We start from the raw sequence: 53,735 nt of genomic DNA, 5'->3' as shown, positions 1-53,735 counted from the left end.
CACTAATCCACTTCCTGCAAGCAGGAAGCTTCATCGTTCGACTTGCATGTGTTAAGCACGCCGCCAGCGTTCATCCTGAGCCAGGATCAAACTCTCCATCAAAAGATAGATAATTGATCTGGCATGTCACAGTCATTCACACGGGGGTGTGATTGCTGTGACTACCAAATAAATAGTAAATAATTTGGTATCAAAAAACTTGGCACACTATTGAGTTCTCAAACAACAAGCGCTTCCGGCACCGTCAGAAGTTATCCTTCCGAGTCGCTCCGGAGCAACTTTTCTATCTTACCAGTTCGTTTTCGGAGTGTCAACTCCGTGTTTCCGATCTGTTTTCGATAGCTGGAGAATCTTATCAGATCCTCCGTCTCGCTGCCAACCTCAGCTTTGCTTTCGATCAGCGGCGCGAGATGAAACTCTACCACCACTTTTCCCCGGATGTAAATTCCAGGTGAACAGGGTGTCCTACTTCCCCGTGATTCCGCGGAAAATTAGCCCTCAACCTGGAGCAGCATGGAGGGTCGGAAGACCCAGCTGCCCTCCCACTGGGCGAAAAGCTCCAGGGCTTCTGCCAGCATGGCGGCCCGGAAGAAGACCGAATCCACTCCAGATGCATCGACATCTGAGCTGCGGTATCCCTTCAGGAAGGACTTGGTGAACTCCTCGTACCACTGGCCGAAGTTCACCGGGGCCTGCGCCTCCCCCTCTTCAGTGCTGGAAGCTTCCGGTGTTTCATTGGCGACTTCCATGACCAGGTTGGCTGCTGACATCAGCATGGTGACCACATCCCGGAGACCGAGCGCACGCTCAATAAGTCCGTCGGATTCATTGAAGACCCAGCGCTGGGGGGTCATCTGGTGAGCGTGACCCAGGCTGAGGTCCCCATGAATCTGCTGCAGCATCAAGGGCTCATCAGCATCGCGCAGCTGCATGGTCATCAGGTCGATGACCTCGTGCAGGTCAGCAGCTTCGTCCTCGTCGAACTCTTCGCGCACGCCAGCCCACTGGGAACTCAAGGCAGCTTGGGCGTTCTGGGCCATGCTCTTCAGCTGAGCAGTTGACTGCGGGTGCGCACCGAAGGCCCCGGCGAGGTCAGCATGGAATGTCCCGAGCCACCGGCCGAGTTCACCGGCCTCGGCTGAGAAGCTGCGGCCGGCTTTCAGAGCAGCCCGTGCAAGAGCCCAGGCGGATGGGGCTTCGACGCCGGCCTCACGGATGACCGATAAATCACCGTTCTCCCACTCGGCCTCGTCAGCAGCTGTGGCGGTCTTCTCCCAGGCGCCGGAGATGGTGCCCAGCACTCGAGGAACGGAACGGCTATTGGCCCGAGTCAGAGTCAGCACTGTTTCCAACAGCGGTGTGCGCTGCTGAGTAGGGCGACGCAGGAAGTCCACCACTACCTTCTTCTCCCAGTCACCTTCCTCGGCCGCATCTTCAGGGGCAACCAGGGTGCGCGTATGGGAAGCATCCTGTGCTTGCACCGCGCTGCGGCGCATCTGCAGCTCAAAGGCGTCCCACGTTTCGAATCCAGCTAGAGCCTCCCCGCGGGAACGCCCATTGCGGCTGCCTTGGCGACGTCGGGCCATCTCAAGCCAGGCGGCGAGAAAGGCCCGATCCCGGGCACCGTCGTATACCCAGAGATCCTTGCCGTTCTGGTCGGTCAGCTTCCCGATGAAAGCCGTTTTGCCCGCCAGCGCTGAGGGCCGACTGCGCAGCGCCACCGGAACAGAGATCCGCTGCGGCCCTTGGGGCAGCTCGACGTCGAATACATGGTGCTCCAGGAAGAGACCCGAGTCGGGATCCCCCTGGGGGGTTGGCAGACGGAGGCCGCCCACCCGAGTCAGGCTGCGGCGCCCGCGCGGAGTCGGGAACCACGGCTGATGCGGCAGCCAATTGCTGAGGATCTCCAGGAAACCAGGCTGTTCCTCGCCTCGGATGCGCACCGTGGTCATGACTGGCGGACCCCCTGGCGCGCTGTAGAAATCTCATAGAGCGTGATGCCCACCGCCATCGAGGCATTCAACGACTCGGTGCTCTTCGTGATGGGAATCGAGACAATCGCGTCACAGGTCTCAGCCACCAACCGGGAGAGCCCCTTGCCCTCGGAGCCGACGACGACGATCAGCGGCTCTTCGGCCAGAGAGAGTCCGGGCAAGGACATCTCGCCGCCGCCGTCGAGTCCAACCACGAAATACCCCAAGCTCTTGGCTTCTTTCAGCGCCTGGGTGAGGTTCTTGGCACGGGCCACCGGGATGCGTGCAGCCGCGCCGGCCGAAGTCTTCCAGGCGGTTGCGGTCACACCGGCGCTGCGACGTTCAGGCACCAGCACCCCATCAGCGTCGAAAGCTGCCGAGGCACGCAGAATGGCGCCCAGGTTGCGCGGATCAGTGATGGAATCACAGGCCACCAACAGCGGCTGATGCGCGATATAGCCCTTGTCGGCCTTCTCCAGCAGCTCCTCGGTCAGCTCCGCAGCATCGGCATACTCATAGGGCTCCAGCACCAGAGCCAGACCCTGATGCACCGCGTCACCGGTCGCGTTGTCCAACTGCCGACGAGTCAGCTCACGCACCCGGACACCCTGCTCGGCGCAGTGCTGCAGCGCCTCCCGCACGCGGCCATCAGACTCAATGTCAGCGGCCACCAGCATCTCCTTCGCCGGGACACGCTCAACCAGCGCCTCCAGCACAGGATTGCGGCCGGCCACCACATCATCAGCTCCATAGCCGGAACCGCGGGTACGAGGCCGATTCGCCTCACGCTTTGCAGCGGCGCGCTCGGCCAGCTGCTTCTGCTTATGAGCCTTGTGATAGACGCGGTCCTCTGCCTTGGGAGTCGGACCCTTGCCTTCGAGTTTGCGGCGGCCCTGTCCACCCGAGCCCGAGGTGGGGCCCTTCTTATTCTTCCGGACAGCGGCCGATTTGGGACGAGAGTCCTTAGCCATGTGTGTCCCCCTTGGTCTGTGCGGCAATGCTCCATCGGGCACCCTCTGGGGTGTCCTCGATGATCACGCCTGCGGTAGTGAGCTGATCGCGGATCGCGTCAGCGCGGGCATAGTCTTTCTCGGCTTTGGCCGCTGCCCGCTCGGTCATCAGGTGATCCACCAGAGTACCCAGTGCGGCGTGCTCGGCCGAGCCTGCGCCGTCGGGCTCCGGCACATCCGCCAGTCCCAGCACCTGCGTCATGGAGGCCACCTCTGCGGCACGTTCTGCGGCCACCGTCTTCTGTCCCTGGGCCAGGGCGGTGTTACCTGCACGGACACTCTCATGCAACACAGCCAATGCTGCCGGAACGTTGAGATCATCATCCATGGCGGCGCGGAAGGCTTCAGGAAGCTGCAGTTGAACCGGCTGCTCCCCCAGGGATTTGGCCAGGAAACCCTCGATGCGTTCGACGGCGGCCTCGGCCTCCTGCAGGGAACCGGGACGATAGTCCAGCTGGGAGCGGTAATGAGCCTGACCCAGGAAGTAGCGGACAGCCTTGGGGCGCGCCTGGGAGAGCATCTCTTCCGGGGAGATGGTGTTGCCGATGGACTTCGACATCTTCTGGCCCTGATAGGTCACCATGCCGTTGTGCAGCCAGTACCGAGCGAACTCATCACCGGCGGCCCGGGACTGGGCAAGTTCGTTCTCATGGTGCGGGAAGCGCAGATCCAGGCCTCCGCCGTGGATATCGAACTCCGCCCCGAGATACTTGGTCGCCATTGCCGAGCACTCCAGGTGCCAGCCGGGACGACCGCGACCCCAGGGAGAATCCCAGGCAGCAGTCTCCGGGTCCCCTTCCTTATACCCCTTCCACAGGGCGAAGTCCCGGGGGTCGCGCTTACCGCGGGGATCGGCGTCGGGAGCATCCTGCATATCCTCCACGCGCTGCCTGGTGAGCTCCCCGTAGTTCTGCCAGGAACGCACGTCGAAGTAGACATCACCCGAGCCATCAGGTGCTGGATAGGCGTGGCCGGCGTCAATGAGCCTGCGGATCAGCGCGAACATCTCCGTGATGTGCCCGGTGGCACGTGGTTCATAGTTGGGCCGCAGCACGCCCAGGGCGTCATAGGCCGCGTGGAAGGCCTGCTCGAACCGGTACGCCAGAGCAAACCAGGGTTCCTCGGCGGGGTAGTCCTGGTCCGCGCGGAATTCCGGGCTGTAGGAAGCCGCGGACTTTTCCAGGATCTTGTCATCGATATCGGTGACGTTGCGCACCGCGAGCACGTCATAGCCGCTGGCACGCAGCCAGCGAATCAGGATGTCGAAGGCCACCGCCGAGCGGACATGGCCAACATGGGGCTTGCCCTGAACAGTGGCACCACAGTAGTAGAGCGAGACCCGTCCCTCGTGCAGCGGGGAGAAGTCCCGGATCTCGGCTGTTTTGGTGTCGTAAAGTCGCAGTGCCACGGCCCAAGGGTACCGCAGCGGCCCCGCTCAGCCCTGGAGCGTTTAGTCCTTGACCAGCACGGCAGTGGCAGTAGCCATGATGCCCTCGGCCCGGCCGGTGAAGCCCAGTCCGTCAGCAGTAGTGGCCGAGACTGCCACCGGAGCACCGGCGGCCTCGCTGAGCGCTCGCTGGGCTTCTTCGCGGCGCGGCCCGAACTTGGGCCGGTTGCCGATGAACTGCACGGAGAGTGATCCGATGCGGAAGCCGGCCCGACGCACGATTGCCGCCGCTTCGGCCAGCAGCATCACTCCTGAGGCACCGGCCAGTTCAGGGCGAGATGTGCCCATAGTGTCTGCGCCGAAATGCACACCCAGGTCTCCCAGTCCTGCCGCGGAGAAGAGCGCATCGCAGCAAGCATGGGCCACGGCATCGCCGTCGGAATGCCCGGAGAGTCCCTGTTGACCGGGCCAGTGCAGGCCGGCCAACCAGAGCTCCGTGGGCTGATCCTCGGGGGCGAAGGCATGAATGTCATGGCCGATGCCCACCCGGGGCAGCGGCGCCTGGGCAGCGGGCATGTGTGTCTCCTGAAGCAGCGCGGTGGCTGTGAGCAGGTCTGTCTCTGTGGTGATTTTCAGGGCGCGGGGGTGACCGGCGACGACGGCGACCTCCACCCCTAGGTGCTCGGCGATCATCGCCTCATCAGTCAACGCTGCGGCCTCTTCATCGCTCAGCCCCACGGTGTGCTCGAGGGCGCGCTCCAGAAGGTCCAGGGTGAAGCCCTGCGGGGTCTGCACTGCGCGCAGCTGGCTTCGAGCTGGAGTGGAGCCCACGATCTCGAGTTCTGCCGAAGCATCCGTGCCAGCCGCGCTGACCTGCTTGATGGTGTCGGTGACCGGGACTGCCGGCACTACTGCCTCAGCACCGCCCTCCACTGCTTGCAGCACCCGCTGGAAGACCTCGGGCGGGGTGAGCGGGCGGGCGGCGTCGTGAATCAGGACGGTGGTTCGCTCCGCCGGCCAGTCATGGTGCCTGGCGTGTTCCTGGACGGAGGCCAGGCCCTCGTTGACCGAAGAAGCCCGGGTAGACCCACCTGAGACGACGACGACGCGAACTCCGGTGGCCTCGACAGCGTTGGCTTCTGCCACCAGCTGCTGACGGGTCGCCTCTGCGTTGGGATCCGGTGGTACGACCACCACGAGCAGCCCGAGGCCGAGTTCAGCAGTCACCGCATCCAGGGCCCGGGAGAGGATGCTGCGCCCGGCCAGCGGCACAGCTGCTTTGGGTACCCCGTAGCCCAGCCGCGTGCCGGAACCGGCGGCAACAATGACTAACGCCCGAGGATCTCCTGTGCTAAACAGGGCATCCGTCGGGCGTTGAGTCATATATGCGATTCTACGGTGAGCTCGAAGCTGAACCGCGCTTAGGCGGTGGCTGAGGTTTCGGAGAGCACCTGATCGAGGAGCTGCTCTGCATCCTCTTCGGTCAGCTCCTTGGCCAGCCGCAGCTCCGAGACCAGGATCCTCCGGGCCTGGGAGAGCATCCGCTTCTCGCCAGCGGAGAGTCCGCGGTCATTCTCACGGCGCCAGAGGTCACGAACGACCTCAGCAAGCTTGTTAATGGAACCCGAGGCCAGTTTCTCCACATTCGCCTTGTAACGGCGGGACCAGTTGGTGGGCTCTTCAGTGTGCTCCGCCCGCAGCAGGCCGAATACGTGATCCAGGCCTTCTTCATCCACCACGTCGCGAACACCCACGAGGTCAACGTTCTCAGCCGGAACTTTGATGGTCAGGTCGCCTTCAGAGACTCGCAACGTGAGGTAGGTCTTTTCCTCCCCCTTGAAAGTGCGCATCTCCACCTCTTCAATGGTGGCGGCACCGTGGTGCGGGTATACGACTGTCTCTCCGACTTCGAAATTCATGTAATTATTCCCCTTTCCCGCAGTCCAGTTTATCACGCACAGGCGTTTATCGGCGTGTCGAGATGCAAGCTCCGGGGAGTGGGCATAAGGTTCGCCGCGCACAATTCTCTTCTACGCCATGTAGAATTACTGCTGATCAAGTAGTCTGGACGCGACAACGTCGCACCGACCTCATGAGGAGATTTCCGACGTGAAGTTCGCCCCCTCCCCCACCCGCCGCGCAGCTGCCGCATCCCTGGCACTGGCAGCAGTGCTGGCCACCGGCTGCAGCGCCGTGAACTATCAGGCCACCACCCACGTCTACTCGGGGTCAGACGGCGTGATGTTCGATGCCGAGGGCGTCAAAGTGCGCCACCTGACGTTCATCGCCAACGAGGAGGGCGGCCCTGCTCGCCTAGTCGGCGTCGTGAGCAACAACAGTGCGGAGGATGCCCAGGTGGAAATCTCCGCGGCTGGCGACACCTTCCCCTTCAGCCTGTCCTCCGGTGAGGCCATCAACCTCCAGAACGACGACGAGCTCATCGTCTCCTCGATTCAGGCAGCTCCCGGAGCGATGCAGGACGTGACTATTTCCATCAACGGCACTGAAGAAACCGTTGGTGCAAGTGTCCTCGACGGCGGCATTGCCGAGTACCGCGCTCTCCTGCCGGATGACTTCGATGAGTCCACCGTTGAGCACCTGGAGCATGGCCCCGACACTTACGGCGGCGGCGCAGCCCACCACGATCCGGATGCCGCTCACCACTGACGCGGACACTCACGCACAACTGCCTTCATGAGGGCCTTCACCCATAGCGGTGAGGGCCCTCATTTCGTTGCCTGTGTCACAAATGGACTTGAGCGAACTTCTGTGGTGTGATTCTGGCGACACTGTGAGTCATGCCACACCGGCGGATGTGCAGTGTCACCACCTTCACTACGGATCGTCGGGCACGTACCTGCCCGTGAAAGGGAAACATCATGGCTTCAGTGACCTATGACTTTGCGAGCCGCGTTTACACCCCAGGCGCGCGGCCTGCCATCAACAAACTCCACCTGGAGATCACCGACGGCGAGTTCCTCGTCCTGGTGGGCCCCTCCGGTTGTGGTAAGTCCACCGCCCTGCGCATGCTGGCCGGCCTCGAAGAGGTCAATGAGGGCCGCATCCTCATCGGTGGCGAGGACGTCTCCCACGTCTCTCCCAAGGACCGCGACATTGCGATGGTCTTCCAGAACTACGCCCTCTACCCCCATATGTCGGTGGCAGAGAACATGGGCTTCGCCCTGAAGATCGCTGGAGTCTCCAAGGAAGAGCGCGCAGAGCGGGTCAAGAAGGCCGCTGAGATCCTGGACCTGGTTCCTTACCTGGACCGCAAGCCGAAGGCACTCTCCGGTGGTCAGCGTCAGCGCGTGGCGATGGGTCGCGCCATCGTGCGCTCCCCCAAGGTCTTCCTGATGGATGAGCCGCTGTCCAACCTGGACGCCAAACTGCGCGTACAGACTCGTACCCAGATCGCAGCCCTGACCCGGCAGCTGAAGACCACCACCGTCTACGTCACCCACGACCAGGTGGAAGCCATGACCATGGGCGACCGTGTGGCGGTCCTCAAGGACGGCATCCTGCAGCAGGTGGACAGCCCCCGCAATCTCTACGACACACCCGCCAACGTCTTCGTGGCAGGCTTCATCGGCTCCCCCGCCATGAGCCTGTTCCAGGTGGCCAAGACCGGTGATGACATCATCCTGGGCAACGACCGCTTCACCATCCCCGGTGGCCACCTTTCCAAGGGCAGCGGCGACAAGGTGACCCTGGGCGTTCGCCCCGAGGACATGGAGATCTCCACCGACGGCACCGGCCTGCCGATGGTCGTCGACGTGGTCGAAGAGCTTGGCGCAGACGCCTACATCTACGGCACCCCGGAGGGCATTCACACCTTCCAGCCGCTGATCGTCCGTGTAGATGGCCGTCGTCCTCCCATGAAGGGCGACAAGGTCTTCATCAAGCCCAATGTGGACCATGTGCACCTCTTCGATGTGGAGACCGGCCTCCGGCTCAACGGCGCGATCCCGGAGAATACTCCGCACGCCAAGTTGGCAGATGTGGAAGCACTGCAGGACAGCGAAGAGTAAGCCGCACAGCATTTATAGGTGCTGACAAAAGCGCCGGAGACTCATCGGAAACGATGGTTCTCCGGCGCTTTTTGCATATTCACACTAGGCAAACAGCAGATATCCAGTAACTGTCCAGTTAGGGATTCCTAGGGTGGAGCCATGGCTAGAAGCGCAGTGTCCATTGTCATCACGATCGTTATTGCGATCGTCCTGCTGTGGCTGGCGATCACCGTATTTGAGATCGCCGCAGGGATCGCAGGCTCCGTCATCGTCGGCATCCTCGCCGTCCTCGGAGTGCTGTATCTGATCCGTGCGCTGACCTAGTCCTGGATCACTCACGTCAGTGATCATGCACCGCCGTCAACCGTTCCGAAAGGGTGAAACACCATGCGCGGCATCTACATCCCCATCAGCATCACCACGATCCTCCTGATCGTCATCCTGGTGATCGTACTGACCTAACCCATACGGCAACCGACGACGACGCCCCGGCACCTCTCACTTAAAAGAGGTGGCCGGGGCGTCGTCGTGAGCACTGGAGGCTACTGCTGGCTGAGCCCGGAAGCGGGCTGCACTCGGCTCATCTGACGTGCTGGCAGCCAGGCAGCAAGCAGCGCGGCCACCAGCGTGGCAGCCCAGATGGCAGCAACCCGCAACCAGGGGATCTCCAGGACCACACTCCAGTCCTCGCGCGCCACCAGCGAGCTGACCCCAGCCCAGCCGAAGAAACCGCCCAGGACAGTGCCCAGCAGCAATGCGACTGCAGCCATCAGCAGTGCTTCCAAGGAGATCATGGAGCCCACGGCGCGGCGGTTCATTCCCACCGCGCGCAGCAGTGCCGCTTCACGCCGTCGCTCAAAGACCGAGAGGGAGAGCGTATTGCTGACGCCGATGACCGCCACAATGATGGCTGCGGCCAGCAGCACCAGCACCATAAGCAGCACCATGTCGATCATCTCGCCGTAGCCAGCACGCGCATACGCCGATTCAAGGCTCAGCTGATCCGAGTTCTCACCGAAAGCCTCGAAGACTCCGTTGATCTCAGTCTGCCCGGAACCTTCGCCCATGCGCAGGAAGGTGGCGCCGTAACGCTCGGCCGGCTGCCATGGGCCAGGAATTGCCTCAGCAGGAAGTGACTCCTCGGCGATGACCACCATTCCGGCAGGCACCCAGGAGCCGAATTGAACCTCGAGCTCCATGGCGGCGTCTTGTGCCCCGGAGTCAGCAGTCCCATCGGGGGTCAGCCGGGCGGTCTGCTGCTGACCTTCCTCTGCCATGTTGAACAGCTGCTCCTCACCCCACACGAATGATCCCGGGACGAGCACCTGACCCGGTTCCAGCGCAACGTCCCGGTAGGCCACCTCTTCCAGCTGATCAGAGTTGAGGACCAGCACCTGGACCGGAGTCTGACCGGAGTCACCGCGCAGCATGGCCTGCACCCCCTCCAGCACCGCGGCGTCCTGGACCTGAGGCAGCTGGGCCAGCGTCTCCTCGATATCCGCGCCTGTAGCAGTGACATATCCGTCAACCGGATGGGATTCCGCCAGCTCGTCATAGAGCATTCGCTGGGCGGTAGCGGCACCCACAGTCATGGTCACCACAAGGGTCACCCCCACCAGCAGCGCAGAGGCAGTGGCCGTGGTACGGCCAGGTACCTGGCGAGCGTTCTGGCCGGCCAGCGGCGCGGTGACCCGAAGTGCGGAGAACCTCGCCAGCAGCTTCCCCAGCAGGCTCACCAGCGGCGGGATGATCAGACGCCCCAGCAGCAGCACACCGAGGAAACTTAGGGCCCCTCCGGCCACGCCGTAGACAGGGATCGGCAGCCCCAACCATGGATCAACATTGACCGCCGCAAACTCGTCCGTGCTCTCCGGTGTGAAGAGCGCGGCGAAGAGCGCCACCGCCAGGCCGATGGCTACCAAAGCGGACCCGAGGATGATCCGCGGCCGGGAAATGCCCCCGCTGGATGAGACATCGGCTGGCCGCAGCGCCTCCATGGGTGAGACCCTTCCGGCTTTCAGCGCCGGGGCTAATGAGGACAGCACCGCCATGATCAGGCCCAGCCCCAGTCCCACTGCGATGGCAGTGACATTTGGGACTACCGCGGGCAGGGACTCGCCATCGTTGAGCAGCCGCAGCACAAACATGAAGGCCAGGGCCAGGACCCATCCGGCCAGCACGCCTGCAGCACCGCCCAGAATGCCCAGCACGGCGCCCTCAGCCAGGGTTGCCCGGCGCAGCTGCGCCGCGTCGGCTCCGATGGCCCGTAGTAGCGCCATAGTCCGCAGCCGGGAGGCCACAAGCACCTGGAACGTATTGGTGATCACCAGCGCAGAGACGAAGACGGCGATGCCGCCGAAGCCGAAGGCGATATTGCGCAGAATATCGGCATCGCCGGTGCGCTGGCCGATCCATTGGTCCACGATCTGCTGGTTAGTGGCCACCTGCACGCTAGCCACCGTGATGACTCCGTAGGCGTTGGCACCGTCCTCAGGCGCCCAGTCTGATACTCCCTCAGGCAGAGTCAGCGCGCCGGAATCGATACTGCGCTCGATAAGCGCAGCGATCTCCGCCTGAGCATCCTCCTGGGCAGCAGCGTTCTCGTGCAGATCGCCTCGCAGTGCCACTCGGATGTTCTCCACCATCGCAGTACCCGGCAACCGGTCCAGACCAGCGGCGCTCATCAGACCGTGCGGTGAGGGAAGATCGTCCTCGGCGATACCGACTACGGTGTAGTCCACACTTCCCGCATGCTGGGACTGACCGGTCTCCTCGTCCCAGGAGATATCAGCCGCGCTGAGCGTGTCACCCATCTGGAGTTCTTCGGTCTCGGCAGCTGTCGAATTAAGCACCAGTTCGGTTTCATCCCGCGGCAGACGTCCCGCAGCAAGCTCCACGTCCTGTGTGGTGCCCACCGTGCGCACGTCAACGCTGAACCGGAAATCCTCGGCGTTGTCCCAGACCTCGAACCAGCTGGCTCGGACAGGCTCTGCGACCTCTACTGAATCCAGGTCCTGGATCAGCTGCGCCAATACCGTGTCCTGGTGGACGGGGTCCTGCGGGTCTTCGCCGTCATCCCAGATGCTGAGGTGCTCGGCATTGATGATGAGATCAGCACCTGCTGCCTCGGCCTGAACATCTTCGCTGATGCCGCGGGTGAAGGAGTCCACCATGAGCAGACCGGTGATGATAAAAGCCACCGAAATGGTGATAGCTGCCCCGGCGGCCCAGAGCTTCTTGCCCGAGGAGCGCAGATTGGCGCGCAGCACCGGGCTCATCAGGCTCATTTGGCGACCTCGATCATCCGTGCCGCCAGCAGCTCAGCAGTGGGATCCTGCAGCTGGTCTACCACCCGCCCGTCATTGAGAATCACCGTGCTGTCTGCTCCAGCTGCGGCATTGACGTCATGAGTGACCATGACCACGGTCTGGCCGAACTCGTCCACGGCAGTGCGCAGCAGGCCCAACACCTCAGCCCCGGTGCGTGAATCCAGGTTTCCGGTCGGTTCATCAGCGAAGATCACTGCGGGCTTCGAGACCAGAGCCCGGGCTACGGCCACGCGCTGCTGCTGGCCTCCGGAGAGTTCGAAGGGACGATGGTGCAGCCGGTCAGTCAGCCCCAGCCGATCGATGACCATCTCAAAGAACAGCCGGTCCGTCGCGGCCCCTCCCAGGGATGCTGGCAGCAGAATGTTCTCCTCGGCGGTCATCGCCGGAACCAGGTTGTAGGCCTGGAAGATGAAGCCGATACGCTCACGCCGCACCCGGGTGAGTTCCTTCTCCCCGAGCCCGGTCAGCTCAATGGTGGCCCCGTCGTCGTGGGTTAGGGTCACCGTTCCTGAGTCTGCCGAGTCCAGTCCGGCCAGCACATGCATCAACGTGGACTTTCCCGAACCCGAAGGGCCCATCACCGCGGTGAATGCACCGGCGGCGAAGTCGATACTGAGGTTCTTCAGCGGAACCACTGTGGCATCGCCGGTGCCATAGGTCTTGGTGAGATTGGCGGCCCTCACCGCGGGGCGGACACGCATCTGGGTGCTCATGGGGAAGCTTCTCCTCATCATCATGGAAGTGCAGCCCGCAGTGTGCGAGCCGTATCCCACGCTATGAGAATCCGAGCCGGTGAACATCGGACCGGGGAGGGAGCTTGTTCTCCGCCTACAGGATGAGTCCGCCCGCTGTGGTCCGCCAGATGCGGGTTAGTCGACGATTCCAGCCTCGTAGGCGAAGACGACTGCTTGGACTCGGTCCCGCACGCCGAGCTTAGCCAGCACCTGTCCCACATGGGTTTTCACGGTGGCCTCGGAGAGGAAGAGTCGAGCGGCGATCTCCGTATTGGAGTCTCCTGTGGCCATCTCTTCAAGCATCTGCCGCTCCCGTTTAGTCAGCAGCTCCAGGCGCTTCTGCTGCGCTGTTGTGGGAGTACGACGACGCCCCTCGCCCAGCAGTGTGGAGTCCAGCAACCGCCGGGTGGTAGTGGGGGCGACGACGGCGCCACCGGTGACCACGGTGCGGATCGAGTCCAGCAGGACTTCAGGCTGCACGTCTTTGAGCAGGAAGCCGGAGGCACCTGACTGCAGCGCCTGCAGGGCGTACTCATCAGTATCGAATGTGGTCAGCACGATCACCTTGGTGTGTGCCAGGTTCTGGTCCGCGGTGATCTGGGCGGTGGCCTCGAGTCCGTCCATCACGGGCATGCGGATGTCCATGAGGACCACATCCGGTGTATGGACGCCGATCAGGTCCAGCGCTTCGCGGCCATTGCCGGCCTGGGCGATCACCTGCAGATCCGGCTGGGAATCGATAACCATGGCGAAGCCGGCGCGAAGCAGCGCCTGATCATCGGCCAGCAGCACGGTCAAGGGATTTCCGGGGCCATATGATTCGACGCTGGACGATTCAACCCCGGATAACCCAGTGCTGGCACGCCCGGTCGGGATCGGAGCGGGAGTCTGCTCATCGGCGCTCATGCGCTGATCTCCTTCTTTCTACGCCCTGCACCCACTCGGGCCAGCGGGAATCGTGCCATCACTTCAAAGCCGTCCTGACGGGGATGAGCGGTTACCTGCCCCCCGTAGAGGCGGGCCCGCTCAGCCATCCCCAGCAGACCCGAGCCGCGGCCGTCGCTGGGCGCTTGAGCCCCACGGCCGGTGTCATGGATCTCCAGGGCCAGTTCCCCGCTGGCGTAGTCGGTGCCCAACCAGATGGTCGACGTCGCCTCGGTGCCGCCGTGCTTGAGAGTATTGGTCAGGGCTTCCTGGACAATGCGATAGACCGCGAGCCCCACACCGTCGCTCAGCGGGGGGATGTCCGCCTCGGCGATGTGCAGTTCCACGGGCAGGCCGGAGGCACGCACATCGGCAATCAGCTGCGGTAGGTCGTGGATGCCCGGCGCCGGGCGCTTCTTCAGCTGTTCCTGCTCTTCGCGGAGAACCCCGAGCATGCGGCGCATCTCGGTCAGCGCTTCGCGGCCTGTCTCAGCGATGGTCTCGAAGGCTGCTCCGGCGCGGGCAGGGTCCTGCTGCAGGACATACCGGCCGCCGTCGGCCTGGGCGATCATGACCGACATGGAGTGACTGATGACATCGTGCATCTCCCGGGCGATACGCATGCGTTCGGCGTCGGCGGCTAAGCGGGCCTCCTGATCGCGTTCGCGTTCCAGCAGCCGGTTCTTCTCCTCCACGGCTTCCAGCTGGGCGCGCTTACGTCCGGCCAGGTCGCCGAATAGCCAGAACACCAGCACGACGGCGGCAGCGAATCCGCCGATGAGCAGGAGGTTGACCATGGCCGTGGGAGCATCCGCCGGATAGATGCTGGCCACCATCTGCTGATATCCCACAAAGATGGCCAGAAGCACCGCACCCAGCAGAGCTATGGTCAGATAGCCGCGGGAGACTCGACGGCTGCCGTATTTGGCGCAGGTGTAGACCACCAGCGGGACGCTGAGAGCGGAGACACCGGGTCCGCTGAGTGTGAGGATCTGCAGCAGCGCGGCAGTGGCGATGATCCCTGCGGCCACCCCTGGCTGAATCCTGGAGATCGCCAGCGGGACGATGGCCATCAGTTCCAACAGAAGCATGACTTGGGGGTCAACCGCGTTGCCGATGAATCCGTAGTGCGACGCGCTTAAGCCCCAGATCAGCAGTGCCATCAGGGTCAGCGGGGCGACCTTGAAGAGACTGTCCCCCAACCAGGGTCGCTCCTCGAAGAACCGCACTGTGCGCACATGCGGTGGGAGGCGCCCGAATTCTGTCATGCACACAGTCTAGGGAGCTGTTCTGCGCCCTGCCTCCGACCACAGGATGAAAACTGCCCGCTGCTGGCTTCCGGGTTTATCGACCGGGCTTAACCACGGCGCGCTGGTCCGGCGTCGTCGTCTGTTGTCTTCGCTTGCCCAGTGGAGTACTCCTCCGGTGCCATTCTTTCCGCGCGGCCTTTGGAGGCGGTGGGATTGTTCCGGCGGTAGCTGATGCTCTGCGCGATGATGTAGGTCAGCGGGCCAATGATGGGGACCAAGAAAATCACCAGAACCCACAGGACTCCGGCTCGGCGCTGGTGGCGGGTCTGCATCAGAACCATCAGGGCCGCTGCCAGAGCCGCCACTGCCAGGATGCCACCAAAACGCAGCCACCACGGCAACGGTTCACTGCCGGCAGGGGTGGCTGCAGCAAGAGCGGAGAACAACTGCGGCACGAACATGGCATCAGGCTAGACGGGACCGCTGACGAGCAGCTTGATCCCTAGTGGGCGTTGCCTGGAGTTTTGCCGGAGAAGTCAGCGCTGGGGCCAGATACTGCGTTCGGCCATGACATCGGCCAGCGCTTCTGCGTCGTCGGTCATGAGGCCGTCAACGCCCATATCCAGCAGCCGGTGCATCTCAGCGGGATCGTCCACCACCCATACATGGACCTGCAGCCCGGCCTTATGGCAGCGCTCAATGAACTTCGGCCGCACAATGCGCACCCCGGAGTGCTCGATAGGCACCTGGACGCAATCGATCCCAGCCAGACGGCGACTGATCCGGCGCAGGAATCCCAGCGGACCCAGTAGCACAATCATGCCCGTGGAGACCCACCCCCCGGAGGTAGCCACCGGGCGGCTCAGTCGCTTATTCACCCGATGCCGACGGGCGTCGTTGAAGCTGGCGGCCAGCACTCGGTGGTGAGCTCCGTGACGCTCAACGATCTCCGCAAAGGGGCCGACGGCTTCTCCGTCTTTGAGGTCCACGTTGAAATGGACGTCATCCCATTCCGTGAGCAGATCCTCGAAGCGCACCATCGGCTCGGTGAACCGGCCGTCCATCCCGACGCGGAGTTCACTGAGCTCTTCCCAGGTCTTCTCACTCAGCCGACCGCTGCCGGTGGTGACCCTGCCCAGCTCCTCATCGTGGAAGACCACCAGGGTGCCGCAGGCTGCAGTACGGACATCGATCTCCAGGTACCGGTACCCCAGTTCGACGGCGTGCCGGAAGGCGCCCATGGTGTTCTCGCGGCGGGGATCCGCTCCGCGGTGAGCAAAGGCCAGCGGGGCGTTCTGCAGAGCTCCGGGCTGAGAGTTCAGCAGATAGGGAATGTCGCGGTAGGGATGGGCCCGGTAGGGACTGAGCCGGGTCACAGCTGACCTGCCAGCAGCTTTTCGATGATCACAGCCACGCCGTCGTCATCACAGCTTGAGGTCACATGGTTTGCCGCAGCGCGTGCCATCGGGTGGGCAGAGCCTACCGCCCAAGATGTGCCAGCCCACTGCAGCATTTCAATGTCATTGGGCATGTCTCCGAAGGCCACCACATTCTGCTGGTTGACGCCCAGGGAGGTGGCGAAGCGCTGGAGACCTGCAGCCTTGTTGATGCCCTTGGCTGCCAGCTCCAGCAGGCTCACCCCGGGTGCTGAGTGGGTGACGCTGACCAGGTGACCGGCACGCCGTCGCACTTCGGCCAGGAATGCGTCTGGATCCATGCTGTGGGTTTTCACCAGCAGCTTCACCACCCGGTCAGCGACGTGGTCCTGACCAACCTCGCTGTCCGGGGTGCGCACCTCACCGCGGGTGCCGCGCTCTAAGGTCTCATCCAGCGGGCCGAAGAGCAGCTGCTCTTCACCGATGCCGGCTGCCTTGCGTTTGGCATCATCGTAGAAGAGTGAGTCTTTGGCGAAGCCGTCTTCTAGGTGCAGGTGTTCGAGCGTCTCGGCGGCGAAGAAAGCACCGGGGTCTAAGTCGAGGATGATGTCCTTGGCTGAGAACAGCGCCTCGGCCTGCATGGGCCAGGAGGAGACCAACCTGTCCTGCGCCAAGTCATACATCACTGCTCCGTTGGAGCAGATCACCGGGCCGATCTCACCGAGGGTGTCACTGACTGGCCGCATATTGCGCACCGGGCGTCCAGTGACTAATACGACGGCGACCCCTGCTTCGCTGGCGGCTTGGAACGCTTCGACCGTGCGCGGGGACACCGCGCCGGAGGCGGTGAGCTTATAGGAGAGGATCGTGCCGTCGATATCGCTGGCGATCAGCTTGACCGGGGTTCCAGCAAGTTGTGGCGCGGCCGCGTCGTCGAGGACTGGGTGGTTGAGGGCAGCCTCGGCGGATTCAGTGGTGGGTGCGGCGCTGGCGGACATCCCGCCTCCGGGTGTCTGAAGCTGTGAAGTCATCGTCTCTTTAGGGGTTAGTCGGCGGCAGTGAGGGCGGCGGCAAGCTCTTTTGCGCTCGGCGGCTGGGCGCCGAAGCGGGAGGAGGTGATGGCGGCAGCCTGCGCGGCACTGCGCAGTACTTCTGAGACGGTGTCAGCGCTGATGTCTTGAAGTGCTTGACGGTGATGGGCTCCCAGCAGTCCGCGCTGCTGCAAGCTGGAGAGGGTGGCGGCCATAAAAGAGTCACCAGCGCCAACGGTGTCAGCGACTTCCACGGAGAAAGCCTGCTGCTCAACGAAACCGCTGCGCGCCAGGGCTATCGCACCAGAAGCACCGCGGGTCACGGTGACCAGGGAGGGGCCCAGTTCCAGCCAGGCGGACATGGTGTCCCGGTGGCTGCGTTCGGGATAGAGCAGATCTAGGTCATCAGTGGAGGCCTGAATGACATCAGCTAAGGCGATGAACTCTTCTACCTGCTGGCGTGCTTCTTCGCGGTTGGGCACCAGGGTGGGCCGGTAATTGGGATCGTAGGAGATGGTGGCGGTCTCCCGAGCCCGGTGCAGGACCCCTTTGACGGTCTCGGCCCCGGGCTGGACCATCGCGGCAATAGAGCCGGTGTGCAGGTGGATTCTGTCCCCCGAGCAGGTAGCGAACTTCTCCTCCACCTCGTCTGCGCTGGGCAGCGCCCAGTCCAGTGAGAATTCGTAGCTGGCCTGACCGGTGGGATCCAGTGTGGCCCGGGCTACTGAGGTGGGCAGCTCATCTGCCTCGAGCAGGGAGTTGATGCCCTGAGCGCGCAGTGAGCGGGCAATCATGCGACCGTAATCGTCCTCGCCGCGCCGTCCGGCGAAGACCACCTGGTGTTCCAGGCGAGCGAGTCCTACCGCAACATTGAAGGGGCTGCCCCCGACGTGCGCCTTTGGGGCAGATGTCTCCGAATGGACCACATCTACCAAGCACTCGCCAATGACCGCCAGGTATGAACTCACGCCTCTACACTACCCGGAATCGGTCGCTCTGGGCCTGTGCGGCAAGCTGTTTCAGGGCATTGGTACTGGCAAGTAGGCCCATCGCACTGCGGTGGTGATTACCGGCCACGCGATGAGCACGATGAGACCTAGCCGACAAGTGTGAGGCCTCCGGATAAAAGACGGGCGCCCCTCTTGGGGGTAGAGGGGCGCCCGCTTTCCTGGAACAGTCAGAGCAGAGCTCTTAGACTGTTCAGGCCTGTCGGCGGTTCCTCCACACCAGGAGGCTGCCGCCTGCGGCAAGCAGCAGAGTCACTGCCGCGAGCATCATTCCCACACCTGCACCGGTTTGAGCCAGGGAGCCTGGCTGCTTGGGTGCGTCTTCATCCTCAGCATCAGGTTCAGGCGCCGCAGGAGTGGGCAGCTGAGGTTCATTGCTGGGGTCAGCCGCAGGAGTGGGGGATTCACTTGGATCAGCCGGTTCGGTCGGCTGATGCGAGGGATCGGTCGGATCAGTTGCCGGAGTGCTCGGCGCTGCCGGTTCGCTCGGCTCAGTCGGAGGATCCGCGGGATCTGCAGGCTCCGACGGCGGGTCCGAGGGTTCTGCAGGCTCGCTCGGCTCAGTCGGAGGATCCGTAGGCTCGCTCGGTTGGGTCGGAGGATCCGTAGGCTCAGCAGGAACCGTCGGCGGGTGCGTGGGCGTCACCGGCTCACTCGGCTCAGTCGGCGGATCGGTAGGCTCACTCGGCTCAGTCGGCGGGTCAGTAGGCTCACTCGGCTCAGTCGGCGGGTCAGTAGGCTCACTCGGCTCAGTCGGCGGGTCAGTAGGCTCACTCGGCTCAGTCGGCGGATTCGTCGGCTCGCTTGGCTCCGACGGCTCGCTCGGCGGGTCCGTAGGATCAGCAGGCTCAGCAGGCGGGTCCGTTGGCTCGCTCGGCTCCGACGGCGGATCCGTGGGATCAGCAGGCTCAGTCGGCGGATCGGTAGGTTCGTTCGGTTCAGTCGGCGGGTCAGTAGGTTCGTTCGGTTCAGTCGGCGGCTCGCTCGGCTCAGCCGGCTCCACGGGCTCAGTCGGCTGGACCTTCAGAATCACTCCGGCATCCCACGTCGGATCGATACCCTCAGAAGCCAGCACTTCACGCGAACCGTAGTCCTTGGTCAGCTGAGCATTCTCACTATCCAACCGGAACCTAGCAGTCAGACCAGTCACCGGATCAGCATTGGAATCCGCCGTGACATCGTCACCAACGGTCTGGATAGTGAACTCATACAGCTCAGCCTGCTCCTGGGTCAGCTCAAACCGAATCTGGTACTCACCAGCTGGCAGCTCATCGAAGATGTACAGACCGTTCTCATCAGTGCTCGTACGAGCAACCTCTTCACCATCGGCATCCAAAAGGACCACAGTCACGCCCTCAAGCGACTGCTCATCCTCGCCCTGCAGACCATCCTTATTGGTATCGATCCACACGTAGTCACCCACAGCGTAGGTCGGCTCAGATGGTTCGGCGGGAGTATTGAAGAACGTCACAGTCTCGGTGGAACCGTCGGCTTCCACTGTGACGCGAATTTCCTGCTCGGAGAGCTCATAGCCCTTAGGTGCTACCACCTCACGGACGAAGTAGGTCCCCGGCTCAGGCACAAGAACACTTCGACTGCGACCCTCGGAGTCATCAACTGCCAGGAATCCGTCCTTCACATAGGCGTTGTCGACGACGACCTCGCCCGCTGCCGTACGAATCTCGAACCGAGCGTTGGGGTCGTCGATCACCACATTGTCGTTGCTGCGGTCCCGCTTAGCGATGGACACGGGGTAACCGTCTGACGGGGTCACCGTAGCGCTGGTGTTTCCGATGACGTTGATAATCGGGGTATCTAGCTCGAAGCTGGTGATTCGCACCAGAACGTTCGCGCTGATGCCGTCCTGCTTGGAGAGCACTTCTCCCTGTTTATTCGCAAGGGTCACACGGTGGTTCTCGGCGTCGTAGGAGGCGATGAGGTTTCCACCGATCTCTACGGGGCCGGCAACGGCCCCGGCGCCGGTATCTACGTTCTCATCGGTAACGAAACCGAGGAACTCAACTTCCTCGGGCAGATTGTCGATCACCGGGATGATCGGCACTCCGTCGTAGTTGCCGTGTGGGATGAAGGCAATGTTGTAGACGTACTCGTCCTGAACCAGCTCGCCCTCGTCGTTGACTTCGGCGCGGAGGTTGGTGGTCCAGAGCCGGTTCTCAGTGTCTCGGATGCTCTTACGAACCTGAGCTTCATCACCATAGGATGTCGCTTCTGCTCGCACCTCCGACCAGTAGATGGGCACTTCGTCCTGTCCGAAGAGACTTGCCTTGTTAGTGATGCTCAGGGTCTGCTTGCCTGCCAAAGGCACCGTGGTCAGCGTGATGGTGACTTCCAGCCGCGCAGTGGGGTTGTCCTTGACCAGGTTGATGCCTTTATCGCTGAGCTTGATGATCAGGTTGCCGTCATCGTCTACGCTCACGTCGAAGTAGGTAGCGTCCATCTCGTGCCACCAGTTGAACTTGCCGGTAATCGCCGCGGCGATCTCTTCAACATTGGATGTCTCGAAGTATTCGGGATTGACATAGTCGACGATGTAGCTCTTGGTGAGGTCGACGTTCTGGACGGTGAATCGGTAGTCGAGCTCAGTGGTCTCACCGGGAACAACAGTGATGGTTTCTGAAGACAGGGCTGTCTTCGAGAACTTATCCGGGTCGTGGCGGCCGTCGTCGCTCTCATCCCAGACGATCAGATCCACGGCAGCTTCACGCTCGTGGGCTGCTTTCTCTTCTGAGTAGATGAAGGAAGCTCGGTTTCTCAGGGGATAGTGGGTGGAACCGTTGTTGGGGTTCTTCCACGCGTACAGGTCCTCGATAGTAGTGACTTGTGCCTTCACCGCGACAGTCACGTCGCTCTGGTTCCGGCCGAGGTTGACCAGCAGCAGTTGATTCACAACGGCCCAGTGACCGACATACTCATCAGCGGCAAAGTCCTCTGCAGTTCCGCTGAATCCAGCAGCCTGCGTCAGCTCCATACCCTGAGCGGTGATGAAATCGGCAGCGTCGGTGCTCCAGCGTGCCTGCTGCGGCAGCGGATCAGAGATCACCACATTGCGGCCCAGCACAAAGTGCTCATTTCGCCCGTCGAAGGTGCTCAGATTCGCACGAAGAGTGTAGGTGATGTCCTGAGCTGGCTGCAGCGTGCCGCCTTCGTCCACGAGCACGTCTCGCCGACCATGATCCCAGTTACCGGACTTGGTGAAAATGCTGTCTAGGCGCGGGGTTTCGGGGGCCGGTGGGCCTGCCCGGTGACCGCCCAGCCACACGTCAGCGGTGCGCTGCTGGTCGCCGAAGGTCGCAGTGTTCCTTAAATTGAAGCCGAAGTTACCGGTTCGGTCCTCAGCCACCAACTTGTCCAGCTCGACCTGCAGCATGTCACGCAATGCTGCGTGTGCTGATTCATGCGGGACTGATGCCGTGTAGGTGACCTTGAGTCGGGAGGGGTTCGGCAGGTCAAGAGTGTGGGTGAATCCGGTGTGACCGTCGGCAACCGCTGGGGTGAACTCCAGCGGTTCAATCTTCCGGTTACGCCCCTGGTCATCCCAGGTGGTCAGCTCCGCACGAAAGGACTCCGGGTCCAGCACCAGATGCTCCGGCAGTTGGTCTGCGATGGTGAAACCCTGACGGTTCTGGTCCTTGGCGGTGTCCACGTTGAGGGTGTAAGTGATCTTCTGGCCGATGATCGAGGGATTGAGCACCACCTGGCCGTCGTCGTCGATGGTGACTGCACTGTTCCAGTTGGGACGCGCGGCATTTTTTGCCACACGAGACGAGACGTTCTCAAACTCGTCTCCAGGAGCACGGACAACCACCTCGATGGAGTGCTCCTCGTCATCGACTCGCCAAGTCACCTTTTCGGTGCCACTGACCTCTACTTCGCGCAGGGTGTAGTTCAGGGCCCATACGCCCTGACTCACGTCATCCGGAAACGGGTCTGCGAACGTGATGTGAATGGCACCGTCGTGTTCGGTGACGCTCTTAATGGCGGTGTTGCCAGCGGGTACCACCAGGGATGCGGGGTCAATGCTGGTGGGGACGCCTCCGAGTTCGATGACAGCGGTGGAGCCCGGCACTACATCCCGGCTGTACTGGACGTTCAGCCGAAGCGTATCTCCGGGGGTGATCACGGTGTTCGGCGAAGCCGCCCGGCCGTTGATCAGCAGGTTAGTGGTCACGCCGGGCGTTTGGGCGTGTGCCGCCGGGGCCAGCGCTGTGAGTCCTGTCAGTGCCAGCAGTGAAATGAGCAGAGCTGCGAGCAGGCGCACCAATGGTGTGCCCGCCCTTCGTTGATCTGGTAGAAGGGTGGTCATGTCCTAGGTCCAATCGCGTGTTAAGAAGGCCCCTGTGGGCGCGCGCGGACATACGAGGCCAAAAGGCCGGGGTGGGGAAAGAGATCCGCAGTCTGCGCCAGCGGGGAGACGGACCAATACTGGTCGGCAGGACCAAGCAGGGGATGCGAAAAGGGCCCATAGAGGGGGAACTTCACCCCGCCGTTCACCCCGCGGCCACGTGGCGTTCACCCTCGACGTCACCCTTTAACGGGGTATTAGAGAGTGTGCTGAGCCACAACGAACGTCAGTGGGGTGCAGCAGCCTGGCACGGCCAGCGCACTATTGACTCTTCGAAGGCATGAAAGCGACAGGTGTCGCGACGACTATCAGGCACGCGAAACTACGGCAGAAAAGGAATCAGCCTGACGGTTCCAATGGAGCGCCTGGAGCGAACCAGGCTCTTTCGAGCTCCTGAGCCAGCGTAGGAGACGCCGTCCTACTGCTGCCGGTAGAGCTCGTAGCCGCCCAGCAGATTCTTCACCGGCGCGCCGGGATAACGCTGGGACAGCAGCTGCAGCGCCTGACGGGAACGCACACCGTGAGCACAGTAGACCACCACTGGTCGGTCATCTGCGGCCTCGTCCAGGCCGGGAACCTCCGGGGACTCCCGCCACAGCGTCATCAGTGGAATATTGACCGCATCCTCGATGGTGCCCTGCTGGTGCTCCCACGGTTCACGAACATCCACGACGCCGGCAATCTCCCCGCGGGCCACCGCCTGGCGGAACTCGCGCGGAGTCAGATCATCGGCTTGCTTCGGGTCCCCGGTGAAAGGGTTGAAGTCGATATCTTCGTTCACGCTGTCCTCGTTCACGCTGTCCTCCGCTACTGTTTCTGCGGCAGCTGAGTCCGTCGGGCTGAGGTCAGCCGCTGCGCCGTCGTCGTCTGCTTGGTGGGCGGGTGCCTCGCAGGCAGCATCGAAGTCCGGTCCTCCGCCGAGTCCAGTGACATCAGCACCAATGCTGGTGACCGGTTCCCGCTGCGGATCCGGCTCCAGGCGGAACTCGCGGAAGCTGGCAGTGAGGGCGTCATAGGTCATGACCCTCCCCAGCAGGGTCTCCCCCACTCCGGTGAGGTGCTTGACGGTCTCCGTGGCCATCAACGAGCCAATGACACCAGGCAGCACACCCAGGACTCCGGCCTCAGCACAGGTGGGGACTTCCCCGGCGTCGGGAGCTTCCGGGTACAGATCACGGTAGGTGGGTCCGCGTTCACCAGAAGGCAGCCGGGACCAGAAGAGGCTGACCTGTCCGGCGAATCGCAGGATGGATCCGGAGACCAACGGCACTCCGGCGATCTCGCAGGCATCAGAGACCACATAGCGGGTGGCGAAATTATCTGAGCCATCCACCACAATATCCACCGGCTCCACCAGCTCCAACGCGTTCTGCGCAGTCAACGGCTGGCGGTGCTCGACGACGTTGACTTCCGGGTGCAGCCCGCGCATGACCGCCGCGGCCGAGGCCGTCTTGGGCTGTCCCACGGTGGCCTCAGAGTGAATGACCTGGCGGTGCAGATTCGAGCGGTCCACGACGTCGTGGTCAATCACCTCGATGGTGCCCACCCCGGCCGCTGCCAGATACGTGAGGATCGGTGCGCCAAGGCCGCCTGCACCCACCACCAGCACCCGCGCCCGCAGCAGTTTGTCCTGGGCTTCGATACCGAAGCCGGCCAGTGCGAAGTGGCGCTGGAAGCGTTCGGCCTGCGATCGCGAAAACGCGGAGAGATCAGTCATCAGGTGAGGTCTTCCACAGGGTCGATGATGCCCTCCATTGGGCTGGAGGCCAGGGCATGCTCGCGGCGCGGGATACGTCCGGCATGCCGGGAGTGCCAGCCAGCCTCTACTGCAGCCTTCACTGCATGCGCCATCGCAGAGGGATTCTGCGCGCGAGTCACCGCGGAGGCCACCAGCACTGCCGCACAGCCGAGTTCCATGGCCAGGGCGGCTTCTGAGGCGGCACCGATGCCGGCGTCGAGGACCACCGGCACTGAGGCGCGGGAGGCAATGAGCTCAATATTGTGCGGGTTCAGGATCCCGAGCCCGGTGCCGATGGGGGCACCCAGGGGCATGACCGCTGCAGCACCGACCTGCTCCAGACGGCGGGCGACGGCGGGATCATCACTGGTGTAGACCAGCGGGATGAATCCACGGTCGGCCAGCTGTTCAGTGGCCTCCAGGGTCTCGATGACATCCGGAAGCAGAGTGTGCTCATCGGCGATGACTTCGACCTTGATGAGGTTGGTCTCCAGGGCTTCGCGGGCGAGCTCTGCGGTCAGGACAGTGTCCTTGACGGTGTAGCAACCAGCAGTGTTGGGCAGAATATCGATGCCCAGGCGCTCCAGCATGCTGAAGACCGAGGTCTTAGTGTCCGGGCTGAAGCGGCGCATGGCCACTGTGGTCAGCGTGGTGCCGGAAGTGATGAGCGCTCGTTCCAGGGCTGCGAGATCGGTGATGCCACCGGTACCCATGATCAGACGGTTCGCCAGGGTGTATCCGCCGATGTCCAGCGGCGGAATGCCAGCGTCGAATGCGGGTCCGGTCTGGGCTGTGTCAGACACTTAGTCAGCCTCCCTGGACTGCGGTGACGATTTCCAGCTCGACACCCTCGCTGAGCTCGGTGGCGGCCCAACGGCTGCGCGGGATGACGGAACCGGCCAGTGCGACGGCGACGCCGAGGCGTCCTCCATCTGCGGGGGTGCCGTCAGCGCTGAGCTGGCGTCCGGTGGTGTGCGCGACGGCGTCGACCACAGTAGCTCCTTCAGCGAAGGCGACCTGGTCATCATTAATGTGAACGGTGGGCATAGCGTCTCCAGTCTAGTCCTGCCGGGCACAACGCTGCGCTGGCTAGGATTAGTCCGGGGACGAGCGCGGATGGCTGTTTCTTCGCTCAATGCGCGCAACACATCAGGAAAGGCTCGCTATGACGATGAGGCCATCTGCTTCGCTGCGCGCACGTTCGCACATCGTGATCTTCTGGCTCACAGTTCTGACGGCCGCCTCGCGGACGTCGGCATTGCTGCTTGCCCTGCCCTGGTTGGCGCTGCAGGAGACAGGAAGTGCCACCATAGTGGGCGCGCTTGGTGCTCTTACCCTGCTGGCAGGTCAGTTGCTGGCTCCTCTGCTCATGCTGTTCGCTGACCGCCTGGGGCGCTGGCGCACTGCGGTGGCGGCGGATGTACTCACGCTCGCCGGATGTGGTGCTGCGGCGTTATTGGTTGAAGCTGGCATGTTCACCGTGGCGGCAATGATGGTGCTGGGCCCGCTTCTGGCTATCGGCCGCGGCGTGGGCTCCGCGACTCGTAAGGCACTGGTCCCTGATCTTGCCGAGGAACACCGTGTTCGATACTCCACTGTGACAGCCGGGCGCGAGGTCATGATCGTTGCTGGTTTTGTAGTCTCGCCTATTGTCAGCGGCTACATGCTGGTTGATGGCGCCAGCGGTGCAAGTGTCTTCTGGATGTGCGTGGGCTTCTCTCTGCTGAGCATGGTGGGAATGCTGCTTATCCCGCGGCATCTAGGAGTGGTAGAGCATACAGATCCTGGCGGCTTCAGTGTGATCCGCACGCCTAGGCGCAGCCTGGTCAGCACTATGCGGGAGCATCCGGCACTCACCAGGGCGGTGCTGATGACAGCCGCCGTCGCGGCCGTTGCGGCAGTCTTCCAACAGGTGGGGGCCCCCGTGATCGCCGAATCCATCGGGGATTCGGACCAGCTGGGCTTGCTCATCGCCGGTTACGCCCTAGGCAGTGTGGCCGGCGTCGGGCTCCACGTGCTGGCGGCGCGGACACTGGGTCGGTTCAGCACCGTAGTCTTCGGGGTGGCGCTAGGTGTGCTGGGTTTCGCGCTTCTGCCGTTCTTGCTGGAGGCGGGCTGGGCACCCGGTGTAGGGGCGCTGGTGGGAGCAGGACTCGGCATGACCAATCCGCTCTGGGCAACTGCGACTGCCGAATATTCGCCGCACCATGCCCGCAGCACCGTGGTCGCCGCTCAGGTGCTTGCCGCAGGTGCGGTAGGCGGACTGGCCCCCCTAGCGGCCGGGATCGGGGTGGAGCACCTCGGCGTCGTGCCGGTGATGTGGGTGGTGGCAACCTACTGGGCCGGGTGCTGCCTGCTGTGGCTATGGCGCGCTGATACGGAGCTCACGCCTCGGGTAATTGGCCAGCAAATGAGCCCGTCGTTCGAGCAGAGCGGGGTGAACGACCATCAGTCTTCAGGAGCCAGCAGGCCAACAGCATAGGCAAGTTCTAGCGCTTCAGTGCGGGAGTGCACGTCCATTTTGCGGTAGATCCTGCGCAGATGAGTTTTGACGGTGTTCTCTGACAAGTGCAGACGATGAGCAATGACAGCCCTGGATTCTGAGTGCGCCAGCTCGGCCAGCACCCGCAACTCGGCTTCACTGAGCTCCGGCGCCGCAACGTCAGAGGAGCCGGAGAGCCGCTCCTCCACCGCGGCGAAGAGATCAGCCCTGTGGGGGGCTCGCTCCCGCAGTAGGGCCAGAAGCCGTTCGGGCGGGATGATCAGCACATCTGAGGGTGACCCGCATTCATCTGCAAGCGCCAGTGCCGCCAGGAACTGCTCCCCGGCCACGCTCTGGCTGGCATCAGCTGAACCGGCGCCGGCCAGAGCTGCTTCGGCCTGGGTCCAGCAGAGCCGCAAGCTGATCTCCTCGCGCGGCGTCATCCCCTGGTAGGTCTCTAGAATCTGACGGGAGATACGCCGCGCTTTCTCCCAGTCTTTCTCGTAGAGCGCCAGGACAGCCTCCGCGCGTTCCAGCGCTACACCGGGTCTTCCCGGGTAGTCCAGATCCCATCCACGCTCGAGGTGTTTTCGCGCAGAGTCCAGTGCCCCGGCCGCCGCGGCTGTAGCAACAGCACGGGTCTGGAGATGAACCTGCATGTAGCGGCTGGTGGGCGGTGCAGAACGGCGGGTATGCAGTTCGGTGGCGATATAGCTCACCATGCCGGTCTCATGAAAATAGGAAGCAATCCGCGAACGCAGGTCAAGGATGAAGACCCACAGCTCCGTATCTCCCTGGAATTGTTTGATGCGCTCCAGCTCAGCACGGGCGGTCTCCGGTCGCCGGTCTACTAGAGCAACTGCTGCAGAGGCAATACACGCCGGCGCACCTGAGTAGCTCTCGTTCCATCCCGGTGGCAGCTCGAAGCTGCCGATCCAGGACAGCACCTCCCGGGTCGCCGCGATATTGCCCGCCGTGGCCAAAATCAGTGCTTTGAGTCCGGCACTGTAGAGCGCGCGCCATTGGAAAGTCCCGTCCGAGTCAACCAGCGGCACCACAATGGGTTCGATGAGGCTCAATGCTGCCCGGTGGTCCCCCAGGAAGAGCTTCGTGCTTGCTGAATACTGGCGCATTGCCGTGGCCACCCAGCTTCGCGCGGCTTCAACGAGGAACCGGTGATCCTCTGGGAGCTCGTCAACCCAGGCGCTGCTCACCACCCGCAGCTTTTCGATCTGGGGCAGGACCTCACTAGCGAGCTGGTCAGCTAGTTCGAAGTTCCCCAGCAGCCGGTGGTGCGCAAACGTCACCGTCTGACTTACCACCCGGCCGAAGTCGCTGGCTGAAGTGTCGACCTGGCTGAGGACTTCCTCTCCCACTGTGCGAAGCGCCGTCAGGGTGACATCTGGCCTTTCGGCGAGCATGACCATACGGAACCACCCCACGAAGGGGTATTTACGAACGACAGCAGAGGGCACACTGTCCAGAATCTGGCTGAAGTCCTCCCTGCCTATAGCTTGGAGTTCGTTGAAATGCAGCAGTGCCTGACGCGCAATCAGATCCCAGTCAAAGGCACGGTATGCATGCTGGACCGCTTCCCAAGGATGCTGATGCTCAGCGTGCCAGCCTGCGATGACTTGATGGGCCCTTCGAAGCTGTGCCGGCTCAAGTCTCTCTTGAGCGAGTTCCCGCAGACCAGGAGACAGCACCGCGTCCAGCCGGAAGACACCGTGCTCATCGCGAGTTCCGAGTCCGAATTGCTCCATCTCAGCGATGACTGCATCCGCGGCAGGAACGGTGATCTCCAGCAGAGCCGCGATCAGCTGGGCATCCAGTGCCGGAGCGAGACCTAGGAGCAGAAGTGCCTGGGGGTCATTACCGAGTGAGTTCTCAGCGAGTACACGGCGCATGGACTGCACCGCGAGTTCTTCCTTCAAAGAATGAACGGTCTCCGAGGTCACCAGCCGCTGTCCCTGCCGCTGAGCATGCCGGATCAGTGCCCGCACCATGATGGGAGTGGTCACGGTCTCTAGAACACTCTGGTGCACCTGGGTGAGTCCCGCAGCAGCCAGAGCGGTACGGGCCTCCGTCGGCGTCAACAGCAACTGCCGTGAGCCGATGATATCCCCCTGCAGCTCAGGCACGATCTGCAGTTGGAGGTTCTCGCTGAGATAGGTGGCCAGCAGCAGGAAACGCAGCCCGGACACTTGCGCCGTTAAGGTTCTCACCAACTTCAGCGATTCATCTGTGAGCGCCTCGGAGTGATCAATTACGACGACGACGCCGACCCTCCGGTTCCTCAGCTCACGCGCAAGAACCGAGCTCATCCTGCGCAGCGGCCTGGCTTCAGTCAAGCCCCCCAAGGCCTTACCCAGTCCTGCAAGCTGCAAGACTTCTTCCAGCTCAGCTACGAGGTCGGTGAAGAACTCCCAGCCGCTGCTTGCAGCATCCGCGTTGAGCCATGCCACGGGTGAGTCTTGCCATGCGGCGGCCCAATGAGCGGCTGCGCTAGTTTTGCCGCCCCCAGGAGGGGTCACGAGCAGCGTCAGCTGCGCATTCCTGACGGTATTGGTGATCAGCGAGGTGATTCTAGGCCGGGGCACCACATCTGAGGCCATGGCAGGCACATGAAAGGAAGGTGATATCGGCATATCTCAGGCATCACCCTGTGAAGCTGTTTCGAGCAAGCCATGGGCAGCAGCTACTGCCAAGGCTTCCTCTCGTCCGGCCACACCCAACTTTCGATACAGGGTACGCAGCTGGCTCTTGACGGTATTCCGTGAGACCACGAGGTCCTCTGCGATCTCCGCCACGCTGCTGTGGTGAGCCAGGGAGCTCAGCACCACTCGTTCTCGTTCTGTCAGCTGACCCGGCAACACGGAATCTGGGATGACACTACGTGCAGTGTCTAGGACCTCTGCACCAGGAAGCCGGTGCTTACGCGCCAGATCCAACAACCCGCAGAGATCACCAGCGGGGACCAAGAGCACCTGAATCCGCAGACCGGTCTCTGCAGAAATGGCCAACATGTGCTGCAGGTGGTGCAGGGCGCTGCTCTTCTCCGCTTGGCGCAGTGCGACGGCTGCAGTCAGCAAGTGAGCGAAGAAGGACAGGCGCGGCGGCGTCGTGCCTCCAGTGAGATCAGTCAGTAGTGCCGTGACCTGCTCATAATCACCGGTTAAGTGGCAGTGCAGGGCGCGCAACAGTCTCGCCAGCTGCGGATTGACAGTTCTGGGAAGCTGATGAAGAACCTGCTCTGCCGCTGCCCCTTGGCCCTCTGCCAGGTACAACAGCACCTGCAGGGGTCCCAGCACCTGCCGCTCAAACCCGGTGAGCTTCTCGCGGCCGTGACTGCGAGACAAACGCGAAATCCGCTGAAGACCCTGTGCGGGATTGCCCATCACTAGATCCGCAGAAGCTTCTAGCGCCACAAAATAGGGGCGGAACTCGATGGTCTCCATATGCGGGGCCAAAGCCTGCACATGGGCACGGGCGGATTGAATGTCGAGCTTCTCCAGTGCGAGGATCCCTGAGACGAAGTGCAGTAGTGCTCCCACATACCCATTGCGGACGTCGGTGGGCACCTCGGTTTTCTGGGCCTCCGCGACGGTGTCCTCTGCAGCGTGCAGATCGCCGTCAAAGGCCTGCAGCATCGCAACTGCACCCAGAGTCTGCAGCTGGGAGCTCAGAGTCAGCGTCTCAGGGAAGGCGAGGTTCTCCTGCAGTGCCGGCCAGGCTTCTCGAGGATGAGCTGCACGGATAAGGGTCAGGGCGTTCTGTACCCGCATCCACCCCACTTGATCTCCCAGTGGGGACAAATCCACTTCCGGGTTCAGCAGGAGCTTCAAAGCACGGCGAGCCGCTGGGACACCTTGTACTGCGTGACCCGCCAAGCGGAAGGCTAGCGCCTCAACAGTGGCTAATGCGGCTTTCTCTGCATGGGAGGCTCGTGGGGTGAGCAGCTTGGCCCCGGCAATGGCGGTCAGGAAGTACTCCCCTGCTTTGATACGTCGACTCCTCCGGGCATAGCAGCCGACGCCGAGGATCAGGGCGATGAGCGGGTATCGGGCTACATCCTTAGGGGCCAGGGGTTTGAGCCGCTCGAGTGCTCCAGGCTGACTGATGAGACGCAGACCGTTGCGCAGCAGGACGGAGGACACCAGCTGAAGGTCCTCGGCGGCCAGAGCATGGTTGACCGCCACTTCAGGTTTGCCCCGCTGCTGGTACCAGCGTGCAGTCTCGCGGTGCGCTTGGTGGAGCACATCTGCGGCGTAACGGCCCTGGTCATCCGGAATCGTTGCACTTTCCCGGCGACTGTCCAACAGTGACTGCCGAATCATCGTGTGATAGCGCCAGAGTGTGCCCTGTGGGCTGTTGCTGGCCGTCAGAAGTCCTGCGGCTTCAAGGGCTTCTAAGTGCGGCTGCGGATTCATGCCAGAGAGCGAACCGGCCAGGGTCGCATCGAATTCTTCGGGCACGCAGGTCGAGAGCATAAATGCCCGTCGTTCTGCAGGTACGCCGCGAAGCAGGTCCCGGACCACGGCCTCTGCGACGTCTTCGATTGACTCCCCGGGTTCGCTGCTCTGCAGTCCTACCATCACGGCGCGCAGCAGCAATGGGCTGCCTTCACAAAGTGCATGGAGTTTCGCGGCGTTTGTGCCACTGCCTAGTCCCTGCTGAAGGATCTGGGTGCTCTCGGTGACGGTGAGGCGCAGGTACGAAGGAGTGATGACTGTTCGCTCCACCCGGGAACCCACCAGCCCACCTTCTAAGTAGCCGCGATGTCTGGCAGTCACGACGATGCGCAGCTGCGGACACGAGTCAATCAGCGCGAGCAGGTCCTCGGCGACCTCAGGGTCGTCGTCGTATTGGTCTACGTCGTCGATCACCAGCACCACGGGTTCCAGAAGTAAAGAAACCGCTTCTGTGAGGGCCGACCGGAGATCAGCAACGCTCTCCAAGGTGTCCTGCAGGACACTGAATCTGGGGTCCAAGCACGTCAGTCCCGCAATGGCGGCTTTCCAGAGCAGGTGACGCGTCCCCGCGGTTTCAGCCGAAATCCACACCGATGGCTTCGCCTGAACGGTAATCCAGTCTGAGACAAGTGTGGTCTTGCCGCTGCCCACAGGACCCCGCACCACAGTCAGCGCCGCGGGCTGGTTCAACATTTGCAGTAAGCGGGCCCGCCTAATTAGACCGGAGGCACGACGAGGAACGCCATGCATCGCAACGCTGGGACTGGTCATCGCACCTCCTGTCGGTGGGGCGGAGAAGTTCGCCTGCCTCATGCTACCGGGCGCGGAGTCCTTGCACGGTCTTCTGCGGGTGAGACAGAGACAGAGCCCGCGCCGCCATCGCTTGGGGGGAGGTAGCGACGACGACGCGGGCGGTCTATTCAGCTATTCAGCTGTTCGGATGGCACTCCTTATGAGGAGCCGACCCGACGGCGGTGCCGACTGATCATGACGATCAGAACACCCAGCACCACCAGAGCCAGCCCTGCTGCCAGGATCACCAGTGCAGCTTGGGCACCAGTGACGGCGAGGCCGGTCGGAGCCGGCTTGGCCGGTTCACCGGGATCGCCAGGAGTACCAGAAGTGCCGGGCTCACCGGGTTCACCAGGGGCACCAGGAGTGCCAGGCTCACCGGGTTCGCCAGGGGTTCCGGGCTCGCCGGGTTCACCAGGGGTACCAGGCTCACCAGGGGTACCGGGCTCACCAGGTGTTTCGGGCTCCTCCGACACCTCAGGGGCGCCACAGGCATCGTCCATGGTGGTGAGGTCGTTGTAGTTCAGCCCCGCAGTATTAGCGAATGCCCCATTCTCCAGGGAACCAGGTGCCGGACACTCATAGGTACCAGCATCTGCTTCCTCGGAATCAACCACAGCCGTGACCCTCACCGTGTAAACGTGGGAATCTCGTGCCTGAATTGGAACTTCAGCAGCAACGAGGTTCACCTCATCACTCTGTTCCTCTCCCAGACCGGTCCAGTCCTGGCGCACGTCGGCAACGGAGGGAGCATCCACAATCTCAGCGGACTGCACCTCGATGCCAGCACCATAACGAAGCCGGTCAGTCAGGTCATAGGTACCTGCGCCACCACCGTTACGAGCCTGAACCTGATAAGTGACCGTCCAGACCCCGTCCTCATCCCGCACCGGGGAATCCACCAGAGTCTTCTCAATCACCACAGACGGCGGCTCAGGACACGCGTCGTCCTCCTGCACACCATAGGAAGTGGTCAATAGCGACACGTTATTAAACGCGCCATGTCCACCGGTACCCGGTGCCGGGCAAACGGTGGGGTCACTATCCGAACCCACGCCTTCGAAGGACAACGGTGCATCGGCAACGACAGTTACCTCGTAGCGATGCGACTGTCCGGCTTCCAGCGAGATGTCCTCGCTGATGAGCAGGTTCTGCACACCATCCCAGGCGGGATCGGCAACTTGAACACCCTCAGGCGCGGCGGTCAGCTCTGCTGAGACCACCTGCACCTGATCCGTGAAACGCAGCTCATCCTCCAACGCGTACTCACCGGCTGCATCAGTGCTGTTGACCACATCAATGCCGTAGACCAGCTGCCACTGCCCATCACCGATGGGCTCAGCAGAGACCAAGCTCTTGGTGTGGGTGGGCTGACCTGGACGGTACGGAGGCTGGCAAGCCTCATCCTGCAGACCGCGCCCGTTGTGAGTCAGCCCAGCCGTGTTGGAGAACCCAGAACGTTCACCGCTGCCAGGGGCAGCACACTCGTAGGTGCTCTCGTCAGCGGCGTCCGCGTCGATGACCGCCGTGACTTCGACGGTGTAGGTGTGTGTCTCTCCCGAAGCCAGCGGCACTGCCGCGGCGATGAGATTCTGATCATCCTCCTGATCCTCACCCAGACCGGTCCACTCAATGCCAACGGCAGCTTCGTCCGGAGCTTCAGTCACCGTCGAGGAAAGCACTTGAATGCCTGCGCCGTAGCGCAGCTGGTCGGTGACCGTGTAGGTTCCGTCACCAGCGCCGACATTCTGCGCCGCGACGCTGTAGGTGAGCGTCCAGACTCCGTCCTCGTTCAGCTCAGGAGCGCCCACGAGGGTCTTGTCAAAGGTGAATGACGGCAGCTCAGCACAGGCATCGTCCCGCTCCACTCCCTCAGGAGTGGTCAGGAATGACACGTTGTTGAACCCAGAACGGACGTCATCTCCGGTAGCCGGGCATTGCGTCGGGTCGGATTCCCCACCAGCACCAGGAACCTGCAGCGGCACATCCGCAATCACGGTGACCTCATAGTAATGAGGAACGTAGTCCGGATGATTCGCGCGCAGCATCGGCACATCAACGGCGATCAATGTGTTCTCCTGACCGTCCCATGCCGGGTCAGCAAGCTGAACACCCTCAGGAGAAGCAGTCACCGCAGCAGAGGCGATCTCAGCCTCCTCTGTGAACCGCAGCTCATCAGCAAGGTCATACTCACCACTGCGGTTTGTCGGGTTGGTGACCTCGATACCGTAGACCAGCTCCCACTGACCGTTATTAACAGGCTCAGCAGAGACAAGCTCCTTGGTATGCGCAGCAGTTCCCGGAAGCTGAGGAGGCTGGCACGCCTCATCAACAGCATTGAGGTCGTTGTGACCCAGGCGGACTGCGTTGGCGAAGCCACCACGCTCGCCGGAACCAGGCTCAGCACACTGAGTAGTGGTGTCATCAATCTCGTCGTCATCGATCACCGCAGTGACCACCACCCGGTACTGGTGAGTCTCGCCAGCGCCCAGGGACACACCCGCAGCGATGAGGTTCTCCTCATCCTCACGCTCAGCACCCAGACCGGTCCAGGACTCTTGGATCTCAGCGACCTCAGGAGCCTCAACCACCTCAGCGGTCTGCACCTGGATGCCACCGCCGTAGAGCAGCTGATCAAAGACGTCGTAATCACCCGCGCCGCTACCGCTGTTAATGGCCTCGATCAGATAAGTCACAGTCCACAGACCATCGTCACCCTCAGCAGGCTCATCCACCAGAGTCTTGCTCACCTCAATCGAGGGAATCTCCGCACAGGCGGTGTCTTCTTCCTCATGCTCACCAGAGGTCAGACGTGAGACGTTATTAAACCCGGTGGGCGCATCCGAACCAGCTGCCGGGCACTGAGTGGGATCATTCTCGCCACCAGCACCAGGCACCTGCAACGGCACATCCGCGATGACCGTGACCTCGTAGTAATGAGGCTGGTAGTCGCCGTGGTTGCTGCGCAGGATGCGCACGTCCTCCGCGATCAGAGTGTTCTGCTGACCATCCCAAGCAGGATCAGCCAGCTGCACACCATCAGGAGATGCAGTCACCGAGGCTGAGGCGATATCGACCTCATCGGTGAACCGCAGCGTATCTTCCAGGTCATAGGAAGAGTTCACCGTAGTGGTGTTCTCCACGGTGATGCCGAAGACCACTTCCCACTGACCGTTGCCGGCCGGAGCGGCGGAGACCAGCTCCTTCTCATGGGCAGCAGATCCCGGGCCCGGAACCGTCGGGCAGGCATCATCTTCGTCTACGAGGCCGTTATGAGTCAGGCTGACCTCGTTTGCGAAGCCCCCACGCTCACCAGACCCCGGTGCCGGGCACTCATGAGCACCGGAGAGATCGAGCTCGTCGATATCGACGACGACCTGTACCCGGTAGGTATGAGTGGTGCCAGCGCCCAGGGCGACTCCAGCGACGATGAGGTTCTCCTCATCACCACGATCAGCGCCTTGACCGGTCCAATCATCACGAGTCTGCACATCCGCGGGGGCCTCGGTCACCGAGGCGGAGACCACAGCAATATCCTCGCCGTAGAGCAGCTGGTCCCGCAGGTCATAGGCACCCTCACCGGCACCAGTGTTGCGTGCCTGAATCTCATAGGAGATGGTCCACTGACCATCCTCACCCTGAGTGGGACCATCTACCACGGTCTTCTCGACCTCGATGGAAGGAATCTCAGCACACGCTGTGTCTACCTCTTCATGCTCACCAGAAGTCAGACGCGAGACGTTATTAAATCCAGTTGTCGCATCCGAACCATCTGCTGGGCACTGAGTGGGATCATCCTCATCACCGGCGCCCGGAACCTGAAGCGGCACATCAGTGATCACCGTGACCTCATACCGATGATCGGCGTAGTCCGCAGCATCATTGGCTGGCATCGCGACGTTAGCAGCGATCAGCGTCTGATCCTGACCATCCCAGGCCGGGTCAAACAGCTCGACCTCATCAGGGGTGCTGGTGAGATCAGCAGAGACAATCGAGACCGCATCGGGGAACCGGAGCGCATCAAAGAGGTTGTACTGGGTCGGCAGTGCGAACTCGTTGACCACATCAATGCCGTAGACGATCTCCCACTGACCATCACCAATCGGGGTGGCCGAGACCACCTCCTTCTCATGGACCGGGGGCTCGTTGATCAGGATGATCGCCGGATCACAATTGATCTCCACTGCGCCTGCTGCATCCTCGGGCTGATCCACCTCAGGAGCACACGCATTGTTGATGAGCTGAGGACCCATGGCCTCATCGACGGTGACCGTGTAGGGGTGGAACTGGGTTTCACCCGGCTCGAGCCTCTCGATGGTGAAGGACCCTGCCTCGGGGAAAGCATCATCGGTGATCTCGATGTTCTCCAGCACGCCCTGACCGGTGTTCGTCACACCAATGCGGTAGGTGACCTCATCCCCGACTCCGAAGGTGGGAGCATCGGCGATGTCATTGGCATCAAGCCAGTCATCATCGTATTCTGCATCCCCACCGGGGGCTAGCACGTACTTCTTCAACGACGCCGAGTAATAGGGGGCCATCGTCAGATCATTAGATGTACGCATCACCAGCTCGGTATGACCAGCACGAGCCTGGGCGCGGTTGACGTAGACGTCACTGGGTTCAGCATCGGCGGTTTCAATGTTGATATCGAAGCTGAAGCTCGCACCCGGGGCCAGCTCTCCACCGATCACACGGATAGCGGTGGGGTTCTCCATCGGGGTTGTCGACCAGCCCACGGTGTTATCAGTAGGATCACCGGCCTCACCGTTGGACGCATGATCCGGGTCATCAGAGAGATCAGCCGGATCACGATCGGTGTAGTACACAGTGGCACCAGGCGGGACATTCACACCAGTCACGGAGTAGGTGCCGGAGAAACTCGTTCCCCGACCATCACCGTTAAAGGGCAGGATGTCGATGGTGTCAGTGAAAGACTGCGGCAGCGGGTCCACCGAACGCAGAGTCACCGTCCAGGAACCCGGGCCATTGCCCAGGCCATCAGAGTTAGGGATAAACCACTGATCCGTCGACTTACCAATCTGGGTATAACCATTCGTAGTCGTCGTCACCTGGGCGGTTGCCGTGACAGTTTGGTCTCCGTAGGTCGCTGCAACGGAGTTCACCAGTCGCTGCCCCGGCTCTACCGAGTCGTCTGCAACTGCCTGGTACGTCAGGGGCACCGCGGTGTTTGTCGGAACATCATTTAGTGTCCACGTCAGCACCTGCTGACCAGTCTCGCTCGTGGAAAGAGCTGGCTCCGGATCAGTTGAACCTGGAACGTAGGCCATACCGAGCGGAAGGGTATCCACCAGCGTGAACCCGTCCACGGTGTCCGGCACGCCGCCGGCACCATTCGCTGAGTATGTCAGCGTGAAGCCGGCAGGTATACCGGGCTGCACCACGGCACGGTCTGCATCCTTCTGCACTGCTGGCATAGCACTTACTACACGGAAAAGATCACGCCAGCCATTGGTGAATCCGTATCTCGCATCCGGAGTCGAAGTGACGATGTTCGCTGAGGAGTTCCAGTTCGTCCAGACCCCGTTCACCATGGGTGCGCTGAACATCCAAACGTCGGTTCCTGCAGGTGTATCGGCTCTCAGTGTCGAGAGAACATTCATTGCTTCGCGATCGGGCTGGATACGGAGTGCTTCGCTCAGCGGGTATAGGGCGCGGACCGCCTTCACCGTCGATAGGTCCGAGGGCACCGAAGTAGTCCATCCGCCGCCGCCGTTCATATTGTTGCCGCCCGTGGCACAGTTGAAGGCACTCGGATCGTACGAGGATGAGTCCGAGTCAACCGAAGATGCAGGGCCCACGTAGTACTGCAGAGGATACGTCGCTGCATCAAAACCACCCGGGACTGCCCCGGTGAATGCCACGTAACGGGTATCCAAAACGTGGCACAGACCGAAGAGCGCGGACGAGTCGAGATGGCTGTACCGGCGAGTATCTATGCTGACGCCCTGGAGTACTTCAGTTCCGGGAGCAACCCGGTAGCTGTCATCCCATGCAGTACCCCCGGCGCCTGTGTACTCACGGTTCCATGCTCCGCTGGCACCGCCAGGAAAACTAATGGCCTTATTCGAGACGTTGTTGGTCGGGTCGTCCTCAGCAGTGGCTCCCGATTCTGGGGCGACGTAGGGGGGCGCTGTGACTGTCACGGAAGTGCCTGTGGCCGTCGTCGTGGCGAAGCGGAAGGTCACCTGACCACTGGCGATGGCAGAGACGTCTGCAGGAAGGGCCTGACCGGTAGAATCCCGAGACGGCACCTGCGTGAGAGAGTAGTCGATTCCAGTCAGTGTCAGCGTGAACTGGCCTGGGGTGTTACTCGGAGTCAACGCGCAGTCGGCCACAAAAGGCGCAGTCCGGTCGGCTGGATGTGATCCCCCGGACCATGGATGACTAGGGGCAACTCCCGCGGTGAACTCCGAGCACGCATTGGCAGGAACGGTGACAGCGGCACCATTGTCGGCAGCGACATTGACGGTATAGCTGATGGAGTCCGGCCCGGCTTCGGAAGCCTCATTGAGGAAGAGCGTCCACTGATAGTCGACGTCCACATAGCCTGTGCCGATACGCTGCTGATTATTGGGCGTTCCCCAGCGGATGTCCATGCCGAACTGATTGATGATCTCGACGGGGGCCAACTGCTCAGCCTGTACTCCACCGATTTCGCCGTTCAGCGTGACCTGGTCACCCGTTGCGCCGCGGGCCACGACAGGCACCGTGATAGCTGCCGCCGTGCCCATATGCACTGTGCCGACATTGCAGATGAGTGTCCGGCGGTCCTCAGAAAGGCTCGACGCCGGCGTCACATCAGCGATGAGGCAGACATCGGGCAACTCAGCAAAGTCGCCGTTCTGGGACGTCAGAGTCAGAAAGACGTTATCGACCGGTTCGTTAGATGGTGCCTCCGCGGCGTCGTTGACATTGACCCGCCACTCGCTGTTCAGTACATCACCGGAAGAAACCGTGTCCGGGGTATCAGCAGCCCACCGAGACGTGACCTCATACTCGACGTCGAAGTCGCCAGGATTCTCTACCTGGGTTGCGAATGCTGGCGCCACGGCGGGTAGCCCGCCGAGGAAGGCGAGCAGAAGGGCGATCAGTGCACTGACCGATCGTCTCGCTGCCCGGGAGGAAGACGTGACAACGCCGGCGCCTCCCCGCTTTTCTGCGCGCGTTCGGCCTGCCGAACCGCTACTCAGCGGCGGCGCGGACCGCCTGTACTTGGTACCCAAGATCCACTCCTTGATATGACTGACAGGTTGACCCCAACGTTCCGCTCCAGGAAAGCGGTGGCGAAGACACGAGGGCCCAAGCACAAGTCTTGGAAGAACCTGAGCATCCTCATAGAGCAAGCTGGGTTTATGGGCCCCAACTTGGGCCTACGACGCGGACGGAATACCCCATTGCCATGAGTTCCCGCTTACGCACTCTTGAGCGACACAGCGCTCTCCCGCGGTGGATCGTTAAGTTAGGAGAATGCCTAGCTCGTGGGCACGCCGGATGGCGTCTTCCCGTGAGTTCACCCTCAACTTGCGGTACGCCGCTTGCGCCTGCTTCTTCACCGTAGAGAGCGAACGGTGCTCTTGCTCGGCAATCTCCTGCAAGGACAACCGCCCCTGAAGCTTCTGAAGAATCTCGCGTTCGCGCGTGGTCAAACGCACCACCACGGCGTCGTCGGGGAAGATACCCGGGAGCTCCCTGACCCGCCGTTTGAGCTCAGCGATCTCTACACCATGCTGGGAGGAGATCTGTTCCCACATGTCGTGGCTTTCAAGTAGGCGCAGTGCCTGCTCCCGGTGACGCCCTGGAAGGAAAGCCAGCGGAAGCAGTGACCCGACTGAGCCGCAGAGGTCCGCAGCAGCGTTGAGTTCTTCTTCCCCGCGAACAGCCTCTTCCATAGCCAACAGGGCCACGGCTTTCATCACTTTCAGTTCCGCACGATCGCGGAAAGGGATCTCCCGCTCGAACGCGTACTGCTCTGCGAGCTGGACCGTACGGGACGGTTGTCCGGTGATCAGGAACATGCGAGCCAAGGGAACTTGAAGTCCAGCCTTTTCCGCGTCCTCATCCTTCAGCAGCGGGGCGACCCTCTGCAGGTGTCCGGAAGACATGAGCATCTCACTGCAAACCCGCTGGTAGATCCTCTGCCCCAGGCTATTTTCGCGAAGCTGCCGGGCACGCTTTCGGAAGAGACCGTCCAGGCGCTGGTTCCACCGGCCCACGTCGCCTCGCAGCAGCATCCACCAGTGCTCTACCAGCGTGAGCAGCGGCCAGAGATCGGCCCGGGCGACTCGGTGAGAGTCTCTGATGATGACACTGCCTGCAGCAGCAATGTCCAAAGTATCCAGATGACTCAACGCTTCCCGGTAGGATGCCGCGGCGGTCTGGCGCTTCCCCGTCCGGCTCTCGGATGAATGTCCACTGAGTATCGCCCAGATGAGGTCTTCATAATCCTCGGCGAGGAAAGTCAACGGCACCCGGCTGCGGGCAGGACAATCCGATGGGGAGATCTGCTCGAACTGGGTGGCGGCAGCGGTTAATTCTGCGTGCCCCGCGTAAGCCACTCCACAGTAGTAGCGGAACGCCGCTTCAGCCTGCTGTGACAGTGCATGTCCGTTCTCTGTCAGTTGCTCGATTCTTTGCTCTACGCGTTCACCTAGGCGAACTGCGTCAGCGAAACGACCTGCCCCCAGGAGCGTACTTGTCACATACGCGGCGGTAATCGCTATCTGGTTGGGGCTTGTCATAGCGTCAGCGAAATCTGTGCGCAAGGGGCGTGCCGCCGCAGCAATGTCTACGCGTGCCGCGGCCATTCCGGGTACGGCATCGGCATCTGTTGCGGACGCCGGTGTCGCAGAGACAGAAATAGGGGCTAACCGTGATGGCAGGTGCTCAAGGTGCAGGCGAAGAAAGAGCAGCACTGGACTTACCTGGTCGGCTTGTCGCGGGAGAGCTCGCAGCGCGATTCTCGCGTGAGGGGTGAAATACGCGAGAACATCCCCGTACCGGTTAGACAACAGCTCGGCGAGCAAGCTCCACTGTCCGGCTCGGCGGGCCTGGATGAGCTGTTCTCCGAATAGCTGGTCTGTGTCCTCTACTCGCAGGTTCTTCAGGACGCCGGCTGCCAGTACCCGTCCTTTCAGCGACTCGGGCAGACTCTCCAGTACCCCTTGTGCCACTGCCCACGGCATGCGCCACCCGCTGCTGAAACTCTCATTGGCTGCGATTTCTCCTTCAGCCTGATGCCGGGGTACCAGTAAGCCTTTCTGTGCCATGTCGATGATCAGCTGTTCTGCCTCGAGTGGCTGAGGCCTGTCATCACCAGTCAGCGTCCGGTAGGCCGCTAGGGCTGCCCGAAGCGAAGCCGGGGTCACGGTATGAAGCACTGATGCACAATGAGCAGCACCTCTGAGATGGACCCAATCTGGCTGGTCTAGCAGCGGGTTGACCTCGCGAGCCAGCGTGGTGCGCACCACCTGGCTGTTGAGGAGTTCACGGATTCCGTGCACTCCCGTAACCGCCAAGATGACGCTTGCAAGCTGGATCGAACCGCCGGTCCGTGCCCGCAGCAGTTCAGCGTCTGCGCGCGTGACTTTGAAACCCGCCGCTACTAGTCGCTCGTGAAATGTCGAGTATGAGTCAGTAGTCAGGTCACGCAGCTCTGCGGGACTGACTCCGCTGAACGATCCTGTTTCTCCTGCATGGTCATGCGCATGATGCGGCATGGTTAATCCCCCCCCCCTAGCAGACGAGGTGTGCCGCCCCGCCTGCTCTTCTTGCGATCCCCCCTGAGCAAATGACCGACAGCAATTGACGCTAGTGCTGCTCCGTCATTCCCCTCAGATCTGACGTACACATTTGGTCCATCGAATGGACCTGTCATTGGCCTCAGGCATTACTCTTCCGAGGAACCGTTGCGGGAATCAATCAATATGGGGGTGAAGCTGAGAATCACCCTGGGTGAGCACCTCGCCCAATTGCGACTAAACGCGCTTGTCAGCGGGCCGGAGACATGGCCTCCAGGAGTTGCTGGTCAGTGTCGTTGAGGCCAGTTGTCCCGGACTTTGTACCACTGAGCAGGGCTGCGGCCAGCCGAGCCGCCAGCGGCGCCAGGAGGATGCCGTGGCGGGAGAAGCCCGTGGAGACGACGACGGCGCCGTCGCCCTCATCACCTGCCAGCAGACCGAGGTATGGCCGGTCATCCGGGGTGCCAGGGCGGGCGCGAGTAGTGATTTCCTCCAGCTGCATCTCGCGCACCGCAGGCAGCACTGTGGCGGCATCCTCCAACAGCTCAAGCACACTACCGGCGTGAGTGTCGGCCAGGTCGTCCTCACGGGAGGATGCGCCGACTACTAGTCCCCCGTCGGCACGTGGCACCAAGTACACGGAGCGGCCGCCGACTTTAGCGCGCACCGTAGTACTGAGCACATGGGATTCCCCCGGCAGCAGCTGGCTTGGGCGTACCCGCAGCCGCAACACATCCCCGTGAACTGGTCGCAGGTGAAGCGGGTGCCGCTGCGGGATGCCGCCGATGCTGTTGTACCCGAGCCCGGGGACCAGCAGTGCTTTGTCCGCCTGGATATGGTGACCGTCACCGGTAGTGAGCCGGACCCTGCCAGCTTCACGTTCGATCTCCGTGACGGAAGCTGCTACCCACTGCGCAGCAGGTCCGGCCTCAGGAAATGTGCCGCTGAGATCGGCGCTGAGCGCCGCGGTGGCGCATCTGGCCAGCTGGCGCGGATCCACTTGGTGATCGCTGGGCACGTCCCAGGCTTTGGCGACCGGGGCCAGGGCAGGCTCACGGCGCCGCAGGGCACTGGAGGTCAGCGGTTCAACCTGCATGCCGTGGCGCTGCTGAAGGTCAACTAAGTCGACGACGGCGGCGCGGTCACCGGGGTCAGCGGCCAGCAGCAGGGTGCCGTTCTCGAGGTAGCCGGTGGGCGTCGTCGTCGCCTGCTCCAGAGTGGCCAGCAGCTCCGGATACTCTGTGCGGGAGGCGGCCATCAGTGGCCAGAGTTCCTGCTGCCCGTACTGGACTTCGCTGATGGGGGCGAGCATGCCTGCGGCGGCATATGAGGCTCCGCTAACAGGGGCGGGATCGATGATGGTCACCGCATGTCCGGCCAGCCGCAGCCGCCAGGCTGTCAGGAGCCCGACCACGCCGGCACCGACCACAGCGGTCCTGCTCTCCCTGCTTTCAGCCATGGCTCTAGCCTACTGAAACCTACGACAACGGCGGCCCACCCGGACCGATTCAACAGAGTCCAGTGAGCCGCCGTATTTGCGGAGCGGGCGACGGGAATCGAACCCGCGTCGTCTGCTTGGGAAGCAGAAGCTTTGCCATTAAGCTACGCCCGCTTGGCCGCCGCCATGAGTGCGAGTGATCCCACCGTGACGGCGTGCTGATTAGTGTACTCCGATCAGGCGCTATCAGTGGGACCAGGCCTCAAGCACTGCTCGAGGCGCGATCTGAGCCGGTCGAGGCCAGGTCCGAAAGCCCGTACTCAAGAAGCTCTCAAGGAGCAAGCGGCGCCAACTCCGGGACGTCCTCGCCGAGCACACCGCGGGCCAAGATATCTCCCAGCAGCGGTCCCATAGTCAGCCCCGCCGGCCCATACCCCGAGGCCACCCAGACATCCGCGTGCCCCGGAAGCGGACCCACCACCGGCAGCCCATGATCAGCCAGCGGCCGCAGTCCCACCCGGGTCTCCAGCACCGTCGCTTCGGCGAGTCCCGGTGCGATACCAAGAGCGTCCTGCAGGACCTGCAGCTGCCCAGCAGCGGTGACCCGCGGATCAAATCCGCTGCCCGTTTCACGCGTGGCACCCACGGCCACACGGCCGCCGTCGAAAGCCACAATGTAGTGGTGCGAGAGGGGAGCAATGGTCGGCCACGCGGAGGTATCAGCCCCCTCAAGGCGAAGGTGGGTGATCTGACCACGCTGCGGGGCCACCGGGACCGGAGCATGCGCAGCCTCCAGAAGCTGAGCACTCCACGCCCCTGCCGCTACGACGACGGCATCAGCGTCCAGCAGGCCATCCTCTACGCGCACAGCAGTACGGGTTCCATCCTTCACCAGTTGGGCATGAGAAGTGACCCGCTGTGCTCCGAGCGTCCCGGCTGCGGTGAGCAAAGCGTCCCGCAGCGTTCGCCCGTCCACCCGACCGCCACCGGTGAGCAGCACCGCCTCCACATCCTCTGCCAGCGCGGGGAAGAGCTGCCGGGCCTCAGCGTTGGTCAGCCGCTGGACCTCGCCAGCCACTGATCCGGCGACCTCGACCCGGGCACGGACCCTCTCCTCTGCCGCGTGCAGAAGCGCAGCATCCCGGTTCACTATCAGGGAGCCGGTCCGCCTGTAATCGGTGCGGGTGATGCCAGCCTCTGCTAATTGCTCCAGCAGCACGGGATAATAGGCACCGCCCGCGGCGTAGAGGTCATAGAAGGGCCCGGTGGCGGTGGAAACCCATGGGGCGATGATGCCGGCACTGGCCGCCGTCGCCTGCCCCGGCGAGCCGTCGTCGATGATGGTCACGGCAGCGCCTCTGCGCGCCAGCGCGAAAGCTACGGAGGCTCCGGCGATTCCTGCGCCCACAACAGCAATACGAGGTGACATAGCTCAAGCTTTTCACGGCCGCGGAAGAACCTGGGTCATCCTCGCGTTGCAGACCCTCGACACCAATTCACCGACCCACGGAGATCATCCTGATGAGCACGCAGCAGAGCCCTTCCACCGACACCCTGTTGAAGGAACTGGAGCCCGATGCACTCCACCGTCTTTTCACCGGTGCGCATACTACGCACACCTTCACTGATGAGCCTGTGGACCCTGCTTTGGTGCAGCGCGCATATGAGGATCTGCGCTGGGCTCCTACCGCGTTCAATTCCCAGCCGCTGCGGCTGACCGTGCTGACCCCTGGGGAGACCCGCGACGCCGTCATCAAGCACCTCATGGACGCCAACCAGGCCAAGACCAAGGCGGCCCCGCTGACCATTGTTGCTGCCTACACCGCTGACTGGCATGAGCGTATGGATGTGCTGGCACCGCAGCGCGAGGGTGCACGCGAGAGCTTCGCGAATAAGGGCGGCATGCGTGAGAGCGTCGGCCAGCAGTCAGCGCTGATTCAGGTCGGCTACCTGCTGCTGGCACTGCGCGCCCACGGATTGGAGGTAGGTCCGATGACCGGCCTGAATGCTGCTGGAGTGGACTCAGTGGTGCATACCGAGAACGGATGGAAGACCCTGGTGGTCATCAATGTGGGCCACGGGCCCAACCCTGCCGATGAGGATGCGATCCGCCCCCGCGGTGGCCGCCTGGACTTCGACGACGCCGCCCAGGTGCTCTGAGCTCCGCGATCCGGCATAGGACTGTGCATTCGGCATAGCGCTATAGCCTCTGCCGGATCCACAGCCCTATGCGACACCGCGGTCGCCCTCGCGCGTTGGCCGTCCAGGGAACATTGAGCCGATGTCCCTTGCGGCCCAAGCTGTGACTCCTAGCGTGATCAGCGACAGCGCATGCTGCTTTGACCCGAGAAGGAGGACTTCATGAGCCACATCACTGGTAAGAAGATCGCCCTGCTGACCACCAACGGCGTGGAGCAGCCCGAGCTGACCGAGCCCCTTGCCGCCATTAAGGAACACGGAGGCACCCCCGTCGTCGTCTCCCCCGAGGAGGGGCAGATCCAGGCCATGAAGGGTGACTGGGAGCATGCCGATCACTTCGACGTCGACGTTGCTCTCTCCTCCGCGAACCCGGATGACTACGACGGACTGGTGCTGCCCGGCGGCACCCTGAACGCAGACACGCTGCGCATCAACGAGGACGCCCAGAAGTTCGTCAAGGCTTTCTTCGACGCCGGCAAGCCCGTGGCCGCGATCTGCCACGGACCTTGGATCCTCACCGAAATCGGCGCCGCCCAGGGCCGCACGGTCACCAGCTACCCGTCTTTGAAGACAGACCTGACCAACGCTGGCGCTGAGTGGGTTGATGAATCCGCAGTGGTCAGCGACGGCCTGGTCACCTCGCGGACTCCCGATGACCTGGAGGACTTCAACCAGGCCTTCCTGGACTTGGTCTCAGATGACTCAGAAGCGCCCTGATCACCACTAGACACAACGACGTTAAACACGATGACGGCGGCTCCCCTGGTACACAGGGGGGCCGCCGTCATCGTGTGTGGGGTTCCCTAGACCGGAACTCTTCAGGCAGTACTTCTTCAGTCCTGGGCTACCTCAGGGGCGGCCCGGCGCCTGCCCCAGTAGGAGGCCAGCAGACCACCTGAAATGTTGTGCCAGACCGAGAAGATCGCCCCCGGCAGCGCCGCCTCTGGGGAGAAGTGCGCGCTGCCCAGACCGGCGGCCAGCCCGGAGTTCTGCATGCCGACTTCCACCGAGATCGCGCGTCGGGTGGGCACCGGTGCCCGGGTCAGCGCCGCAGCGGCATAACCCAGTCCGTAGCCCATCAGGTTATGGATCATGATGCCCACAATCAGCAGCACTCCGGCCGAGGCCAGCACATCATGGGAGCCTGAGACCACGGCGAGCACCACATAGGTGATACCCAGCACGGAGATCCAGGGCAGTGCAGGCTGGATAGCCACCACGATGCGCGGCAGCAGCAGACGCAGCACAATGCCTGCCACCACGGGGATCAGCACAATCTGCAAGATGCTCTTGGCCATATCACCGGCGGGCACGGGCAAGTACTGGCCTGCCAGCCACAGTGTCAGCAGTGGAGTCAGCAGTGGTGAGAGCAGGGTGGAGATAGAGGTCATGGTCACCGAGAGGGCGACGTCGCCGCGGGCCAGATAGGTCACCACATTCGACGAGGTTCCGCCGGGAACAGAGCCCACCAGGATCATGCCGGCAGCCAGGGCCGGAGGCAGCTGCAGTACCCAGGCAATGGCGAAGGCCAGCAGCGGCATCAGCGCGAACTGGAAGGCCACGCCGGCAATGACCGGAACGGGTCGGCGCAGCACCAGCGCAAAATCCGGAAGAGTCAGAGTCAGGCCCATCCCGAACATGATGATCATCAGGGCATAGGTCACCCCGGCGCTGAGCGGAGAGAACGTCGCCGGTGCCAGCAAGGCGGCGACGGCGCCACCGATGATCAGCAGCGGGAATACGGTGACAGCGAGCTTCGCGCTGCGCGGAGACTGGTCAGCCGGTGCCGCAGTGCGGGACCCAGCCGGTGATGTAGAACGGGACACAGCTCACATCTTGGGAGCACCTGTGTCCCCGGTCAACGCCAGCTATCGGGCTGCTCACCATATGGACGCAGGTCAGCGGCAACTATGCCGGCACCGGCGAGAATCCAGCAGATGCGAAGCCTTCTGCTTTAGTCTCGGAAGCATGAGCGAATCCGCACTGACCCCCGAGCCCTCCGAACTGGGCCAGCTGCGCCGTGAGCGACTGCTGTCCGCCCGCCTCTACGTCTGCACGGATCTTCAGCGATTCATTCTGCGGCCTGACGCCGGACCCGTGGATGAGCTGGATCTTGAGGCCCTGCGACAGTTCTACGTGGACGCCTTCACCGGTGGGGTGGACATTATCCAGGTCAGGGATAAGAACGTCTCAGTGCAGACCGAGATTGCCGCACTGACCCTACTGAAACAGGTCGCTGACGAGTACGGCGGACTCTCTGCCGCCAATGACCGGGCGGACCTGGCGCTGATCACCGGCGTGGATGTCTTCCATGTGGGCCAGGAGGATCTCTCCACTGACCAGGCGCGCGCCATTCTGGGCGACGACGTCGTGATCGGCCGCTCCTGCCATACCTTTGAGCAGGTGCGGACGGCAGTGGAGGACATCGGCATCGACTACTACTGCACCGGGCCCGTATGGGAGACCCCCACGAAGCCCGGCCGGGCCGCTGTGGGCACTGAGCTCCCGGCACGCGCTTCAGTCCTGGAGACTGCCAAGCCGTTCTTCGCCATCGGCGGTATCAATGCTGAGAATATGCACGAGGTCACCGAGGCCGGTGCCGAGCGGGTTGTGGTGGTTCGGGCTGTCACCGAGGCAGCAGACACCGTGGCTGCCGCGCAGGCGCTGCGCGAACAGCTGCCGAGTTAGCGACGGCGCGAGGGCTTCCTGCCCTTAGCCGGCTTGGAACCGCGCGAGGCAGCTCCCCGGCGCTGTGCAGCCGACTTGCCGGTCGCGCCTTTGGCTCCTTTTGCCTTGCCGCTACCTTTGGTGTCGGCCTTCTTCGGCGCTGCGGACCGAGTCTGCTGCAGTTCGCTGCGTCCAGAACCTGGCTTGCGACCCCTGGCAATGCCGACGAACTCCTGGATGTCCTCGCTGTCACGCTCGCGCAGCCAGGCCAGACCCACCTGCCAGCCGGGCAGCCCCTCCACGGTGCGGATCACCACGTCCTTACGTGAGAGCATCCGGGCCACGGAGTTCGGCAGGATCAGCAGACCTGCACCGGAGGCCACCACCTCAAGGGCCATCCGCTCACCGCGGCCCAACTCCGCCCCCGTTTTAGGGACATCAGGCTCCGGATCCTGCTCCACCATCTGGTCCGGGGTGAAGAAGGTTTCCTGTTCGATCTCCGCCCAGGGCACCACATCCTCAGCAGCGGCTACCCAGTGTTCGGCTGCGGCGCAGACCACCGGAAGCTCCTCGTAGAGCCACACCCGGTGCAGCACATCAGTATCGACGTCCTGTTCCGCCCCCACCCGCACGTAGCCGACATCCGCCAACCGAGCTTCCAAGCGCTGCGGCTGGCGGGCGTCGTCGTCGTAATAATCCACGCTCAGCGGGATATGCCGGTACCGGTCCCGCCAGCGGTGCGCCCATTTATCCGGTGTGGCTCCGGGCAGCGCGGCGAGCCGGATCCCGGCTGGGCGGCTGGGCGCGCCCTCCGGTTGATCCTTCTCCGGCTGGTCCTGCTCGGACTGGTTCTGTTCCGGCATGGTCAGGTCGGACATGGTCAGAAGATCAGTGCTTGTCAGCCGGCTGTTGGTAGCGGCGCATGGCGGCGCTGGTGTGTTTCACAGCAAATCCGAGGCGCTCGTACAACCTGGTCGCGCCGGTGAGAGACTCGGAGTCCACATCCAACTCAATGACGTCGTAGTCACCGCTGCTGGCTGCGGCTTCGATAGTGTGCGCCAGGACCGCGCTGCCCAGCCCGTTGCCGCGGGCGGCGGGGACCGTGCCCACCAGGTTCACATAGAGCTCGCGCTCCACCCACTGGCCGCACAGCGCATAGGCCAGCACGGTCCCAGAAGCATCCACTGCGATCCGCGAAACGGCCGCGCGGTTGCTGCGGGAGGTCCAAGTCTCATGCCATACCGAAGGCGACGGCGGGGCGCTGCCCCAGTGGTCCACGAAGGCCGCTGCGTGGGCTTCGAACACTGCTTTCTCATCACTCTCCTCCGGTGCCCGCACGGTAACTCCCTCAGGGAGCTGGCGGCCCCCAGTGATGGCGGCAGCGGAGTCCGGGGAGTCCGTCTGGTTCCAGCTCAGCGGACGGCTCATCAGATTGAAATAGCGGGCCACCTGGTAGCCGCGGGCCAGGTGGAAGGTCCGCGCTGAGGACTCTTCCAGTCCGCCGCCGGTGGCAAAGTAGTACTGCACTCCGGGGTAGCGATCCGTGGCTTTCTGCGCACCGCGGGCCTCGAGCTTCTGCATCAGCTGGGTCCCGATGCCGCGACCGCGGTGCTCCACGTGCACGCCACCTTCTAACGGCACCCCGGCATTGCCTTCGTGGTCCAGACTCTGGCGTAGCCGCGCTACTCCGAACGCCACCAGCTCTTCGGTTCCGCTCTCAGAGTCCGCCCATACCGCCACAGTGTCCTGGGCGGGGTCCAAGTGGGGGTCCTCAAGCTCCTCAGCAAGGTCTTCGGCCGAGTAGAACTCCTCAGTACCGTCCACGACGGCCAGGTGATTGACCAGCTCGGCCCACGCCGCGGTATCAGCGGTGGTCAGGGTGCTCCAGCGGTATGACGTACTCATGACTTAACCCTATGTCACCGGTTCGGTCGCGCACTGTGACCCTTGTTCACGCCGAAACCGAGGCTGACAAGCCGAAAATACCGTCAAGCCGCGTGACCGAACGCGTAACCCCGCCCGTGGCGAGGCTTACGCGACCTTCTTGCGCAGGAAGTCCACCGCCCGGTCCCAGGCCAGTCTGGCGGCGTCGGGATCGTAGGTGCCGATGAGGTTCTCGTCATTGTGGAAGGCGTGGCCGGCGTCGTAGTAGAAATACTCCACCTCAGCGCCGGACTCTTCGCGGATCTGCTGCTCCTGGGCGCGCGCCTGCTCCACCGGGTAGCCCTGATCGTGTTCGGCGTAGTGTCCCTGCACGGCCGCACGTACCCCGGCGTAGCTGTCCGGAATGCCCTGGCCCACACCGTAGAACGGCACTGCGGCGGAGATCTTCTCGCCCTGCTGCGCGGCCAGGGCGAGCACAAAGCCGCCGCCCATGCAGAAACCGATCGCACCCACGGTCTTGGAGGTCACCGCCTCGTGGCCGAGCAGGTAGTCAGTGGCGGCAGCCAGCTGGCGTGCGCCCTCCTCGGCGGGAAGCTTGGACATCATCTCACCGGCCTCGTCGCCGTCGTGGGTGATCCATCCGCCGTAGAGATCGGGGGCCAGAGCGACGAAGCCCTGGACTGCCAGCCGGTCAGCCACCTCTTTGATGTGGTCGGTCAGTCCCCACCATTCCTGGATGACGATGACGGCGGGCCCGGATCCTGAAGGCGGGGTGGCTAGGTAGCCGTGGCCGGTGTCGGTGACCTCTGCCGGCGTCGACACTCCACCGTTGTGCAAAGGGAAGGTGACGTTCTGATGCGGGGTTTTCTCGGCCAATGTGCCCTCCTGAAGATCTAGGTCTTGTGGTGCGTCCCCCTGCAGCTCACTGTAGCTAACGACGACGCCGCACAACAGGCCGCCACAACAGCTGGGATTCGCCGGAGCTAGAGACAGAAAGTCCCACCCGTTGTTGCGCTTAAGGCCCGGAAATGGGCGGTTCGCGCAACAACGGATGGGACGATCCGGCGGGTTCCTTCTTAAGGATTAGTCCAGCTCGGAGGCCAGCTCAGATTCGTAGAGCTCCTCAAGCTGTGTCTGCAGGGCCTCCAGCTGCTCGCGGACGTCGCCGTCGCCGGTCAGGATGGCCTGCAGGGTCTGGGACAGTTCCAGGTCACCGCCGGGCAGGAACACCCGGGCGTTGTCCTGGCTGCGGCTGCGGGAGAGCTGCTCCACAGCGGTCTCGAACTGCGGGGTCTCGGCGTAGACATCGCTCATATCCGAGTCCTGGTTGACCGGGACGTAGCCGGTGGCCTGAGAGAAGCGAGCGGTGTTCTCAGGCTGAGTCATGTGGCCGATGAACATGGCAGCAGCCAGCTGCTTCTCCGGGGAGGAGGCAGAGGCGATCATCAGACCCGCACCACCGGTGGGAGTCTCGCCCTCAGCGGCAGGACCACCGGGCAGGAAGGCAGTGCCCACCTCGAAGTCGGCCACGGAGAGGATGCCCACCAGGGAGCCGGTGGAGGCGATGGCCTGGGAGGTCACGCCGGCACCGAAGTCATCATCGGGGGTGGTGGAGGAGACGGTGGCCCAATCGCCGACGCCGTCCTGTGCGAACTCCAGGGCCTCCACAGTGCCGTCGGAGGCGATGGCGGAGAAGTCCCAGTCCTCGCTCCATGCGCCGCCGTAGGCCCACGCCAGGTTGGCCGCGGTCCAGGACACGTAGGAGTCAGCGGAAGGGAAGGAGAAGCCGGAGTCGGTCAGACCGGCTTCCACCAGCGCGCGACCGTTCTCTGCGACCTCTTCCCAGGTGGTGGGCACCTCCAGGCCGAGCTCCTCGTACTGGTCTGCGTTGTAGTAGAACAGCGGGGTGGAGCGTGCATAAGGTGCCCCGTAGTGAGCGTCCTCGTAGAGGTAGTCATCGTAGAGGGCGGTCACAAAGCGGCTGGTGTCCACCTCGGCTGCTTCCAGCAGCTCATCAACCGGTGCCAGCGCATCGTTGAGGTAGTTGGGGAACCAGGTGGCGTCGGAGAGCACGATGACATCAGCGTTGGAGCCGCCACCGGTCTGGAACCACTGCGAGGTCTCCTCGTAGTTGGCGCCGGAGGTGATGACCTCCACCTCAATGCCGGTCTCGTCGGTGAACTCCTCGATCAGCTCGTTCTCGATGTCCTGGGAGCCGCCGGGGTGGTTGGTGGCGAAGATGATCGAGTCAGCTGGCTCCACGGAGGACCAGTCGGTGTCGTTGGTTTCTGCTTCGGCGGATTCGCCGGAGGTGTCGGGGCCGCAGGCAGTCAGTGCCAGGGCGGCCAGGGAGAATACCGCGGTGCCGCGCAGGGCACGACCGGTAGACAGCTTCTTCATGGTGCTCCTTGATTCTTCAACAGGTGGTTCTTCATGGGTGATTCAGGTTGTCGCAACGCCGACGACGACGCCGGACCCTGACCTAAGGGGCTATTTCACGGCCCCCTGGGTCAGGCCCGCCACGATGTAGCGCTGCAGGGCGGCAAAGACTATGAGCATCGGCACAATCACCAGCACCGCGCCGGCCATGAGGATGCCGTAGCTGGCGGTGGTGGTTTCGATCGAGCGCAGCAGGTTCAGACCTACCGGCAGTGTCATCTTGTCCGGGGTATCGGTGATGATCAGCGGCCACAGGAAGCTGTTCCATTCGTTGACCACGGTCACCAGAGCCACTGTGGCGATGGCTGGCAGGGATACCGGCAGCGCGATCTGGAACAACTTGCGGAAGTGTCCGGCGCCGTCGAGCTCTGCAGCTTCGAAGAGCTCCTTGGGCAGCGCTTTGAAGTGCTGGCGCAGCAAGAAGGTGCCGAAGGCGGTGCCGAGTCCAGGCAGGATGATGCCCCAGAGCGTGTTGCGTCCGCCCAGGCCGGTGATGGTCAGGTAATTCGGCAGCATGGAGACCTCGGCGGGCACCATCAGGGCCACCAGGATGCCCAGGAAGATCAGGTTGGCGCCCGGGACGCGAATGAAGACCAGCGCGTAGGCGGTGGTGATGGCCAGCAGCACCTTGATAGTGGAGCCGATGACGGTGACGTAGATGCTGTTGCCCAGGACGGTCAGCAGCGGCACCCGGCTGGCCACGGCGTCGTAATTGTCCAGGGTGGGTTCCTGAGGCAGCAGGGTGGGGTTCAGCGTGACGATCTCACCGGCGGGCTTGAAGCTGGAGGAGATCATCCAGCCCAGCGGCAGCACGATGATCAGCATCGCAATGATGATGGGCAGGTAACCGGTCAGCAGGGTGTCGGCCAGGTGACGAGGCTCGAAGGCGCGCCGCCAGGCGGCCCGGGGTTTGAGCGTGGGCTGGCTGACTGCCCGCGCGGCGGCCGCAGGAGTAGTGGGAGTGTTGGTCAGGCTCACTGGTAGTGCACCTTCCTCTCCACGAAGCGCAGCTGGACTGCGGTGATCACGAACAGCGTGAAGAACAGGACGACGGCGATGGCAGCCGAGTAGCCGGCACGCTGATAGGCACCGAAGCTCTGCAGGTAGATCTCAAAGATGATGGTGTTGGTGCCGTGTCCGGTGGGGGTCATGGTGCGCAGGATGTCGAAGGCGCGCGTCATCGAGAAGATGATGTTGGTGACCAGCAGGAAGAACACGGTGGGGGTCAGCAGTGGCAGGGTGATGCTGAAGAACCGGCGGATGGGACCAGCCCGGTCGATGGTGGCAGCTTCGATGAGGTCCTGCGGGATGGACTGCAGCCCGGCCAGGAAGACCACTGCGCAGTAACCGAGATTGGCCCAGACGTAGACGATGATGACCATCAGCAACGCCCAGTCCTCGTTTAAGTACCACTCTGGGGAGGCGATCCCGAAGAAGCCGAGAATATGGCTCAGCGCACCGCGGGCCGG

Annotated in this window: 37 protein-coding genes, 1 tRNA gene and 1 rRNA gene (1 of these 39 only partly in view); 7 read left to right on the top strand and 32 right to left on the bottom strand. The window is 62.8% G+C overall.

What is annotated here, in order from left to right:
• The 6 genes from ABEA23_RS03480 to ABEA23_RS03455 form a co-directional block, all read right to left on the bottom strand.
• Positions 1-102: ribosomal RNA gene (locus ABEA23_RS03480) — 16S ribosomal RNA — on the bottom strand; the annotation flags it as partial.
• Between the two features lie 389 nt (positions 103-491).
• Positions 492-1,952: a maltokinase N-terminal cap-like domain-containing protein gene (locus ABEA23_RS03475; protein WP_345476670.1), complete on the bottom strand. Its 1,461-nt coding sequence runs from the start codon at positions 1,950-1,952 to the stop codon at positions 492-494.
• A complete protein-coding gene (gene rlmB / locus ABEA23_RS03470) occupies positions 1,949-2,944 on the bottom strand; it encodes a 23S rRNA (guanosine(2251)-2'-O)-methyltransferase RlmB (RefSeq protein WP_345476669.1) in 996 nt (331 codons plus the stop codon). Before rlmB ends, ABEA23_RS03475 begins: the two co-directional genes overlap by 4 nt.
• The gene (gene cysS / locus ABEA23_RS03465) at positions 2,937-4,391 is read right to left on the bottom strand and encodes a cysteine--tRNA ligase (protein WP_345476668.1); all 1,455 of its coding nucleotides are present in this window, start codon (positions 4,389-4,391) and stop codon (positions 2,937-2,939) included. The genes rlmB and cysS overlap by 8 nt, the downstream gene beginning before the upstream one ends.
• 42 nt (positions 4,392-4,433) lie before the next feature.
• Entirely contained in the window at positions 4,434-5,753 is a 1,320-nt protein-coding gene (ispD, locus tag ABEA23_RS03460) for a 2-C-methyl-D-erythritol 4-phosphate cytidylyltransferase (RefSeq protein WP_345476667.1), read from the bottom strand.
• Between the two features lie 38 nt (positions 5,754-5,791).
• Positions 5,792-6,289, bottom strand: a complete 498-nt coding sequence (locus ABEA23_RS03455; protein WP_044495509.1) for a CarD family transcriptional regulator — start codon at positions 6,287-6,289, stop codon at positions 5,792-5,794.
• A gap of 190 nt (positions 6,290-6,479) precedes the next feature.
• Between ABEA23_RS03455 and ABEA23_RS03450 the strand changes: the two genes are divergently transcribed.
• From ABEA23_RS03450 to ABEA23_RS03440, 3 genes are all read left to right on the top strand, one after another.
• Complete coding sequence (locus ABEA23_RS03450) at positions 6,480-7,037, top strand: hypothetical protein (RefSeq protein ID WP_345476666.1); 558 nt, start codon at positions 6,480-6,482, stop codon at positions 7,035-7,037.
• A gap of 212 nt (positions 7,038-7,249) precedes the next feature.
• Positions 7,250-8,398 carry an ABC transporter ATP-binding protein gene (locus ABEA23_RS03445; RefSeq protein WP_345476665.1) on the top strand — a complete coding sequence of 383 codons (1,149 nt, stop codon included), beginning with the start codon at positions 7,250-7,252 and terminating at the stop codon, positions 8,396-8,398.
• A gap of 141 nt (positions 8,399-8,539) precedes the next feature.
• Positions 8,540-8,704, top strand: coding sequence for a hypothetical protein (locus ABEA23_RS03440; RefSeq protein WP_345476664.1), 165 nt, complete (start codon positions 8,540-8,542; stop codon positions 8,702-8,704).
• Positions 8,705-8,922: 218 nt separating this feature from the next.
• Here ABEA23_RS03440 and ABEA23_RS03435 read toward each other — a convergent pair whose 3' ends face one another.
• The 12 genes from ABEA23_RS03435 to thiS form a co-directional block, all read right to left on the bottom strand.
• Positions 8,923-11,667, bottom strand: coding sequence for an ABC transporter permease (locus ABEA23_RS03435; protein ID WP_345476663.1), 2,745 nt, complete (start codon positions 11,665-11,667; stop codon positions 8,923-8,925).
• Positions 11,664-12,422, bottom strand: coding sequence for an ABC transporter ATP-binding protein (locus tag ABEA23_RS03430; protein WP_345476662.1), 759 nt, complete (start codon positions 12,420-12,422; stop codon positions 11,664-11,666). Before ABEA23_RS03430 ends, ABEA23_RS03435 begins: the two co-directional genes overlap by 4 nt.
• A gap of 156 nt (positions 12,423-12,578) precedes the next feature.
• The gene (locus ABEA23_RS03425; protein WP_345476661.1) at positions 12,579-13,349 is read right to left on the bottom strand and encodes a response regulator; all 771 of its coding nucleotides are present in this window, start codon (positions 13,347-13,349) and stop codon (positions 12,579-12,581) included.
• On the bottom strand, positions 13,346-14,635 hold the full coding sequence (locus ABEA23_RS03420) for a sensor histidine kinase (RefSeq protein WP_345476660.1): 1,290 nt from the start codon (positions 14,633-14,635) through the stop codon (positions 13,346-13,348). The genes ABEA23_RS03425 and ABEA23_RS03420 overlap by 4 nt, the downstream gene beginning before the upstream one ends.
• A gap of 89 nt (positions 14,636-14,724) precedes the next feature.
• Complete coding sequence (locus tag ABEA23_RS03415; RefSeq protein ID WP_345476659.1) at positions 14,725-15,078, bottom strand: PLD nuclease N-terminal domain-containing protein; 354 nt, start codon at positions 15,076-15,078, stop codon at positions 14,725-14,727.
• A gap of 75 nt (positions 15,079-15,153) precedes the next feature.
• Positions 15,154-15,993: a glycerophosphodiester phosphodiesterase family protein gene (locus ABEA23_RS03410; RefSeq protein ID WP_345476658.1), complete on the bottom strand. Its 840-nt coding sequence runs from the start codon at positions 15,991-15,993 to the stop codon at positions 15,154-15,156.
• Positions 15,990-17,024, bottom strand: coding sequence for a Cof-type HAD-IIB family hydrolase (locus ABEA23_RS03405; protein ID WP_345476657.1), 1,035 nt, complete (start codon positions 17,022-17,024; stop codon positions 15,990-15,992). The genes ABEA23_RS03410 and ABEA23_RS03405 overlap by 4 nt, the downstream gene beginning before the upstream one ends.
• 14 nt (positions 17,025-17,038) lie before the next feature.
• Complete coding sequence (locus ABEA23_RS03400) at positions 17,039-17,992, bottom strand: carbohydrate kinase family protein (RefSeq protein ID WP_345476656.1); 954 nt, start codon at positions 17,990-17,992, stop codon at positions 17,039-17,041.
• A gap of 232 nt (positions 17,993-18,224) precedes the next feature.
• Positions 18,225-22,355 carry an SdrD B-like domain-containing protein gene (locus ABEA23_RS03395; protein ID WP_345476655.1) on the bottom strand — a complete coding sequence of 1,377 codons (4,131 nt, stop codon included), beginning with the start codon at positions 22,353-22,355 and terminating at the stop codon, positions 18,225-18,227.
• A gap of 457 nt (positions 22,356-22,812) precedes the next feature.
• A complete protein-coding gene (moeB, locus tag ABEA23_RS03390; RefSeq protein ID WP_345476654.1) occupies positions 22,813-24,111 on the bottom strand; it encodes a molybdopterin-synthase adenylyltransferase MoeB in 1,299 nt (432 codons plus the stop codon).
• Positions 24,111-24,935 (bottom strand): thiazole synthase, encoded by an 825-nt coding sequence (locus ABEA23_RS03385; protein ID WP_338086556.1) that lies wholly within the window; start codon positions 24,933-24,935, stop codon positions 24,111-24,113. The genes moeB and ABEA23_RS03385 overlap by 1 nt, the downstream gene beginning before the upstream one ends.
• Positions 24,936-24,939: 4 nt before the next feature.
• Complete coding sequence (gene thiS, locus ABEA23_RS03380) at positions 24,940-25,179, bottom strand: sulfur carrier protein ThiS (protein ID WP_044495521.1); 240 nt, start codon at positions 25,177-25,179, stop codon at positions 24,940-24,942.
• Between the two features lie 118 nt (positions 25,180-25,297).
• Between thiS and ABEA23_RS03375 the strand changes: the two genes are divergently transcribed.
• On the top strand, positions 25,298-26,614 hold the full coding sequence (locus tag ABEA23_RS03375) for an MFS transporter (RefSeq protein ID WP_345476653.1): 1,317 nt from the start codon (positions 25,298-25,300) through the stop codon (positions 26,612-26,614).
• Here the strand turns inward: ABEA23_RS03375 and ABEA23_RS03370 are convergent.
• The 7 genes from ABEA23_RS03370 to ABEA23_RS03340 all read right to left on the bottom strand — a co-directional run bounded on the left by ABEA23_RS03370 (position 26,581) and on the right by ABEA23_RS03340 (position 44,506).
• The gene (locus ABEA23_RS03370) at positions 26,581-29,262 is read right to left on the bottom strand and encodes a helix-turn-helix transcriptional regulator (RefSeq protein ID WP_345476652.1); all 2,682 of its coding nucleotides are present in this window, start codon (positions 29,260-29,262) and stop codon (positions 26,581-26,583) included. The two genes, ABEA23_RS03375 and ABEA23_RS03370, sit on opposite strands and share 34 nt — an antisense overlap.
• A 3-nt stretch (positions 29,263-29,265) precedes the next feature.
• Positions 29,266-31,779: a winged helix-turn-helix domain-containing protein gene (locus ABEA23_RS03365; protein ID WP_345476651.1), complete on the bottom strand. Its 2,514-nt coding sequence runs from the start codon at positions 31,777-31,779 to the stop codon at positions 29,266-29,268.
• A 257-nt stretch (positions 31,780-32,036) separates the two neighbouring features.
• Positions 32,037-38,951 (bottom strand): DUF7507 domain-containing protein, encoded by a 6,915-nt coding sequence (locus ABEA23_RS03360; protein ID WP_345476650.1) that lies wholly within the window; start codon positions 38,949-38,951, stop codon positions 32,037-32,039.
• A gap of 405 nt (positions 38,952-39,356) precedes the next feature.
• Entirely contained in the window at positions 39,357-41,618 is a 2,262-nt protein-coding gene (locus ABEA23_RS03355; protein WP_345476649.1) for a helix-turn-helix transcriptional regulator, read from the bottom strand.
• 271 nt (positions 41,619-41,889) lie between these two features.
• Positions 41,890-43,098, bottom strand: a complete 1,209-nt coding sequence (gene thiO / locus ABEA23_RS03350) for a glycine oxidase ThiO (RefSeq protein WP_345476648.1) — start codon at positions 43,096-43,098, stop codon at positions 41,890-41,892.
• An 82-nt stretch (positions 43,099-43,180) separates the two neighbouring features.
• Positions 43,181-43,251 (bottom strand) — tRNA-Gly (locus ABEA23_RS03345).
• A gap of 157 nt (positions 43,252-43,408) precedes the next feature.
• On the bottom strand, positions 43,409-44,506 hold the full coding sequence (locus ABEA23_RS03340) for an NAD(P)/FAD-dependent oxidoreductase (protein ID WP_345476647.1): 1,098 nt from the start codon (positions 44,504-44,506) through the stop codon (positions 43,409-43,411).
• A 92-nt stretch (positions 44,507-44,598) separates the two neighbouring features.
• On the opposite strand from ABEA23_RS03340, the gene ABEA23_RS03335 reads away from it, so the two are divergent.
• On the top strand, positions 44,599-45,237 hold the full coding sequence (locus tag ABEA23_RS03335) for a malonic semialdehyde reductase (RefSeq protein ID WP_345476646.1): 639 nt from the start codon (positions 44,599-44,601) through the stop codon (positions 45,235-45,237).
• A 201-nt stretch (positions 45,238-45,438) separates the two neighbouring features.
• On the top strand, positions 45,439-45,993 hold the full coding sequence (locus tag ABEA23_RS03330) for a type 1 glutamine amidotransferase domain-containing protein (RefSeq protein ID WP_345476645.1): 555 nt from the start codon (positions 45,439-45,441) through the stop codon (positions 45,991-45,993).
• Positions 45,994-46,109: 116 nt separating this feature from the next.
• On the opposite strand, the gene ABEA23_RS03325 is transcribed toward ABEA23_RS03330, so the two are convergent.
• Positions 46,110-47,102 (bottom strand): bile acid:sodium symporter family protein, encoded by a 993-nt coding sequence (locus ABEA23_RS03325; RefSeq protein WP_345476644.1) that lies wholly within the window; start codon positions 47,100-47,102, stop codon positions 46,110-46,112.
• 142 nt (positions 47,103-47,244) lie between these two features.
• On the opposite strand from ABEA23_RS03325, the gene thiE reads away from it, so the two are divergent.
• Positions 47,245-47,964 carry a thiamine phosphate synthase gene (gene thiE, locus ABEA23_RS03320; RefSeq protein WP_345476643.1) on the top strand — a complete coding sequence of 240 codons (720 nt, stop codon included), beginning with the start codon at positions 47,245-47,247 and terminating at the stop codon, positions 47,962-47,964.
• Here thiE and ABEA23_RS03315 read toward each other — a convergent pair.
• From ABEA23_RS03315 to ABEA23_RS03290, 6 genes are all read right to left on the bottom strand, one after another.
• A complete protein-coding gene (locus ABEA23_RS03315; protein ID WP_345476642.1) occupies positions 47,961-48,821 on the bottom strand; it encodes a LysR family transcriptional regulator substrate-binding protein in 861 nt (286 codons plus the stop codon). The genes thiE and ABEA23_RS03315 overlap by 4 nt on opposite strands.
• A gap of 10 nt (positions 48,822-48,831) precedes the next feature.
• Positions 48,832-49,848, bottom strand: coding sequence for a GNAT family N-acetyltransferase (locus ABEA23_RS03310; protein WP_345476641.1), 1,017 nt, complete (start codon positions 49,846-49,848; stop codon positions 48,832-48,834).
• 126 nt (positions 49,849-49,974) lie between these two features.
• Complete coding sequence (locus ABEA23_RS03305; RefSeq protein WP_260072902.1) at positions 49,975-50,703, bottom strand: dienelactone hydrolase family protein; 729 nt, start codon at positions 50,701-50,703, stop codon at positions 49,975-49,977.
• A gap of 207 nt (positions 50,704-50,910) precedes the next feature.
• Positions 50,911-52,227, bottom strand: a complete 1,317-nt coding sequence (locus ABEA23_RS03300; RefSeq protein ID WP_345476640.1) for an ABC transporter substrate-binding protein — start codon at positions 52,225-52,227, stop codon at positions 50,911-50,913.
• A 90-nt stretch (positions 52,228-52,317) separates the two neighbouring features.
• The gene (locus ABEA23_RS03295; protein WP_425577097.1) at positions 52,318-53,244 is read right to left on the bottom strand and encodes a carbohydrate ABC transporter permease; all 927 of its coding nucleotides are present in this window, start codon (positions 53,242-53,244) and stop codon (positions 52,318-52,320) included.
• Positions 53,241-53,735, bottom strand: the final stretch of a protein-coding gene (locus ABEA23_RS03290; protein WP_044495531.1) for a carbohydrate ABC transporter permease. 495 nt of this gene lie beyond the right edge of the window; the window shows 495 of its 990 coding nt (coding positions 496-990); the start codon falls outside the window, past its right edge — the gene reads right to left on this strand; its stop codon occupies positions 53,241-53,243. Before ABEA23_RS03290 ends, ABEA23_RS03295 begins: the two co-directional genes overlap by 4 nt.

This window comes from Nesterenkonia rhizosphaerae (assembly GCF_039544555.1).
Classification (GTDB): Bacteria; Actinomycetota; Actinomycetes; order Actinomycetales; family Micrococcaceae; genus Nesterenkonia; species Nesterenkonia rhizosphaerae.
This window is presented reverse-complemented; position numbering and strand designations above follow the sequence as displayed.

Excerpts from the sequence above, each read along its gene's own strand:
- thiO (WP_345476648.1), bottom strand. The coding sequence starts at position 43,098 with ATGGCTGAAAGCAGGGAGAGCAGGACCGCTGTGGTCGGTGCCGGCGTG.
- ABEA23_RS03430 (WP_345476662.1), bottom strand. The coding sequence starts at position 12,422 with ATGAGCACCCAGATGCGTGTCCGCCCCGCGGTGAGGGCCGCCAATCTC.
- ABEA23_RS03355 (WP_345476649.1), bottom strand. The coding sequence starts at position 41,618 with ATGCCGCATCATGCGCATGACCATGCAGGAGAAACAGGATCGTTCAGC.
- ABEA23_RS03395 (WP_345476655.1), bottom strand. The coding sequence starts at position 22,355 with ATGACCACCCTTCTACCAGATCAACGAAGGGCGGGCACACCATTGGTG.
- ABEA23_RS03425 (WP_345476661.1), bottom strand. The coding sequence starts at position 13,349 with ATGAGCGCCGATGAGCAGACTCCCGCTCCGATCCCGACCGGGCGTGCC.
- ABEA23_RS03330 (WP_345476645.1), top strand. The coding sequence starts at position 45,439 with ATGAGCCACATCACTGGTAAGAAGATCGCCCTGCTGACCACCAACGGC.
- ABEA23_RS03475 (WP_345476670.1), bottom strand. The coding sequence starts at position 1,952 with ATGACCACGGTGCGCATCCGAGGCGAGGAACAGCCTGGTTTCCTGGAG.
- ABEA23_RS03370 (WP_345476652.1), bottom strand. The coding sequence starts at position 29,262 with ATGCCGATATCACCTTCCTTTCATGTGCCTGCCATGGCCTCAGATGTG.
- ABEA23_RS03415 (WP_345476659.1), bottom strand. The coding sequence starts at position 15,078 with ATGTTCGTGCCGCAGTTGTTCTCCGCTCTTGCTGCAGCCACCCCTGCC.
- ABEA23_RS03315 (WP_345476642.1), bottom strand. The coding sequence starts at position 48,821 with ATGTCCGACCTGACCATGCCGGAACAGAACCAGTCCGAGCAGGACCAG.
- ABEA23_RS03455 (WP_044495509.1), bottom strand. The coding sequence starts at position 6,289 with ATGAATTTCGAAGTCGGAGAGACAGTCGTATACCCGCACCACGGTGCC.
- ABEA23_RS03445 (WP_345476665.1), top strand. The coding sequence starts at position 7,250 with ATGGCTTCAGTGACCTATGACTTTGCGAGCCGCGTTTACACCCCAGGC.
- rlmB (WP_345476669.1), bottom strand. The coding sequence starts at position 2,944 with ATGGCTAAGGACTCTCGTCCCAAATCGGCCGCTGTCCGGAAGAATAAG.
- ABEA23_RS03310 (WP_345476641.1), bottom strand. The coding sequence starts at position 49,848 with ATGAGTACGTCATACCGCTGGAGCACCCTGACCACCGCTGATACCGCG.
- ABEA23_RS03420 (WP_345476660.1), bottom strand. The coding sequence starts at position 14,635 with ATGACAGAATTCGGGCGCCTCCCACCGCATGTGCGCACAGTGCGGTTC.
- thiE (WP_345476643.1), top strand. The coding sequence starts at position 47,245 with ATGAGCGAATCCGCACTGACCCCCGAGCCCTCCGAACTGGGCCAGCTG.
- ABEA23_RS03340 (WP_345476647.1), bottom strand. The coding sequence starts at position 44,506 with ATGTCACCTCGTATTGCTGTTGTGGGCGCAGGAATCGCCGGAGCCTCC.
- ABEA23_RS03365 (WP_345476651.1), bottom strand. The coding sequence starts at position 31,779 with ATGTTGAACCAGCCCGCGGCGCTGACTGTGGTGCGGGGTCCTGTGGGC.
- ABEA23_RS03440 (WP_345476664.1), top strand. The coding sequence starts at position 8,540 with ATGGCTAGAAGCGCAGTGTCCATTGTCATCACGATCGTTATTGCGATC.
- ABEA23_RS03300 (WP_345476640.1), bottom strand. The coding sequence starts at position 52,227 with ATGAAGAAGCTGTCTACCGGTCGTGCCCTGCGCGGCACCGCGGTATTC.
- ispD (WP_345476667.1), bottom strand. The coding sequence starts at position 5,753 with ATGACTCAACGCCCGACGGATGCCCTGTTTAGCACAGGAGATCCTCGG.
- moeB (WP_345476654.1), bottom strand. The coding sequence starts at position 24,111 with ATGACTGATCTCTCCGCGTTTTCGCGATCGCAGGCCGAACGCTTCCAG.
- ABEA23_RS03375 (WP_345476653.1), top strand. The coding sequence starts at position 25,298 with ATGACGATGAGGCCATCTGCTTCGCTGCGCGCACGTTCGCACATCGTG.
- ABEA23_RS03435 (WP_345476663.1), bottom strand. The coding sequence starts at position 11,667 with ATGAGCCTGATGAGCCCGGTGCTGCGCGCCAATCTGCGCTCCTCGGGC.
- ABEA23_RS03405 (WP_345476657.1), bottom strand. The coding sequence starts at position 17,024 with ATGACTTCACAGCTTCAGACACCCGGAGGCGGGATGTCCGCCAGCGCC.
- thiS (WP_044495521.1), bottom strand. The coding sequence starts at position 25,179 with ATGCCCACCGTTCACATTAATGATGACCAGGTCGCCTTCGCTGAAGGA.
- ABEA23_RS03335 (WP_345476646.1), top strand. The coding sequence starts at position 44,599 with ATGAGCACGCAGCAGAGCCCTTCCACCGACACCCTGTTGAAGGAACTG.